Genomic DNA, 57,671 nt, shown 5'->3' with positions numbered 1-57,671 from the left:
GCCAAAGCTAAACGCATAAAATATTCTGGGTTCATATAAGCTAAAGTTAATATAAGGATAATGGTTAATAATATCGTATTTCTAATGTTATAACTGAGAATTAAGATTAATTAACGGTCGAATATGTTACTCAGCAGACAAGAAACAGAATTTTATTTAAAAGACCTGGAAACACCAATCGGTAAAGCGATTAATTTAACACTTGCCGTTATGGTGTTACTATCATCAGGAATTTTTGTGGCAGAAACTTATAATATTCCTGATTCTGTACGGTTTAAGTTGAATCTAGTCGATATTGCGATCGTAATCATCTTCGCGGTGGAATATTCACTCCGCCTGTGGAGTGCGGAAAACAAAATTAAGTATATTTTTAGCTTTTATTCGATTATTGACTTAATAGCAATTTTGCCATTCTTTCTAGGAATGATGGATATTAGCTTTATCCGCCTACTCAGATGGTTTCGGATTTTACGATTAATCAGATTTATAGATAGAAAATTTTTATTCGCCACTATCAGCACCGAAGATGGAATGATTTTTGCGCGAATATTATTTACATTATTTGCAATTGTTTTTATTTACTCTGGTTTAATTTATCAAGTCGAACATCCAGTTAATCCTCAAAATTACGGTACATTTTTGGATGCCTTTTATTTTTCCGTTGTCACAATGACAACTGTCGGATTTGGCGATGTTATTCCAATTTCTGAATTAGGGCGCTTGCTAACAGTATTAATGATTTTTACCGGAATTGCGCTGATTCCTTGGCAAGTGGGAGACTTAATTAAGAGAGTTGTGAAAACTGCTAATCAGGTAGAAACAGTTTGTTTAGGTTGTGGTTTGACTTTCCATGATCTAGATGCTGGGTTCTGTAAAAGATGCGGGACTAAGTTACCGGCGTTGCAGGATTGATTGAGATGCGATCGCTACCTGCATAATATTAACTTAGACTAAAATAGTCATTCTCCGACAGTCGCTCAAGGATTGAGAATATAATCAATGGCTAACCTCAACCTCCTTTCAGAATATAAAAGCTTTGGTGGCAAACTCGGCTTTTACAGTCATGACTCCTCCACCTGTAACGGTGAAATGCGCTTTGCTGTCTATCAACCACCACAAGCAACTCAAAAACCGGTGCCGATTCTCTATTTCCTCTCTGGATTGGCTTGCACTGAAGAGAATTTTATGGTAAAGGCGGGAGTGCAGCGCTTTGCGGCTGAGTACGGTTTGATATTGGTTGCACCAGATACTAGTCCACGTAATACTGGGATTGCAGGTGAGGATGATGGCTGGGACTTTGGCACGGGTGCGGGCTTTTATGTTGATGCTACAGAGGAACCGTGGCGTCAACACTACCAAATGTATAGTTATGTCGTCCAGGAATTACCGGCTTTAATTACCGCAAATTTCCCCACCCAACCTGAGAAACAAGGTATTTTCGGTCATTCGATGGGGGGACATGGGGCGCTTGTCTGTGCGATGAGAAACCCACAACTCTACAAATCAGTATCAGCCTTTGCACCGATCGCTGCACCTATGCGTTGTCCTTGGGGTGAAAAGGCTTTCAGTGCGTATCTTGGCAACAATCAAGAAAGTTGGCGTGCTTATGATGCTAGTGAATTAGTCAAAGAACTAGGATATCACAGTTCAATTCTGATTGACCAAGGAACTGCTGATAAATTTTTAGCTGAACAATTACTGCCAGAGGTGTTTGAGCAAGCTTGTGCAGATGTTAACCAGCCGTTAAACTTGCGTTACCAAGAAGGCTATGACCACAGTTATTATTTCATTGCCAGTTTTATTGAAGATCATATCCGCCACCATGCGTTAGCGTAGCTTACCGTAGGTATCGCTTTATTAACTACAGCAGTTTTCATCTATTTAAACCCCATATTTTTATAGAATTCTTATTTGATTTGGGAACAATACTACGAGAAAATACGGCAGGTGTATAAGTTAACCAGTAGATAATGATAACTCAGTATTTGAGCAACTGCCACACTTATATTAATTTTTATATTGCAGTTAAACAAATAACCCCATAAATCAAACAGTACCCTGTCATGCTGTAGGAAAATCAATAAGACAACAGCCTTGATGTGCGATCGCTCAAAGGATTTTGGGTGATGTCGCTAGACATGGTGATCTAAGTCTTGAGCAACAACACATTTGCAACTAGATTAATCAATTAAATCTTTATTCTGGAGAATGACTATGTTAGATATTGATGAAATGGGTACAAAAGAGATGTATGATCTCTTGCAGAAAGTAGGACATGGACACTTAGGTTGTGCGCTTGAAGGACATCCCTATGTTGTGCCTATGCACTATTATTTTGAAGAGCCAAACATCTACATTTTCACGACGCTGGGGATGAAGACCAAGTATATGGACGCGAATCCAGAAGTCTGTTTGCAAGTTGAAGAAGTGCACGATCTAAAGCATTGGCGCAGCGTTACTGTGACCGATCGAGCCGAACACATCACTCTTCAGCAAGACATCGATCGCGTGATGCAATTTGTCAAAACGCAAAATCCAACGCTTTCGCCCGCGATTAATCGAACCTGGATTGATGCTTGGGGTCGTGCGGAGGTCATGGCGCTCTACCGCATCCATCCCAGCGAGATGAGTGGACGAACCACTGATGGAGTCAGCAGTCAATAAGAATCAAGATACCTCAATAGTTGAGGTATCTTGATTCTACTAGGTCGAGGCTTTACCAACGACATTGCAGACTAACGGCAAAAACTCCACCAACAGGCTGAAGAACTGGACATTATAAGATTATAAGATTTTGAGAATCGGGAGTAGCTTACTACCCACCCCAAAATAACCCGCAATCGAGAGGTCAGTGATGCCAGCTGCAACGGACTTTAAGGACTATTACACCATCTTGGGAGTGAGCAAAACCGCAACCCCTGAAGAAATCAAACGGGCTTACCGCAAGCTTGCCCGTAAGTATCATCCTGACCTCAATCCTGGAGATAAAGGTGCAGAGGCAAAGTTTAAAGACCTGAACGAAGCGAATGAAGTACTATCTGATCCAGAGAAGCGGCAGAAGTACGATCGCTTTGGTCAGCACTGGAATCATCCTAGTTACAGTGAAGCGCCGCCACCTAACGGAACTAATGCTGGGACAGGCGACTTCGATCAGTACGGCGATTTTGATTCGTTTATCAACGATCTGTTGGGTCGATCGAGACGTCAAACCTCCACTGGTGGCTTTGATGATTTTAATGGTGGATTTCGTTCTCAAGCTCCCGCACCGGATACTGAAGCTGCGATCGCACTGACATTTTCTGAAGCGTTTCACGGTGTGCAGAAGCGACTGCAACTGGACGAGGAAATGATCAACGTCCGCATTCCCGCAGGCGCAAAATCAGGTAGTCGAATTCGGCTCAAAGGTAAAGGTCGTGCTAGTCCGTTCTCTCCACAGGGCGGTGATTTGTATCTTACCATCGAGGTGTTGCCCCATCCCTTCTTCCGATTTGAGGGCGATAACCTCGTTTGTGACATTCCAATTCGCCCCGATGAAGCGGTTTTAGGCGCACAAATTAGCGTACCAACCCCCGATGGGGGCGTGACGATGAAAGTTCCTAAAGGGGTGCGATCGGGGCAATCGCTCAGACTGCGTGGCAAAGGCTGGACATTGCCAAAAGGGGGACGAGGTGATTTATTCGCCAAACTTCAGATTGTCACGCCGAAAGACCTCAGTGCGATCGAGCAAGAATACTACGAAAAAATCCAGGCAAATACTAGCTTTAACCCGCGTGCCCAGTTAGAGGAGATTAAGTTATGACTTCCAGCCTTTCAAAAACTGTGGTTTCACTCGAAGGTGAGCAACTCTACACCTTTGAATATGCCGCTTTGATCACTGAGACTTCAATTACGCTTGTGAAGTTTTATGCTGAATTAGGCGTAATTGAACCGATCGGCGACCTGCTGCATCCCCGCGAGATTGCTCGAATTGCTCAGATTCAGCGTTTGCGTCAAGATTTGCGGCTGAACTTAGTCGGAGCCGCAATGGTGCTAGATATGGCTCAGGAAATTGCCCAATTACGGGCACAGTTACAAGTGTATCAGTCTCATCAATCCGAAAGCCGGGAATTTTAATCACTCCTGAGATAGACCAATTATTCCCTGGATAGCCAGAAGCAATGTTGCTTGCAGCTCCTTAAATTGGGGTTAACTATCTCATATATATCTTGCACCAATTACTCAGTTCAAGAACTATAGCTTCAGCTTTATCCAATGAGTTTAAGGCAAAGCCCCGCCTTCGGCGATCGCGTGCGGCGCAAACAGATTCCTACTGATATCTTTTATGAAAATCGAGTAAGTGCAAACTTTCTACTCAAAAATTCAAGCAAACAGACGGTCTATAGCTGAGGAGCGTAAATAAGTTAATGCACAAGCAAGCAGAAATTTTCTGGCCGCCTTCTGTTGCTGTATGCTTAAGACTTTGTATTGCTTCAATAAAGGCAGTGCTAGGAAAGAAGCATGGATCTCAGTTAGAAAGACGAACCAACGGCATATCAACGCGCAGCAAATTGATAGTACAACTATTTATGCTAAGTCCACCACCAGGAGCAATAATACGAGTTTTATTCCTTTCGATTTCTGCACGTTTTTCTAAATGGCGTTTTTCCGCCAAACATACAGGTAGAAAATCGGATTAATAAGTCCAATTTTGCTTGGTCTGCAAGCTATAGGTTCCATCTTTCACATTCACCCGCTCAGGAATCAGATTTAAATCTCTAAATATATTTGCTTGATGCTGCAAGGCATTGAGCGATTGGTCGTCAATGGGGATGATGGCGCGTTCGCCACTATGTTTGTGTAAAGTTTCGACGATCGATGGATCGATTTGATGGTGTTCTGTCAATCGTTGAACAGCTTCTAATTCCTGTCTTTTAGCCCAAGTTCCAGCTTCATTCACCTCTTCTAAAATCACCTTGAGCAAGTCGGGATAGTCGCGTACCAACTCTGGAATCGCGTAGTAATAGGTCGGAACTTCTACGGAGGCTTTGTCACCAAATATGCTCTCTAGTCCGGCAATCGAGCGCCCTGGGTAAGCGCTTCGCGCCTGAGTTGCTGTGTAGGGAACCCAAATCACCCAAGCATCCACCTCACCCCGGCGAAATAGGGGCAGCGCCTCCGGTTGTGTTAGATAAACTGGCTGAATGTCGCTAAAATCGAGTCCGACTTTTGCCAGCGATCGCACAAGTATATAATGTGCGCTTGAGCCTTTGTCAAAAGCGATCTTCTTACCCTTGAGATCGGCAAGCGTCTGAATCGGCGAATTTTCCGGTACCAGAATCGCTTGACCCTTGGGAGAGGTATATTTTTCTTTAGCTACTCGCACAAATACATGATCCGCCGCTTGAGAGAAGATGCTGGCTGTACCACCGCCGCCGCAAAAGTCAATCGTCCCGTTGCTAAGTGCTTCGATCAGAGAAGATGCTGATAAAAAACTTGTCCAGGTGACACTCAGCCCATAAGGTCGCAAACGCGTTTCCAGCAAGCCTTGAGTACGGAGAACTTCTAAATTTGTCATCCCCTCTGGATATCCCATTTTGAGTTGCTTGAGCCGCCGCGCTTGCTCGGCTAAGGGCGTGTTGCTAGATTGACCCGAACGGCTAGAAAACCAGCGATCCAAAACTATACAGAAAATTATGCCTCCTATAAATAGTCCCACAGTTTCCAATAACTGCATTATTGAGTTTTTGGGTAGGTTGAACTGATTCATTAGAGAGGATATCTGATTGCTAGATTCAGAAGCCGCAATAACATGACCGTTAGAAACTAGAGTCAAAACCAAAATCGAGACAAGTCCGATGCAAAATCTAACTGCAAACCTGTAGGTAGCCGATCTACGAGTGGCTGATCTGAGCGACCGTAAGATGTTTTGACCTGTGCCTCTAGGCAGAAGGTCAATCAAACGGCTAATCATAAATTACTCCTTTGATACATATAGGTGATGGACATTGCCGGATGAATTGCAGATAGAAGATAAAGTCAAAGCACCACTTGATATGTATAAACTACCAGATTTGCTCTGAATTACACCCAATATGGGATACTCACATTATCATATCGATATTGTGGGAATTCTCTACAACGGTTGAGCGATCGCTAGTTTTGGTAATCAGATAGGTGCTGAGTGAGGGATAGTAATGAATTGGTTAATTGCAACAATTAAGATCGGGCTAGCTACGGCTGTGGCAACAACCTTTGACGACAATATTTATCTGACTGCCTTCTTCAGTGAGATTAATCGTACTTTTCGTCCTCAACACGTTGTGGTTGGTGAGCTTCTAGGGTTCACGGCATTAGTGATCGTAAGTTTGGTTGGTTTCTTACTGGGGCTAGTGATTCCGTCAACTTGGACGGGGCTACTGGGGATTCTGCCGATACTGATTGGCATTAATAATTTGCTCAACCTTAATAAGGATGACTCAGCCGAAGATAAATCAGCCAATCTAAAAAGAAACTCTAAAATTCGAGGATTTGATTCTAGAAAGCGATCGCTCTGGGACGTAATCCGCGATCCGCAGACCTATCGCGTGTCTGCGGTTACAATTTCTAACGGCGGTAACAATCTTGGGATCTATATTCCCCTGTTTGCCACTAGCTCAATCCAAAATCTGTCTGTAATCATACCTGTTTGCTATTTAATTGTTTTGTGCTGGCTATTTATGTCCTATAGTCTGACACATCTACCTGGTATTGCTTTGATACTCAGCCGTTATGCTCGCAAGATTTTCCCCTTCGTGCTGATGTGGCTGGGTTACAGAATTCTGATGGATAGCGAATCCTATCGTCTTTTTCTACCGAAAACTTGACAGACAACTTTTCGGTTAGGGGGGAAAGGGTTTGAATTCACCGAATTTTAGATTTGAAATTTTGGATAATGGAATTGAAGATTAGACCTCTTGCAAAAGTCCCTAACACCCCACCCCCAACCCCCCTTCAAAAGGGGGGCTAAAAATGGCTCTATTTCCCCCTTTTTAAAAGGAGCCAGTCCGTTGGGCGGGTTTCCCGACTTGAAGGACCTGGCGTGGACTAAGGGGGATTTTGAAGGACTGTGCAGCTTAACCGAACCCTATTGTGTCATCACTGCTGCAAGGGACTGACAAATAAAAAAATATCCAATTATTTATTGTGGGGTGGGCGTCTCGCCCACCCAGCAACGAAAGGCGGGCAAGACTTCGGCGTGAGCGCTCAGTCCTTCGACCCTTTGACAGGTGTTACCCTGAGCCCTTCGACAAGCTCAGGGTAACACTTGTCGAAGGGCTCAGGGCAGGCAAGCTCAGGAACCATCGAACGCTGCCCAACCCACAAGATTGGATAATTTATTTCTTGGAAATCCCCAATCGTCTCGTTTTGAAGTACCCAAATATCGTTTTGCAGTACGCAAATATCGTTTTGAAGTACCCAAATATCATTTTGAAGTACCCAAATATCGTCTTGAAGTACCCAAATATTGTTTTGAAGTACCCAAATATCATTTTGAAGTACCCAAATATCATTTTGAAGTACCCAAATAGTGAAACCAAATTGACGCTGATTAAAATTATTTACACTGCAATCTGGATATTTTTCAACTTTCTGATTTTTTATATGCTTTATGCTGCGATCGCAATCTTGTAATTGGGACGATAGCGAATGCTATACAGCATAGGTTTTTCGTGCATGGTGGTAAGCGTAGCCATGCCGTCAGGCTGATCGCGCTGAAGGTTTTGAGTCCGTCAAATTTTAGCTAAAATGTTCTAGTGCCGTGATTTATTAGCGATCGCTCAAGTTACTCAACGCAACCCATTATGTTACAAACAATTCAAGGAATATACAGGAACGGCAAAATCGAATTAGCTGAAGTGCCACAAAATATTACTGAAAGCCAAGTTTTTGTAACTTTTTTAACTTCTAAATCAGTCAGTTTAGATAGTCAACTTATGTCTTTTGGTATGTTTTCAGGTTCTCAGCAATCCACTGAGTCTGATTTCAAAGATGCTGAGTTTCATGGCGATGCTGATGAGGCTCTGAGTTAGATATAAATCTATCAACATGAAATATATACTTGATACCCATGCTCTAATCTGGTTTTTAGAAGGTAATTCTCGTTTAAGCCCTATTGTAAAAGCTATTCTTTCCGATGCAACCAGTGAATTAATTTTGCCTGCGATCGCCTTGGCGGAGTCGGTATGGATCGTTAGTCGTGGTAAAACTTCGATTCCTTCTGTTGATGCCTTGTTAAAGGTTGTTAAGAATGATAAACGAGTTTTTATACATCCACTGGATTATGATGTCATTGAAAAAAGTGTAGAACTAACCTCTATCAATGAAATGCACGATCGCCAAATTGTATCAACAGCTTTAGTTGTAGAGAGTCAAGGAAATCAAGTAGCTTTATTAACTTGCGATCAAAATATTTTTGCTGCAAAGTTGATAACAATTATTTGGTAATTATTTTGCTTTGCGATCGCTAGTTCAATTTTCATCAAATCAAAAGCGATTACTGTTACTATTCTGTTAGGAAGCGGTTGTAGGCTTTGAAAAGGATAGCGCAAAATTTATTAGCATCATATTGGAAGCGAATTAGCAATCGCTTCTAGTGATAGATCCTTGATAAATTCTGATTGCTCAATAATTTTAATGTTACGATTGTACTTCTCTTGAAATAAAGATCGAACCTTTTTGAGAATTGTCTTAGAATGTCGATATCTCTCAGGATCATCATCTAGGATTTTAGGTGCTTCAACAGCTAATTCCCCAAAATCAAGTTTTCCATAACCACTTGATTTCCTTTCAATGTCATATCTTCCGTTAACATATTTTTTAATACATAAGTCTTTCGAGTCTTTAGTTGCTTGAGTAATTAGTTCACTGGCATCAATCTCAGCAATATTATTTAGATTAGCAATATGTCGATGGCATAAGAAGTGTGACTCAATATTAACTCCTTTTGTAAGAAATGGTTTGGCTTTCAAGTTCCTAATTTGTTTTTGCCATTCCTCAGCTTCTATCTCATTAAAGTAATCACGATCACGATGTACAACGATAGTTGCATGAGAGTTGCCAGCTCGTATCAAATCTATAAGAGGTCGAAGGCTTTGTGGAGAAGTACATCCGTGGTATGCAAGAACTAATGTATCGCTTTCTGGGATACCTGACGACCATAGAACCTTCTCAAGTGTGCGTTTATGAGTATCTTCGGTTAATACAATACAACGCTTAGAGTTGGAATGTGAAACCATCTCTTTGATATCTAATGCACCAATATCTAGCAGCACAGCTAGGTCATGATCTTGCTCAAATCTCTCGGCGGTTCCAGATCTTATCCATAAAAACATCGCCTGCCCACTTAATGCATCAACGACATGACGTGAATGTGTGGTTAGAATTACTTGTGTTGAGCGATCTTCAGAAACTGACTGGAGAAGGCGGCATAATAATCTTTGATTATTTGGATGAAGATGAGAATCTGGCTCATCCAAGATAATTACTGATGGATGAAAATAGTGTACATAAGCAAGAATTTGTACAGCTTGAAGAATGCCAGTACCAGCGAGTTCAACAGGTATATCTTTACCTGCACCAGAATCAATAGTCACCAAAATATATTCATCTGTTTTTTCATTAAAATCTACTTTTATAGAGATGTTTGAGAAAATTTCTTGGAGATCACCAATAAATGAATCCCAATTATCTTTTCGGGATTGTGCAGATAATCGAAGGAGAACATTGCGAAATGCGAGGTTTGCGTCCCCCCTTGCAATAGTTCTTAGAAGTACTCCATCAGACATATATGTTTCATGTCTGGCTATTCCAGCTAATCCAGGAGAATAGATAGTGAAAGGTTCAGAGAGAGATGCTATCGACTTTGCAGATTCTGTATTTAATATAGTGACGTTTATGTTGCCATTTCGACCTCTTTTTATAGTTACCTTTATTGTATTGCCATCACTTAGATTGACATCTATTTCTATTGCAGACTTAAATTATCGCGCATTGAGATGATGGGAAGAGGCGATCGCAAAACATAATAGCCATCATTACCAATGCTCTATAACCAATCCATCCACATAATCAAAATCTGAATCATCGGTCACAAGCACCCAACCATGTTCCAGACAATGCGCTGCAATCCAAACATCATTCATAGGAATTGGTCGTCCTTTGCGCTTCAAAACTGAACGAGTCTGAGCATAGATAACTGCCGTTCTCTTTTCCACAGGCACAACCGTACAAACTTCCATAAACTCGAAATATCGAGGAAGATTTTTCAACGGTCGAGTCGAGTTCTCAGCCCCAAACAGTAACTCTCCCGCTACTACCACCGACAAAAATATTTCTGGTAACGCCAACACCCTTGAAACAACATCAGGATCACCATTCAAAAAACGTATTGCAACAGAAGTATCTAATGCAATCTCACCACTCATTTAAATCAACCTGACGACAATCAGCTTGAATTGCTTCCTGTAAATCAGCCGCCTCATCATCACTCAAAATACCAGCAAATTTCGCTAGAGGATGATGCCTACGCGTTGTCTGAACCCGATGCAAAAAATCTAAGATTACTTTAATTAATTCATCTGGAACCTCTGCAAGTTCTTGGATAAGCTGCTCGCGGCTAGTCATGCATTTCCCCTCTTTAGCAAAGTTTATCGTCTAATATTATAACGAATCAGTGAATCAGTCTCAAAATCAATTACACAGGTTTAGCGATCGCATCTGCGGTTAGATTGCAGATGCTTACGATAAATGTGGTTAACCCTTGTCGCTTGACTAACCCCAAAAACCCAAATGATGAATCCCCAACTTTCCACATTTTGGAGCTTACCCACAGATCAGGTGCTTCAGCAGACGCACTCTACAACCGCAGGGTTAAGCCGTCAAGATGCCAAACAACGTCTGAGCGAGTATGGCGCAAACAGCCTCAAACAAAAACACAAATCTAGCGCATGGATGCTGTTGCTGAATCAATTCAAGAGTCCGATTATCTTGATTCTGATTTTTGCGGCGGTGCTGTCGATTTTTCTTCGAGATGCGGCAGATGCCACGATCATTTTAGCGATCGTTCTGATCAGTGGGCTATTAGGATTTTGGCAAGAGCGAGGAGCCTCAAACGCCGTCGAAAAATTATTAGCATTAGTGCAAGTTAAAGCAACTGTTTTGCGGGATGGTCAATCTCAAGAAATCCCCAATGAGGAAGTTGTTCCTGGTGACATTGTATTGCTTTGTGCAGGTAAAAATATTCCGGGCGACTGTCTAGTTTTAGAGTCGAAAGATTTATCGGTGGATGAAGCAGCACTAACAGGAGAAACCTATCCGGTTGATAAGCTAAGTGGCGTATTGGCTGCAGAAACTGGACTGGCCAAACGCACCAATTCTCTGTATATGGGAACCAATGTAATTAGTGGAACGGCTTTATCAGTAGTTGTTCATACCGGAAAAGAAACTGAATTCGGCAAAGTATCGGAACGCCTAAAACTCAGACCGAGCGAAACGGAATTTGAAAGGGGACTGAGCAAGTTTGGCTACTTTCTCATGGAAGTAACACTAATTTTGGTAGTTTTAATTTTTGTCGCCAATGTCTACCTGCATCGCCCAGTGCTGGAATCCTTTATGTTTTCTCTGGCGCTGGCTGTCGGTTTGACTCCCCAACTGCTCCCTGCGATCGTTAGTGTTAATCTGGCTCGTGGTGCTAAGAAAATGGCGAAAAAGCAGGTGATCGTCAAGCGCTTACCCGCGATCGAAAACTTTGGCAGTATGAATGTGTTTTGCACCGATAAGACGGGTACGCTGACCGAAGGAGAGGTGAAAATTCACTCTGCGGTTGATGTAGACGGAAAAGAAAGCGTTGGCGTAGACTCCCCGCAGGCGAATCGCGTTCTACTTTACGCTTATTTGAATGCTGCATCTGAGTCAGGTTATGTGAATGCGATCGATACAGCAATTCGTGAATACAAAACATTCGATATTTCAAGCTATCAAAAGCTAGATGAAGTGCCTTATGACTTTAACCGCAAACGTCTAAGCATTCTATTCAAGAAAGAGAGTACGCATCTAATTATTACTAAAGGCGCACTAAAAAATATTCTGGATGTTTGCTCAACCGTTGAAACTGCTGAGGGGAAAACGATCAACATTGTAGACCAGCGACAAAAACTCCACCAACAGGCTGAAGATCTGGGCAGTAAGGGATTTAGAACCTTGGGTGTGGCTTATCGTGATTTTAATCAAGATTCTTTCAGCAAAGATGATGAAACGAACATGACATTTCTCGGCTACCTTGCTCTGTTCGATCCGCCAAAAGCTGGCATTGCTGACACCCTCAAAGAGTTGCAACTGCTGGGAGTTACCCCGAAGATGATTACCGGAGATAGCAAGGCGGTTGCTATGAGTATTATTCAGCAGGTAGGATTGCCTGAACCAAAGGCAATGACCGGTTCGGAACTAGAGAAACTCAGTGATGAAGCCTTGATGCAGCAAGTCCAACAGACAAATGTCTTTGCCGAGGTAGAGCCAAATCAAAAAGAGCGGATCATCATCGCCCTGAAAAAAGCCGGGAATGTAGTTGGATATCTGGGAGACGGCATTAACGATGCTTCTGCGCTTCATGCTGCCGATGTCGGCATCTCAGTGGAGAGCGCAGTTGATGTTGCTAAGGAAGCTGCTGATATTGTGTTGATGGCAAAAGATTTAAATGTCCTTATCGAAGGCGTAAAAGAAGGACGGGTGACATTTGGCAACACTTTAAAATATATATTTATGGCAACTAGCGCCAATTTTGGCAATATGTTTAGCATGGCGGGAATTTCTCTGGTTCTGCCCTTTTTGCCGTTGCTGCCCAGTCAGATTTTGCTGACGAACCTACTAACTGATTTCCCGGAATTGACGATCGCTACAGATCGGGTAGACAAGGAGTTAACTAACAAACCTCGGCGGATGGATATCAAGTTTATCCGCAACTTTATGATCGTGTTTGGTTTGCTGAGTTCAGTATTTGATTATCTCACGTTTGGGGCGCTGCTGTTGCTGCTGCACGCTCAACCACAACAGTTTAGAACCGGTTGGTTTTTGGAATCTGTAATCTCTGCTTCGCTGGTTGTGCTGGTCATTCGTACCCGCCAATCCATTCTCAACAGTAAGCCAGGAAAATATTTGTTAATGGCTACGCTGGCAACTATTGGAGTGACAATCATCATTCCCTGGACACCGTTGGCAACCCTGCTCGGATTTCAACCGTTGCCGTTGAGTTTTGTGCTTGTATTAGGAGCGATCGTCGCATTTTATATCATCGCAGCCGAAAGCGTTAAACATATATTCTACAGCCACGTAAAATTTTGAGCCAGCAATGGAATACAGATCCCCTTAGAGGTTGTTTAAAAAGTGTTTCGCTGTGACTTTAGGCACTTATTGATCCCCCCTAGCCCCCCTTTTTAAGGGGGGGAACTTCTTAAAGTCCGTCTTTAATTTTGAATTTTGAATTTTGAATTGTTAATTACCTGATGTTAGCCGTACCATCGCTGAGTGCATAGCAGTCAACCGCCGTACAATCTGATCAATCTCCAAATCTAATATGCTGTAATCAATCACTGCCTGACGAATCGGTGTATGTCCTAGATTGACAGCTAACTCTTGTATCCGGGCTGTACGCAGTGCTTGTAGGTGCGGTTGGATTTTTTGCAGCGTTTGTTCCAAGTCAGGTAAGGGCGGTGGGGCAATTTCCTGCTGTACTGAATCAGCTAACTGTTCTAAGACTAGCGAAATTTGGCAAACAAAGGTTTCTAATTCTGGGAGTGGCACTGTTCCTCGAAAATGTTCCAGATGTACTGCCAAAACTGTCACGGCGTTAGTAAAACGTCCCATGTATATCAGCAGCGTCATCACTGGTTCTACTAATTCTTTGTGCATTTGCGGTTCGCGCAGTAATCCTTGGAATGAGGCTTGGGCATTGCCAATTGCCAGTCCAGTTTGTCGCCGTTGACTGATAATGGTAGAGTCAGGCTCCTTTTTTCCCTGGTAAACAGCCATAACATCGCTAAAGTATTTGTGACATTCTCGTAGCGCTGTGGCGAGTTGACTGGGTAAACGATCGCGTTCCCAATTTGGCCAGATAAAGTAATGACTCGCAAAAGCCAGTCCCGCCCCAATTAATGTATTCAACACCCGAAAGCCAGCAAATTCCCAACCAATGGGATGACCAATATCAATAATCAGTAAGACAAATATTGATAAGAAAACCACCGAATACCCATAGTTGAAACGGATCAGAGAAACGCCAAAAAATACTGTTAGCAGAATAATTGTGTCTAATACAAGCTTACTCGTGATGGTTGCAAGTAAAACAGCAGCTAACACAGCTCCCAAGATAGTCCCGCCAACTCGCTGGAAAAACCTCTGAAAAGTTGCACCCAAGTTCGGTTTGAGGACTATCATGATCGTCAGTGTCACCCAATACCCCATTGGTAAATTGGTAATGCTGTATAATATTACGCCAAAAGTTAGACTTACAGCAATGCGGAGAGCATGGAGAAAGATTGCTGAGTCTAAGGTGAGGTTTTCTTTGAGTAAATTTAAGAGCGATCGCTGTTCGTCTGCAACTAAAAGAAGTCTATCTACATCACGTTGACTGATCGTGCTATGATCGGCCAGAGATTTAGCTGTCTGAGCAGTGTATTGCAATTGCTTGATTATCTTTTCGATCATCAGCACTAGGTTACTGAGAGCAACCAGAGTTGTATAATCTGTCTCACTCCCGGCAATTGCTTTTCTTTGCAGACTTTCTTGTTCTTTGAGTGCCTCATAGATGCGGTTGAGATTTCCCAGATCGATGCTGCTAGGCTTACCAGATATGGCTTTCGCTATGGCTTGAAGAATAACTGATATTTGTGCGAGTGCATCGTCTACTAATTGCTGGACTGCGTGATATTGCTGTTGTTGGCAGTAAGTTTCTAGTAATTCTATTAAGCCAATAACTGAGCCAAGTAAGCGATCGCCATCCTGAATTAGCACCAATAACTGCTCATTCATCCAACTTCGAGCCGACTGTCCAATCCGTAATGTACCTAAAGTAGTGCGTGCTGTCTCTAATGCCTGTCTGATTAGGAAAATATTTTCAGGTGTTGCTACTTTAGCGACAAATGCCTGAATGTAGTTGGCGATACCTCCGGTGGGCTGCGCCAACCCACTGAAGCAAGCAGCCACAGCTATCCGTAGTGGATCATAAGGTTTAAAAGGCCACATTACTAAAGAAAGTAGCATCGCCCATCCACCTGCAATTAGACATAGCAGCGATCGCATGAGTGCGACTTCCAAGTTTCCTGGCTGTGCGATCGTAGAAATAAATGATATCCCTATCACCAGACCGACATTTGCACCAGCATTACCGTACAGCGACGCCAAACCGGAAGCAAGTCCCCAGAGAAATGTTAGCACCACAGTTAGGGCTGGAACTCTGGCGACTAAAGTACCCACAAATACTGAAACAGCTATTCCCAAAGTAGCCGCTACCATCGCCCTAGCTTTGATCCGGTAAGGGCCACCAATATTCGCTAAGTTGACAAAGTAAGCTATTAAACCGATAAATAACCCGCTTTCCCTTTGGTTGATCAGTTGCCCAATTAGCATGGGAACCCCCAACGCTAACACGGCTCGCAAGCCGTTAGATATTGCTGGTTTTCCTGGCTCTGACTGGATCAGAAATCTGAGGAAATTACTTCGATTCAACTGCATGGTTTTTGTTAATAAAACAAAATTTTTATCTGGATTTTCTTGATATTCTTATATATATAGCCGTCCTGGAAGCGATAAGATCAAAAATAAATTCATGTTGTGTTTATGGCAACCCAACTCAGTGAAGCCAAATCCCAAAAACTGGTAATCTCTTGGGAAGCTTTGCCCAAGGATTTTCAACTAGAGGATGAACCAGTGGAGAATACCGGTCAGCCACTTTTGGCTGGTGCTTTGCGTGAAAGCCTAGAAATCAGTGGATTCATCCAACCCCAGATGTTGATCGCTTCAAACTTTGGTCTTTGTGCGACAATCAACGGGCAATTTATTGCCAAAGCACCTGACTGGGTTTATGTGCAGTCGGTTAATCAAGTTTTGGGTAATCGCAAAAGTTATACACCCAATTTAGAAGGAAATATCCCAGCGATCGCCATCGAATTTTTATCCGAGACTGAGGGGGGAGAATATTCGGTAAAGCGAACTTATCCACCAGGAAAATGGTTTTTCTACGAGCAAATTTTGCAGATTCCCATCTACATAATTTTTGAACCAGATGGCGGTTTATTAGAATATTATCAACTGGAAAATAAACGCTATGAGTTAAAGCTACCTGACGAAAATGGCCGTCATTGGATTGATGTAATGGGCTTATTTTTGGGAACTTGGCAAGGAACAAAAGAAGCTCACACTGGTTATTGGTTACGCTGGTGGGATCAAGCTGGTAATTTATTACCGTGGGCTGGGGAACAGATTGAACAAGAACGCCAACGCGCTGAACAAGAACGCCAACGCGCCGAACAAGAACGCCAACGCGCCGAACAAGAACGCCAGCAAAAAGAACGACTGATTGCTTATTTACAATCTCAGGGTATTGACCCGAATAATTTGCCTCAGTAGGGGCACAGTCAACTTAAGGTTAAAAGGGCGGTTAGAAACCGCGTCTACACAGACAAAACCCACCTCCGTGGGTTAAGAACCCTTGATTTTGTATTAGTCCACGGAGGTGGACTTTGTTTGTGTAGCCGTGAATTCCATTCGCCCTGGCTCTAAGTTGACACGCATGAGCTTTTTCTGTGCCCCTATAACAGATGTGGTTCAAATACATGAAAACTGCTGTAAGTATGAATTTGCCTCTAATTTAGAACCCTTTTTGTTGGGGCAATACCCTGCGGTCAGCTAAAGCTACATGAATTGCCCCGACAAAAATCATCCGATTTTGCAAAATCAACTAGTTTCCCAATCAAGCAGTCACAATATAAGGCGAGTCGATCGCTGCTACACGATTAGCATCTACCAAGGCTTGGTATACCATCACCGCTACCTCAGCGCGTGTAGCATCGCGGGTAGGATTAAGTTGTTTGAGATTTGGGTGATTGACGATAATCTCTTTTTGAGTAGCCTTGATTACTTCATCCTTGGCATATTCGGGAATCTTTGCTTGGTCATCGAAAGTTTTGATGGCGGTTGCACTATCAGCAGATAACCCCAATCCATTCACTAGGGAGACAATCACTTGCACGCGCTGGATATTTTTGTTGGGACTGAAGCTATTGTCAGGAAAACCAGAGAGAAATGAACCTTGATATGCCTGCTGAATTACCTTAGATGCCCAAAAGTCTGCTGGTACATCTTTGAATTTGATCGCGGGGCGGTTTGGCGATGGGTTGAAAGCTTTTACCAGTAATGCGGCGTATTGTGCCCGTGTCATTGTCGCATCTGGTTTAAATGTGCGATCGGGAAAACCATTAACTATCTCTAATTTGACTAATTCCCGAATAAACCCACCTGCCCAATGATTACTAATATCGGTTAATTCGATAGTAGGCGTAGGTGTCGGAGTGGGAGTGGGTATCGGTGTAGGTGTAGGCGTAGTGGGAGTGGGTATCGGTGTAGGTGTAGGCGTAGTGGGAGTGGGTATCGGTGTAGGTGTAGGCGTAGTGGGAGTGGGTATCGGTGTAGGTGTAGGCGTAGGCGTGGGCGTGGGTGTTGGAACCGAACTATCTGCAAACTCTACATTTCCTGTGACTTTAGACGCATCTATTTTATTTCCCACGGAAACCAGCTTGTTGGAACTAGCATTTTGCAAATCAAATTTACCGTTATTGCGTAGAGTATTGCCGCCTGGGTTATTGGTACTGCCGATATCTGGTAGGGCAGTAGCAATCACTGTGATCCCATCGTCGGTATTATTTTCACTGACATTGTTACGCAATACGGGACGAGCATTACCAGAGATGATAATCCCAGAACGGTTTTCAGAAATTTTGTTATCTATAAGTGTGGGTGATGCAGTATCACTAATAGCAACACCAAAACCTGTTTTGAAGCAAGTGTTACCTTGAATTTGACCTTTAGAATTTTTAGCGATCGCAATTCCATTGGCTGCATTCTGACTAAACACATTACTTAGAATAACTGGGTTAGCCTCACCTGTAGCAAATACTCCCTCCCGTTTACAGTTGGTGAAGGTGCTATTAGCAACAGTAGGGGCAGTTGATTCAATCCAGACACCACTACCACGGCTAGCCAGATTTGTGACAGTGACTCCCCGGAGTTCGGCTTTATCCAGCAACACAAATGTGACATTCTGACCAGCAAAAGTACGGCTTAGGTAGTTACCACTTCCTTCAATCAAAATGCGATCGCCTTTGTTTGCTTCATCACCCGCCACTATAACCCCAGATGGAATAGTTAGCGGAAAGACTTCACCGCTAGCAGCATTATAATTTCCAGCTGCCAGTTGAATCTTAGTGTTATCTGTAGCTACCTTGAGGGCTTGAGTAATAGTTTTGAAAGGGGCTTGTTGGCTACCAAGGTTGGTATCGCTGCCTGTGACTGGATTTACGTAAAAAGTTTTAGCCATATTTATACTTTAAAAAACACATAGCTATCCTAGCGCTAACCATAAAAGTGGGTAGCGGTTGATGCCTTAAATAACTTAAAGTACTTTTGAATCTCAAGTTAAAAAATTACGTAAATGCTTTTGGCTTTCACTAGTACTCCACTAACCTAAAATTGCTGGGAGTCAGGAAGCAAAGGTAGAGTTTCTGACTAATGACTAATGACTAATGACTTATGAATCAAGATTTAACACAACAGTGGTTGACAGAAATCCAGGTACTCAAAGAGCAGATGGCGGGACTTCAACACGATCGCAATGCTGCTTGGGAAAGTGCCCAAAAATGGCGTCAGCTTTATAATACAGAAGCAGAACAACGCCGCACAGATGCCCAACTGTCCCAACAGGCGATCGCATCGCTGAAGGCAGACATACATAAACTCCAGGGTCTTAAGGTCGAAATGGCTACTGGGACAGCAGTAACAGCAAACCAACAAGAAATAGAACAACTAAAATCTGTGGAGGACTTACAAGCTAAACTGATCACCGTGATCAAAGAACGCGATCGCCTCTTGCAAGCTTTGAAAACTGAGCAGGATAACCACGCCCAAACCCGCAATAGCCTAACTACTGCTTTAGGTGATGCTATTGATAGCTTGACACGCGAACGAGCCGCAGGAGAAAAAGACCCAAGAGGACAAGGCGACAAGGAGATAGGGAGACAAGGGGCTAGCTAACATCACCCAATAAGCTTTCGAGGTTTGACCCTCACCGAAGAGGCAGAGGGGAAGGGAGCAGGGAGCGGGGGGAGCAAACCCTTCCCCTCTGCGCGGAGCGGAGCGGAGCATGGGTACGTTCGCGGAGCGTCTCGTAGAGAAGCCCCGCCCTGGAAGGGCGCTTTGACGCAAGCCGCGAGTCCAAGCTCCGTCTCAGTCCCTCCCCCTGCTCCCCTGCCTCTTTTGACCCCCAGCCCCTCTCCCAATTTTGGGCTACGGTGTACACACAAGTCTTGTCGCAGTCATATCTTTATTAATAAATCTCGCACTCCGTTTCTATCGCGCCTCGGAATGAATTCCGAGTCTCATAGCTGAAGTCCAAGTGGACTCAACGAACGATCAATTTAGTCCACTTAAGTGGACTTCAGCTATTAGCCCTGAACTTTAGTTCTGGGCGGGATGTCGGTGAGTGTGACAGTTTAACTATTAACAAATGCGTAGGCGTAGCCAGCCGTAGGCATCGCCATGATTGCAAAAATTTAGCTTTGTCACGCCAGCGTAACGCACCCTTCGGGTTCAGCAGTCGCCTGCGGAGGGAAACCCTCCCGCAGCGCTGCTTCACCGCAAATCTTTGGTGGAGAAGTTTTTCCGACTTGTGTGTACACCGTAGCAATTTTGGGAGAGGGGAGCAAATTCTCTAGTTCCCCGAATCCCAACTTGGGATTCGGGGTTAGGGGATGAGGGCAAAACGCTAGTGGACTGATTGCAATAAAGACATCCTTGCTGATTTGGCAAGGTTGGAAGTCGAGATTCAGGATGGGATGAAAGATTTGGAGGGGCTGTTGCGATAATAGATCAAGCTAATGATGTTTTTACCAGAAGGTAAGGTGATTATGGCAATCACATTAGATAAAGCTGCATCTGGAAATATGACTCTTGAGCAGTTCTTTAATTATGACGATGGTACAGATGCAATGTATGAGTTTGAAGATGGAGAATTGCTTCTGATCACGGCTGAGAGTGAGATAAATCGACGAATTGCCATGTTTATCCTTGTCTGGTTTGTGCAACTGGGTATTCCTGCTTATCGGCTGTCGATGAAAATGGAAATTGTGACCACTGGCTCACAGGTGCGTGTTCCTGATTTGGTGGTGTTTTCTGAGGAATTGGCGACTGCGATGGAGGGGGCTAAACGATCTACGGTGATGCCAGAGATGCCACCGCCGTTATTGGTGGTTGAAGTGGTGAGTCCCAATCAGAGCAGTCGTGATTATCGCTATAAGCGATCTGAGTATGCAGCGCGGGGTATTGCTGAGTATTGGATTGTTGATCCGATACAACAGCGAGTCACAGTTCTGGAATGGGTAGAGGGTTTTTATGAGGAGAAGGTGTATGTAGGGGATAGCGCGATCGCAACGCTTGTATTTGCTGATCTAAAGTTGACTGCTGTTCAACTTTTGCAGTGCCATTAATCTTTCTATCGACTTGCTATCCATGCCTTGGGAGAAATAATATCCCTGTGCGTACTTGCATTTCATCGCTTTAAGTTGTGCTACTTGTTCCCCCGTTTCTACGCCCTCTGCTATTACATCTTTATTTAGACTTTCGGCTAGACTGATGATCGCCTGAATAATCTCTAAGTTTTCTCCATTAGCGCCCATCTTGGTAATAAAAGAACGATCAATCTTCAAGATAGTACTTGGAAAACGGTGCAGGTAACTCATAGATGAATAGCCTGTGCCAAAATCATCTAAGTGTAATTGAATATTCATCTCTTGCAGTTGCAAAATCATAAAACTTGCTAATTGAGTATTTGCCATAAGTACGCTTTCGGTAATCTCCAGTTTTAAATTCCTGGCTTCGAGTCCAGTCTCTTGGAGAATTTGCTTAATTCCTTCAATCAGATCAGGTTGTAAAAACTGTTTAGTGGAAATATTTACACTGATTGTCAAAGGTGGGTCAGCCGGAAATTGTATTTGCCAAGCGTGCATCTGACGACAAGCCTCGCGGAGTACCCAATAACCAATAGGGATAATCAGCCCAGTTTCTTCTGCCAGTTGAATAAAATTGTTTGGAAAAACTAATCCCTGTTGCGGGTGCTGCCAACGAACCAGAGCCTCCCAGCCAATAATCTTGTAAGTTTCTAACAAAACAATTGGCTGATAGTGAATCTGAAACTCCTGGCGTTCAACTGCTCGTCGTAGATCCATCTCTAACTCTAATAGCTTCGTTATTTGGGTGTACATGGCTGACTCAAATATCTTATGGCATCCTTTACCCGATCTCTTAGCCTGATACATGGCAATGTCAGCATCGCGTAGGAGTTCCTCCGGTCGGGTGTAACTAGGATTGCTTAGGACAATACCAATGCTGGCGGTGGTAAATACCTCATTCCCACTGAGTTTGAACGCAGATTTCAGAGCTTGGTGTATCCGCTCAACTACGGTTGTTATGTCATTAATGTTCTTGAGATCATCAAGCAAAATTGTAAACTCATCTCCCCCTAGACGGGCAACTGTATCTCCACCGCGCAGGCAACTTTCCAATATGCGAGCAAACGCAGTTAGTAGTTGATCACCAATCAGATGACCGAGACTATCGTTGACTACTTTAAAGCGATCTAGGTCTATAAAGAGAACAGCGAATGTATAGTCCACACGTCGTTTTGCCGACATCAGCGCACGTTCTACGCGTTCCATGAATCTGGCGCGGTTTGGCAGACCGGTTAGTAGATCGTGAAAGGCATTATAAACTAATTGCTCCTGGGCAACTTTTAGAGGAGTAATGTTGCGAGCGATACTCAAAACAAAATATATTAAACCATCGCTAGCCAATTCCGGCACAAGACGGGTATGGTAATGTTTTGTTTCCCAAGCGATCGTTAAACTGCATTCAAAGTCCACCTCTTGCTTAGTTTGGAAAACTTGCTGGAGGTGATGATCACATATCTGGCAAAATTCTGACGGCAGATTTGACTCTACGTTTGTTTTGCCGATAAATGTTTTGGCTGATATTCCTGTAATGTTTTCAATAGCTGGATTAACGTAAACGTAGCGCAATTGAGTGTTAAATCTGGAAATAATATCAGGTGCATTTTCAACTAGTGCTTTGAATTCTTGCTCGCGGCGTCCTAGTGTCTCCAATATCTGCTTACGTTCGGTAATATCCTGAAAGACCAAAACTGCACCTGTAATGTTACCATCGTCATCTTTAATCGGTGCAATACTATCATCAATTGGTATTTCTGCACCGTTTTTAGTAACAAGTATCGTTTCTTCTGGTAAATGGACAGTAACGCCAGACTCAAGGACTTGTTTTATAAGATTTTCAATTTTTATCCGCGTCTTTTCATGAGCAATATTAAATACTTCTGTTGCTTCTTTACCAAAGGCATCTGAATATTTCCAACCCGTTATTACCTCCGCTACAGGGTTCATAAAAGTCACCGTTCCTAATGCGTCGCTAGTAATCACCCCATCACCAATACTTTTGAGTACGGTATTCAGCCATTGTTCACTCTGTTTTAATTTTGTTTCCATCCGATGTTTGGATAGAGTAATTTCAATATTAAACTTTAATTCTTTTTCTTTGAAAGGTTTGATAATGTAGCCAAACGCCTCAGTTACTTTTGCTCGCTCTAATGTTGTTTCATCGGAATCAACAGTAAGATAAATTACTGGAATATTAAAATTATTATAAATTACCTCGGCGGCCTCTATACCGTCCATCTTTCCCTTGAGAATAATATCCATTAAAACTAAATCTAGAGAATCATCTGCTGCTTTCTCAATTGCTTCTTCTCCAGAGTCGACAAGCCCAAAAACAGTGTATCCAAGTTTTTGTAGCCGATTTCGTATATCCATTGCTACGATGAATTCATCTTCAACAATTAATATATTTACCTTGCTCATGATTTCCTTTGATTGAGGGAATTATAAATTTTTAGTCGAAAATGTAATTTTAAACTCTACTCCGTTATGACTGCTAAAATCAATGTTCCCTTTTAGCTGATTTGTGAGACCCTTTACTAATCGCAGACCTAATGATTCTGTAGTCTGAAAGTCAAAGTCTTTGGCAAAACCAACGCCATTATCACTAATAGTAAGTGTAAATAAATTTGCTTTTAGTGAGCAGAATTCAATACAAATTTCTCCTGAGTCTCTTTGGTGAAAGGCGTGTTTTAGAGAATTTGAAATAAGTTCATTGATAATCAAGCCACAAAGAACAGCTGCATCACTGACTAGGAAAACATCCTCAACCTTGATTTTCAAGGTAATAGTAGTAGAATTAAGTTTGTATGAATGCAACAAATTAGTTATTAAGTCTTGGATATAGTCAGCAAAATTAATCTTTGCCAGGTCTTTAGATTGATACAGTTTGTCGTGGATTAGAGCCATTGATTGAATCCGGTTCTGGCTATCTTTGAATACTTCAATTGCTCGATTCTCCTTGAGATACTCTGCTTCCAAACTTAGCAGACTAGAAATAATCTGCAAATTATTTTTTATTCGGTGATGAATTTCTTTTAATAGCACTTCTTTTTCTTGAAGCAATGCTTTAATCTGCTCCTCTGATTGTTTACGTGCTAAAGCGACGATAATAGAAGCTATCATGCTGCCAAAAATAATCAGCAAATTTGTTTGATGAGTGCTGGTGTTCGCCTCTATTAACAGCTGTTTCAAGAACTCATTCTCTTCGTTATCCCTAACTGTCGTGAGCATTCGGATGTCCTCCATAATCTGCTGATCCTGAACTGTCTGAATTATACCCGTCTCTTGCGCGTCTCGTAGAGAAGAAAAAGGGTAACTAGCAGCCCCAATCGAAAGGGCTATATCTTCGTTCCAGCAAACAGCACCCAGGCATGAAAAAATTGGCTTGCTGAATAAAAAGTATGAAAATGATTTTATTTGATGTCAAAACCCATGTAGAGACGCGATATATGGCATCTCTACATCTGGATTCATACTCTAAGCAATGCCAAAAGTTTTTTACCGTACTACTCCTCATAGTCCTGGGAACTGATACCAATTTTCTTAACTTCGAGAGCGAATTAGTCCTCAAAGGATGTTTTAAAAGGGTCAGGACTTACGCAAAGAATAGCTGAAAAGAATGATTTTCTTGTTAGGGGCAAATCAGGAATTCCCCCTGAATGCCTGTAGTTTTGCGTAAGTCCTAAGGGTCTTTTGCTCTGGTGGTGAGTACGGCGAAGCATCTCAGTACACGGCTGAAACCTTGTTTTTTCGTCGCAGTTGACCTAAGTCAGAACGGCAAAATTATACCTTGTGGGGCTTTTAAAACAACCTTTCATAAAGGATATCTACATTAGTTAATTATTGGGAGCGTATATTTTCGGAGTCATCGCAAGACAAATAATAAATTTTTTTAAATTACTCAGTATATTTATTTAGTTATTATCTTCCAGAGATTTTCGCTTGCATAAGTTATGCTAATGTGGTATTTAAGGTCAACTCACACAACTAACTCAAGGCAAAGTAAAGTACCCATGCTCAGGCGTTTAATTGTGATTGTTACTGCCGCTATACTCTTTAACAGTTCCTTGACGCTGGCAGAGAGTAAAAAGCCCATACCACCGGATAAATTTCCTCCTAGTCCCCTAGAAATTACCACACCCGATCCACTGCTGCCACGTTTGCCCAAGGATAAACAGCCGTTAACTCTCGAAGAACAGCAAAAGTTAGAACCAGCGCTGGATGCCTTAAACCAAGAAGCAGGGGTGAAACTGCAAGCAGGGGATCAAGTGGCGGCGTTGGAAATTTGGAACCGGGAACTGCGCTTGCGACGCTTTTTAGGTTCATTAGCAGAGGTGCAAGCATTATCACGAGTCGGGGCGATCGCCTGGAATCAAAACGACAGCCCAGAAGTACAATATATTACGCAGCGATTGCAAGCAATTCAAAAGCAGGCAGAATCTCAGAAAACAACTGCCGAAATTGATCTAGAATTGTGGCGATCGCTAGGACAAGCTTACCAAAATGTGCGATCGCCTAAACTAGCTCTAGAAGCTTACAACCAAGTTTTGTTAGTGGTGCGACAGCAAAAAAATCCCACAGCAGTAGTAGAAATCCTCAAGACAATTGGGGAAATACATTTGAGTTGGTTTGATTATCGCAAAGCCGCCCCAATCTACGAGGAATTGTTAGGTTTAGCGACTTCCCAAGGCGAACGTGTAAACGAGGTAACATATCTGCAACGACTGGCTGACATTTACGAGCAGACAAACCAACCGCAGCAGTCATTGAATGTACTTAATAAACTAGCAGAAATTTACGTCAATGAAAATAATCTTACTGAAATACCAGAATTAAAGCTAGCGATCGCTTCAGATTATGAATCTCTAGCCAAGAAAGATCCTAACTTACTGTTAGAAGCTTTTAAAAATTATCAAGAAGCTTATACCACTGCTTGGCAATTACAGGAATATGTTCGTGCTGGTGAGGCTTTGCAGAAGTTAATTGCGCTCTACCGTTCTCAAGGACAAACAGACGCGGCTTTGCAGGCTAGCCAAATTCTTGTGCAGACACAGACGCAAGCCGCCAACTTTTACGGGATGATGCAAGCTTATGATCAAATTGGGCAATTGTATCTAGAACGCAAAGAGTTTTCGCAAGCACTAACAGCTTTTAAAAAAGGGTTAGAACTAGCGCAACAACTCAAATATGAGGAAGTATACTTTACTGGGCAAATTGAAAAACTGTCGAAAGCAAATTTGTAACTAATATTAGCTTGTTGAATGGAAATTGAAGACCTCGCTACCAACCACATATGGATTAACAAAATAATATTAGTGGGATAGATTCTAGGAAATTCTGTAAACCTGATGGGCATAAGCAATCACAGTTGGATCATGACTTACTAATAAAATGGTTGGACGATCGGGAAGTATTGTTAAGTTTTGCATAATGGTAGTAATAGTAGTTTGATCCAGATGATTAGTTGGTTCATCAAAGATCAGAAATTTGGGACGACGGAGCAAAGCTCTGGCGATCGCAATTTTTTGACGTTGCCCGCCCGATAGCCAATTCGCTTCTTCACCAATCAAAGTATGATAGCTTTTAGGTAAGTGACAGATCCAATCGTGAGCCGCAGATATTTTTGTCGCTTCAATTACCTCTGCCATTGATAAATGAGGGCAACCATAGGTTAAGTTTTCCCAGATTGTTCCGGGAATAAAAACTGAGTTTTGAGTCACAACTCCTAAGTTTTTTCGCCAATAACTAATATCTAGTTGGCTTAAAGGATAGTGATCAATTAAAATCTCTCCTTGTGTGGGGATATAAAATCCTAAGATCAGACGAATCAGGGTACTTTTACCGACACCATTATCCCCGACAATAGCGACGATGGATTGGGGAAGAATTTTTAAGTTTAAATTTTGTAAAACAGGGCGATCATCATATTGAAAATTAACATTCTTAAAACTAAGATTTCCTTGAAATGCAATCTGTAATTTTCCAGAATAAGGCTCTGTATCGTGAGTTTGAATAATTTGCATCAAAGCCTTTAAGGATTGAGACATCGTTAGAAAATTAGGCAAAGCAGTGTTTAACTCATTGAAAGCAGAATTAAATTGACTAGCCGCAACAAAAAAAGCAATCAATGACCCGAGGGTTAATTGATGCAAATAAATCAGTAAACTGCCGACAACAAGCAGTAATAACTTAGCCAAAGTCACAATAATTTGCTGGAGTACATTATAAAGCGTTTGCAATCGAGTAAAATTTAAGCTGGTAGATTTAAGAATTGATAGTTGATTTTGTTGGTTCTCAATCTCAAGTAGCTCTGCCGTTTGAATCCGAGTTAATTCAATAGTTTTGAGGGCTGTTAGAGTAAGATCACTAAAATCTATAATTGCTTGGCGCTTGAGAGCAAAATTACTTTTGATGCGATTTTTGAGTCTCTTCCCCATTAAGATAGAGGATGGAACTGAAACAATCATAACCAGAAATAAAATCCAGTTATAAATTATTAAAATGAAGCTTAAGCAAGCAATAGTAACTAGGGCAGGCAGCCAACGGGCAATTAAAAGCTTACTAACGGTTTCTACATGACCTATATCATGAACAAGGCTGGCATGAAAGTTTCCTAGATTAATTTGATTGTGATAATGCCAAGAAAAGGTATATAGTTTTTTTAAAATTATTTCTCGCAATTTTTGGGAAACAGTCAAAGTAATTTCTGTAATTGTATACTCAGACCAAAATGCCAATAATTGTTGAATTAAATATAAACCTAGCAATAAGCAAGTATTAATTAAAAGTTGAGAGATATTGAAATTGGGAATGACAATATCAAACATTGAACGAATTAGACCTGCAAAAGGAATCAGGAGCAAGGATTGACTAATAACGGCTAAAATTACCAACCCTAAACGAATTCGATCGAGTTGATATAGATTGAGATAATAGTGCCACACAGTAATATTCTTATATAAATAAATTTTTCTAAGATTTGCCCTTTTGATCTATTTGATGCAAGACTTTTTCAATGAACCAATTTACTTGTCTGTAATCACAGCCCAAAGCGATCGCTGCTTCAAATTCTGTTAAAGCTTTAGAAAACTGTTGTTTATGATAAAAAACTAACCCTGTCCAAAAGCGTAAAAAACCATCTTGGGGATTTTTGTTACGATAATGAACAATTCCTCCTTCTCCTTGGGCTAAAAGCATTGAAGAACGAGCAATTAATTGATCTCCTTGTACAGCTTCCTCAAAACTTTGAGGCTGTAAACTAATCGCAAATTGAGATCCTGCATTGCCTAAAGATTTCACAAATCCTTCGGCAGAAGTTTTAGAAGACAAATCATCTGGCCAAGGATGGAGCCGTTTTGGCGATCGCATCATTTGTTCATAAATTTGGTGCATTTTCCGGGTTAAATTTTTTCCATCAAAGTGCTGACGAATATACTGTTGAGCGTTATACCCTAATTTGAGTCGTTCTTGCGGATTGTGATAAAGATACTCGATGGCTTGTTGATACTCTCGCTCATTTTCAACCACTAGCCCAGTTTCTTGATGTTGTACCAAAGATTTAACACCTCCATAGGGAAAAACGACGGGAGGAATTCCAGCATACATTGCTTCTTGCAAAGATTTTTCACTCGTCGCATAGGTTTCTGGGCAAAGGGGATACCCAAAAACATCTAAAATTGATAGGATAGACCGAATATTTTCGACATATCCTCGGAAGTTAAATTTTTCTGTTACCCCTAAGGTTGCAGCTTGTTGTTTCAACTCTGCTTCAATTCCACCGCCACAAACAATAAAACGAATATCAGAAATCTGAATAGCAGCACTCATGGACATATAATCAGGGTGCATTTTAGCAAAATTGACAGTGCCAATATAGCCAACATTAAAAGTACTATGAAGTTGAGTTTGAAAATTACTCAATCGATCAAAATCTGCAACTCCAGAAACCAATCCTATTTTTTGTCGAGATTGTAGTTCTATTTTAGAGAATTCAAAAACCATTAAATCAAGGGTTAAAGAATTTGTGGCCACAAAAAAATCTGAAACAGCAATAATATCTTGAGTAATAATCTGAGGTGCTTGATCACCTAAAATTTTTGACCAAATTAATAACCGAATAGGTGGCCAATCCCCTCTCAAAAACTCATAATTTTCTGGGCAATTCCAAAAGTGAAGTTGAACAATATCAGCCCTAGATAACTCTGCTTCAACTTCCTCTATAGAAGGATTTAGTAAAAAGGGAACTCCAACTTGCTTTGCTAGTAAACGAGCTAGCCCAGAGGCTGCTTCTTGCAAGGCTAAAATTCGATGTTCTTGAGCAAGACCAAGGCACTTAGAATACTTCACCATTGCTAAAAGCGATCGCGTTGGGCCGTCTCCAGATAATCGATTAATAATATGTAAGATATGTAATGTCACAGTTAGCAACTCAATAATCAGGATTAAAAGGTTGACTTAGTAACGCCAAATTGGATTATAAATTATAGGTGTTATTTTCGCTTTATCTATCGTTTATAAGCCTGACGACGCTTCAAAGATTGTTGCAATAAAATAAAAATTTCTTGGCGATAAACTTCTTTTTGAGAAGAAAGATTATTATTATGTAAACGTTTGTACAAGACTAATATCGGTAAAACTTTTAGTAAAATTTCCTGGTCTTGAACTCGTGCAAACCATTCACTATCGCATCCAATCTTAAATTCTGAATTGAAACCTCCCACCTGTTCAAAAAGTGTTCGTCTAGCTAAAAGAGTACCAGGTGTATAACCAATGATGGGCTTAAAAGCTTCTTCATCTTTAAGTGATTCCGTAGTTTTATAATCAGATTCAAAAAATTTTTCTAAATATCCTACAGTTCCCTGGATCTGTGGTTCCAATAAGAGAGAATTTACCCGTTGACTTAAGGAATTGACTTCCCAGTAATCATCATGATCTAGAAAGGTAATTAATTCTCCCTGCGCTACCGAAATTCCAGTATTCCGTGCTTGGGCTAATCCTTTCCCATCTTGTTGTTGATAAATCATACCTAAGTAAGACTGAGCAATTTCGGCTGTTCGATCCGTTGAAGCTCCATCAATCACAATAGTTTCATAATTGGAGTAGTTTTGCTGTTGAATACTATCTAAGGCTGCTTTCAAATAACGTTCACCGTTCTTGACAACCACAATAATACTAACGAGGTTAGAAGTATTCATAAGTACAAATAATAAAGATTACTTAATTAAAAACTCAACCAAAGGGAGAATTCAAAAGTTGACGCTGTGTCAATAGTTTATGTAATGCTTTGGTTAATCCCAGAGGTTGCTGTTTACATTGCATGGTTAGACTATTTAAATGACGACGGTAGTAAAGAGAGATTTGAGGTACTACTACAGAGGTCACACCCTTATCTTTAGCTCGTACAAACCACTCTACATCCTCCCCATACCAAAATGTTTCATCTAACAAACCGACCTGCTCAAAAATACTCCGCCGAAAGGTTGTAGCTCCTAAATGAAAACTTTCATAGGGTTTACCTTTGAATTCAAAATCGATATCATTTTCCTGATTGCCCCTGATATCAGAGGACTGATTTAAATGCATTTCCTGTATCAAACCTTTAACAATAGAAATTTCAGGTTGAGCTAATAACACAGCGAGATGAGTTTTTAATTTATTAGGTGACCACAAATCATCTACATCTAGAAAGGCAATAAATTCACCTTGAGTGATTAAAATTCCTTGATTCCGAGCCGAGGCAGAACCTTGCCGAGGTTGATAATAATAATTTACAGAAAATTGTTGGGCGATCGCTGCCGTATCATCCGTAGAGCCATCATCAATCAGCCAGATTTCTGTATTTTTAGGTAATTCTTCCTGCTGCTGAATACAATGAACAGCTTGAGACAAAAATTTTGCACCATTATAAATGGGAATAATAATGCTTAGAGTTGGTTTCATTCTAGCTACTTAATCTTTTAGATTGTGAGTCAAAGGAGTGTGCTTTTGCTAGAGGAGAACAAAATATATTCTAGGAAGCAAGTAATAGAATATCGGCTCTGTGGTCATTTGTTAAAAAAAACAGAACCAATGTACTTTTAAGTAATTAGAGAAAGGAGATTGCTGGAATTTTGCCAAACATAGTCTAGCAAAGCGTTTACGACATATCATTTATTCTTTCATGAGAGTGATAAAAGAGCGTTACTTCCATGAATTTCTGACTAGAGCAAACTCAAAACAGCTTCAGGAATTTGTTTTAAATTAGTACCTAAGATTAATCTGTAATTGGGTACCTGATTAACTAAAGCAGCAATTTTTTGAGTAATAACTTTAGTATATCGGGGGAGGTGGAAAGTCGTTGTGGGAGCTAAAGCGGCAAAACTTTCTGAGGGGGAGCGTTTCTGGAGTGAAGAATTTTCCTGATGGCTAATCTCAAGTGTTAAAACAGCCCGAATAGGTAAATGAGATATTAACTGTTCCGGTCTGTGATTGTGTAAAAATATTAAGGCTTTTTCGCAGTTTAATCGTTCCAAATTACTAACATTATTGGCTAGATTGGGAAAGCGCCATAGGTTACTAGCTTCCAGTTTGGCAGTATTGTAAAGACTATAAACACTAGAAATCGGTTCAGTTTGTATCATTACGTAGTCATCTCCTAGATATAGCAGCCCGGCTTCTAGGCAAGCTAAGGTCGTTGTTGATTTTCCGGAACCACTTTTACCTGTCAGTAATACACAGCCCGTCTGCGTCCCTACTGCTCCTGCATGAACTAATTGGAGTGGAAAAGAACGAGTCCACCAATGTAGCGCGATCCGCAATGGAAAACTATGTTCCCAATAAGGAATTTGCGCTGCTGTTTTAACCCAATACAGAGCTAGCTGACGATCTCGATCAAAAAGGTGCAAAACATCAGGTCCAACTTGAAACAGGGTACAAAAGCGATCGCAATTATAGCCATTTACTAATCCACGATCGCCGTAATCATAAACCGACCAAGGGGGAGAAGGCATGGCTATGCCTGTAGAAGAACTGTCCCAAAGACAAATTGTCAAATCTGCTGAGGAACAAGGAGAAATTTGCAAGTGAGATAAAGCCTCGGTCATTTGAGGAATTAAAGCTTGTCCAGCAAAACGCTGACAGATGATATATCCGCCGATTTTGTACCAGTACTCAATATTCCCTTGCTGAACTTGAGCTTGGCAAAATGCTTTGTGGGCCGCACTAAAATACGCGTTCGCATCCATAAAGAAAGAAAAACAAAGACTACCTGGATGAGGGTAAACGTACAGGCCAGCCTGCATCATCTACATCATGAATGGGATCAAGTAAGAGTAAATCTTGCATATCAGTATATTTTTTGAGAGAGGGAAGCTGAAATACTGGCAGTGACTCAGAAGATGGATCGTTCTGGCTAGCTTCCGTATTATTGCCATTGTCTAAAGCTTCAGTGTTAACAACAATAAGAGATTCTCGTTGTAACTCCTCTAAAAAAGTTGTGACAACTTGCTGTAAATCTGGAGGACAATTTATAAAATTTTGTAAAAGAAGTTGAATAATTTCCAGCAGTGACTTTTCTTCTTCAACTCCCTTCAAAATAATCAGTCCTACTCCGTTTAGGTGATAATAGCTACCATTGTTGAAATCAATTAAAATGACCTCATCATCAAAAAACTCATATACAATCTGGGAATCTCTAAACTTAAAGCAAGTCTTGTAATTCATAAATTCTATACTCTATTATTCGCTCCAAAGAGTGTACAATGTTAAACCAGGTTTAGGTCTCAGTAACAATACGGATTTCTTGGGAGATAGATGCAGTAAGCATAAGTAGTTTTAAGTTTGGCTCTATAGGGTTTTCGGGGAGGGATTTGGAGAGAAGCGCTTGAAATATATGCTGCTCTTTACTTTCAGCCCCGGATATCTTCAGCACTTGGATCACTTTTGGTTCAACAACCCTTTTAGGCTTTTTCCTTAGCTCATCTCCCTGAAACAGTTATTGAGCCTTAAGTTTTTTAAATTCTTTGGTACTTTTGTAAAGTTTTAGGTGTCTTTAAATGACTCAGAAGAATTATGATGCGTCTCTTTTGCTTCGTTACCCACAAGGCCCTTGGCCAAATTCATTCCAAGAACTGCTTTTGAAGGCGGCTTTATGGCAGGGACAAGAAAGCCTACTTGTTTGGCGAGAGTGGAGAAATACAGTTGATTTTGACAGTATTGATAGTGGTTCTTATCGTCTTCTATCCCAGCTTTATTACAACCTAAGAAGTCATCCGATTGAAGATCCAATTTTACTTAAACTAAAAGGCGTTTATTGCAAAATTTGGTATAAAAATCAGTTACTTCTACATCAGCTAGAAAAAGTAATTCGAGCCTTTGAGGGAGCAGGGATTTCAACGTTGTTGTTAAAGGGAGTGGCATTAATCTCACGCTACTATCAAAATATTGGCTGTCGCTCCATGAATGATTTAGATTTACTAGTGTCCTCTGAACAAGTGGAGATTGCAGTTCAAGTCTTGGAAAACCTTCAATGGTACGAAAAGCCAGGTGAATCTTATTCTCGCTCAAAGCATTTACTTTCAATACGGCACGCTCAAACTTTTATCAACGAAAGTGGCTTAGAACTTGATCTTCATTGGCATATTCTTCACGAATGTATTCCAGAGTTAGATGCAGCTTTTTGGCAAGCTTCTGAATCGCTACAAATTCGTGGTGGGACAGTCAAGATTCTCAATCCTAGCGATCAGCTATTTCATGTTTGTATTCATGGTGCGCGATGGAATTCTTTACCCCCACTCCGTTGGGCTGTAGATGCTTGGATTATTTTACAGCAATCACCTGATTTAGACTGGCAAAGACTCGTCAATTTCGCCGAGCAATTTCATCTTAATCAACCTTTGTACGATACTCTTGGCTATTTAAAGTTTGTTTTGAATGCCCCAATTCCTGTAGAAGTTTTAGAAAAATTAGCAAAAATATCTAATTCCTTAAACGAAAAGATTCTATATGAACACCAACTTCAACCTTTTCCGCGAATCAAGGCAACTTCAGTAATGTTAGACTACTACTTAAGTTTACAGTATCGATATGAGGAATATTCCTTAAAGTGCCAGTATGAGCAGTCTGGTTATTCTGAAGGATTCTTGGAATTTTTAAAGCATCAATGGAAATTAGATCATGTCTGGCAACTGCCAGGGATATTGCTACAAAAAGGATGGCGAATGCTCCACAAGTCGATCAGCTTAGTCTTAAAATCTGAGGCGTGATCAGTGTAAAAATTTTTGAAATTCCTGGCAAAGTAAATTAGCCGCTTTATGGCTAGGATTCCATTGTAAAATATGTTTTAATACTGAATTTGCTTCTTGCAAGTGGTAAAGTGGCGTGAGTGCATGGAAAATTCCTGGTTCTAAATGAGGTGGTGTTTTCCCCTGAGCGATCGCTTGTTGCAAGACCTTCAAAGCCCGGACTTGTTTATAGGTGCTCATTAGTTGCATTAAAAAAGTTTGACGATCAAAGTTATCATCACTCTGAAATATTTCCGGAGGATGTTGTAAAGGAAATTGCATTGAACTAGAAATAATCTCTGCGCGCAGATCATCTACTTTTTTAGTATGAGTTGCTTGAGGATCAAAGCCTAAATTTTTGACTAAGTTTACAGAAGGAGCAATTTCTAAACCTTGATCAAGTAATCGAGCCAAAGCCCATTGAATATCCCAAGTATCAATGCGCCCATTTAGAATATTCTCATAAAGCCAAAAGCGATAATTTACCTGTTCTGAGTCCGCTAAGACTTCACTTAGAGTTTGAAGAATGGTCGTTGAGTCAAAGGATTTTAAACTGGGATCACAGAGTTTCCAAGCCCGTTGCCAACTTGCCCAACCCCAAATGCTTCCATAATGAGAAAAATGGTAGCTTTGCTGGTCACTTTTCCACTGCCCGAGATCATTGCGTCCACTAATGAGCAAAATACGAGGATCGAATCGATAGCGAGCGAGCAATTCTGTACAAAATGGGAAGAAAGTCGGGTTAGGTAGACAATCATCCTCTAAAATAATAGCTTCTTCAACTTGATCAAATACCCAAGATAATCCACTAAATACTCTTTTCCCACATCCCCAATTTTCACTAGCATAATTTTTCATAACCTCACAAGGCCAATCTACCGTTTCGACGATCGCTCTTGCAGCTTGACACTGTTCAATATCCTTAGGAACATGGGGACGCGGCCCATCTGCAATCACCCATAATTGTTGAGGTTGAGCTTGGCGGATGGACTCCCAGACTTGAGCAGTATAATCAGGACGATTAAAAACAATCAAAACAACAGGAACTTTCATAAAAGGGTACGTGCAGCATCTGCTATTGGAGAAGTTAATTAATCTACTAATAATACATCTTCATATATAGCTGCGTAGGCGTAGCCCGCCGTAGGCATCGCACAACGGAAATCAACGCTAGCTAAATAGACTTCTTCTTCATAAAGGTAAAGTACCGAATTTCCTTCCTCATTGCGGCGGAAGCATTCTACACTCATTCTGTCTGGTGAAATTAGCACATACTCTTGTAGTGATTCTAAGTGTTGGTAGCTGGCAAATTTCTTCCCTCTGTCATAGCCTTCTGTTGACTCAGAAAACACCTCGATAATTAAGCTAGGATAGCACTTAAAATATTCAAATTCTTTATCTCGTATATCACAAGTAACCATCACATCAGGATAGAAATAGCGATTTATGACATCAATTTGTGCTTTCATGTCTAACATATAGACACGGCAATCACTACCCCGGAGATGGTTTCGCAAGAGCATAGATACATTCATGCTAACTGTGACATGAGCATCACTTGCCCCTGCCATTGCGTAGACTTGCCCATCAATATACTCGTGTTTTATTTCACTTACTTTTTCGCTTTCTAAGTATTATTTTGGAGAGATATAGTACTTATTTTGGCTAATTACCATTTTAGTACGTTAGTAGTTTTATCAAACATTTTAACCCATAGAACAATCTAATGTGCGACAGCGCCACCAGTTGGCTTCACCTTTTTCAAGAATAAAATGGCAATGCCACTGAGTAACAAAGCAATGCCAATAAAGTAGAAACAATCGTTAAAAGCCATTACAAATGCTTCCCGGCGGACAATGTTAGATATGGATGCGATCGCTTGATTTTGTGCTGTACTCAAATCGGCTCCCCTACTGATAAAATACTGGGTCATTTGGTCAAGTCGCTGTTGAGTTTCTGGGTTATATAAAGATACTCCATCACCCAATCTATTCGAGTGAAATTGCTCTCTGTTAGTTAATAAAGTTGCTAAAGATGCAATTCCTATAGAACCGCCCAAATTCCGCATCATATTAAATAAACCACTCGCTGAACCTGCTTCTTGCTGACTCAATCCAGCAGTGGCGATAGAACTAAGCGGCACCATAATTAGAGGTTGTCCCATTGCACGCACAAATTGCGACCAGCGTAACTGATCTAATCCTGTTTGATTAGTCATTCCAGAGTTCATAAACGCACTGATAGAAAACAAAGTCACACCAACAGCCACCATTAACCGCACATCAATACGTTGCATCAATTTGGGTATAAGGGGAATAATAAATAGTTGGGGAATACCAGCCCAAATTAATACTTCACCAATTTGCAGCGCATTGTATTGTTGAATTTGGGCGAGATACAGAGGTAAAATATAAATTGAACCATACAATCCTATTCCCAGCGACACATTGACAATACTCGCTAAACCAAAGTTCCGCCTAAGCACAAGCCGTAAATTAATAAATGGTTGTTTACGAGTTAATTCTATAAAGAAAAACACGACTAAAAAAATTACTGCGATCGCACTTAAGCGCACAATCAGCGTTGAACTAAACCAATCTTTGCGACTACCTTCTTCTAAAACAACTTGCAGGGAACCTAATCCAATAGCCATTGCAATAATTCCCCACCAGTCACCTTGTTTTAGTAAATTAATTTGGGGTCGTTCTTGCTTAATTCCGTACCAAACGCCAGCCAGCATTAATACCCCTGGAATTACATTTATATAAAAGTTGTATTCCCAACCAAAATTTTCTGTTAACCAACCTCCTAATGTTGGGCCAATTGAGGGTGCAAAAACTGCACTAAACCCAAATGCCGCCAGCCCAATTGATTGCTTAGATTGAGGTAAAGTTGTTAATACAACTGTCATAGCGGTGGGAATTAATACTCCTCCACTAAAACCTTGTAAGACCCGAAATAAAATCATGGAATTGAGATCCCACGACCAACCACAGCATATAGAAAAGAAAATAAATAGGGCAGTATTCACTAACAGATAACGTCGCAGAGAAAACACCCGTGATAACCATCCTGTTAGAGGAATTACCACAATTTCTGCCACCAGATACGCTGTAGAAATCCAAGAACCTTCTTCTAGAGTTGCTCCTAAACTTGCTTGAATGTCTTGCAGCGAAGCATTAGTTATTTGAATATCTAATACCGCCATAAATGCACCAAGCATACTGGCTAATACACCAATCCAAGTTCTTAGCGGTACACGTTCTGGTGGTGCTTGCTGACCAATTACACCTGTGTTAGCCATAGTCTTTTTCCTGTTTCAAAGTTAAGTAGTAAAAAATGTTATTATTAAATATTTTATTTCTCTCTGCGCGGCGAAATTAAAATATGAGTAGTCGATAAAAGCTCATTATAGAGGTTCTCACTTGGGTGCAATACAGCTTTGACTTCACTTCCATTCCTCTCTCCTTTTAGGAGAGAGGCTTTAAATCTTACTCCCCAACGCTAGTAGGGGAGCCAGTGCGTTGGGCGGCTCCGCCGACTTGTTCGCTCTTAGCGTTCCCGCAGGGTAGCATCTGGCGTAAGGGGTTGGGGGTTAGGTCTGTATTTGACTCAACTGCAAACTGGTATAACATAAATCTAAATCTAAATCTAAATCTAATTGCGGTTAACTATCTTAAACTTCCTGAGTCGTGATAATAATGCCCTTTTGCTCATAAATTGGACGCATTATTTTCCTTAAAGCAGGCAACTGTCTGCTAAAAATAATCGACCCGATAATACAAGCTATACCATCAATAATTAAAGTGTTAGAAGCACCAATATGACTTGCTAATAAACCTCCTAATAAATTACCCACGGGAATCATCCCCAAAAATGACATCGTGTATAAGCTCATTAATCGTCCGCGTTTGTCGTCCTCAACAATTGTTTGTAAAAATGTGTTGCTAGCAGCAATCTGAAGAATTGTTCCCAAGCCAACAAATAACATTGTAAATAAGGAAAGCGGTAAAAATCGAGACAAAGAAAAGGCAATTAGACCAATTCCTAAAATTGCTGGAGCTAAGGCAATCAATTTCCCAATTCCCAAGATTGTTTGGCGCGTAGCTAGATAGATACCACCAGTTAAGGCTCCAACTCCAGATGCCGCCATCAAAAATCCCAAAGTTTCTGCACCACCTTTGAGAACTTGTTCTGCCATAACTGGTACGAGAATAGTGTTTTGCAGTCCCATAAAACTAACTAAAGCTGATAGCAATAAGACAGATCGAATCGGTGGGAAGCTAAAGGCATATACAAATCCCTCTTTGACTTTTTGCAAGGGATTACCGTCAGGTATCACATTTTTCCAAGGTTTAACTTGCATCGCCAATAAAGCGGCGATTACAGCAATGTAGCTCAAACCATCAATTAAAAAACAATAGCCAGTTCCAACGCGAGCAATTAATAAACCCCCGATCGCAGGGCCAATTAATCGCGCACCGTTGATCATAGTAGAGTTGATCGCGATCGCATTGGCTAAATCTTCTCTGTGTTCAACCAATTCTGGCACAAAAGCTTGGCGGGCTGGTGCATCTAAGGCGTTAATAAATCCTTGAAACAAACTCAAGACGATGATGTGCCATACCTCAATCACACCAGTGAGCGCCAGCACTGCTAATGTTAACGATTGAATCATCGCTAAGACTTGCGTACTAATTAAGGTACGATACCGAGAAAAGCGATCTACAAACACTCCGCCAAAGGGAGCTAAAAAAAAGCTAGGAATTTGACTCGAAAATCCCACAACTCCTAGCATTAATGGGGACTTTGTTAAGTCATAAACTAGCCAAATCGTCGCAAGTTGGGTCATCCATGTCCCAATTAGGGAAATACCTTGTCCAGCAAAAAACAACTGGTAATTTTTTGACTTTAATGCAGGTAGTAGCGGTTTTTTCATGTCAAGTTTGTTTTATACCAATCTGCTTTCATAAATATCATCTCACTTCATCTCTATGTGCCTCTCCATAGATGTAGAAACATATCACAGCTAGAAAGAGGTTTTTCATCTGTTTGCAGCAAATTTGGTATTTACAGCTATTTTCAGGTAAATAGACCACGCGCTAGGGGCACAGCATTGCTGTGCCCCTACGACAGATGTGGTTCAAATACATGAAAACTCCTGTAATGATGTCCGGGCAATTAACCATAAAACCTGGAACCCCACCCCGCCAAAGCTGTGCTTTTAGCTCCCCTCCCCGCAGGCTCTTAGGGATTGGGGGTGGGGTTCTTTATCGGTAATTTAGCGGACATGGTATTACTTGACTTCCACAGCAACTTCCGCAGACATCCCAGGTGTAATCCGCGATTCGTACCCTTGAATGCTCTTTTGGTCGAAAACTATTTTTACTGGGATGCGTTGGACAACTTTAGTAAAGTTACCTGTAGCGTTATCCGGTGGCAATAAAGCAAACTGAGCGCCGGAAGCTGGGGAAACACTGTCAACACGACCAACAAAGGTATGATGAGGGAAAGTATCCAGCTTGATTTCTACTGGTTCTCCTGGGCGCATCTTTTCTAATTGGGTTTCTTTGAAGTTCGCAACTACCCAATAGTTGTTATCCACGATCGCCATTAATGGTGTTCCCGATTGGACTCGGTTGCCAACTTCCACGTTTTTCTTACCTATTCGTCCAGCACTGGGGGCGGTAACATTGGCGTAAGATAGTTGCAATTGTGCGTCTTTGAGCGATGCTTCTGATTGCGCGATCGCCGCTTTTGCCGCATCGTATTGACTACGTTTTACTGTTGTATCTTGTCCGCCGGCGGTAGCTTGTTGCAATCCTCCCTTGGATGCTGCCAATTTAGCTTGGGCGTTGGTGACATTTTCTTGCGCTTGTGCTAGTTGAGACTGGGCTTTGGCGACACCAACTTTCGCGGAGGATAACTTGGCTTGGGCTTGTTCCACTCCCTGAATAGCCGCGTTTTTTTGTGCCGTAGCCACATCATAAGCTGCCTTGGCTGTATCTAATTGCTGACGAGGAATTGCACCTGTTTTATACAATTCGTTATAACGATTGTAATCTGCTTGGGCATTTTCCAAATTCGCATTTGTTTGCGCTACCTGCGCTTGGGCGGCAGGAATCCCCGCTTGGGCTAGTCTGACTTCAGCTTGCGCCGCCGGTATCCCAGCTTGGGCTTCTTGTACTGCTGCTTGGGCTGTAGAAATTGCTGCAACAGCACTGCTAACATCTCCCTGCGCTTGACTTGTCTTACCAGTGGTGGTTTGTGAAGTTAAGGCAATATTTGCTTGGGCGGCTTGCGCCTGTCCACGCGCATTTTCTAGCGCAGCTGCGGCTTGTTGCACTTTACTTTGATAGTCTCGTGGATCTAACTTGACTAACAATTGTCCCGGTTGCACCAGTTGGTTATCATTCACCAGCACTTCACTTACAGTTCCGGGAATGCGGCTACTAATTTGGTGAATGTTTCCGGCTACGGTGGCGTTGTCTGTTTCCTGGTGGGTGGAGGCATATTGCCAGTAGTGATAACCAAAAATACCTGCGGCGATCGCACCCACACCTAAGCCTGCCAAAATTAAACCAGTCGGTTTTTTCCGCTTAGCTGGAACTTCTTTCTCGATCTCAGGAGTGACAACAGGTGCTTCTGCTGTTGCCGATGTCTCTGCTGTCACAACTTCTAAAGTCTCTAAATCAGGAATCACTTCTTTTTCTAAAATTGGGGTTTTGTATCCGTTGCGTCCGTTCAAAGTATTAGTGCCCATGATTGTTAACTCGCTTGTTCGTTGAATAATTTGATTGATACTCGTTTATTTAGAATGCGTAATATTCCCGGAAAAAAACTTTATTTCCTTAGTATGCGTAATATTATCTCAAAATAAATCTTCACAGTGCCTCACCCGGTCGGGTGATTATGGGATAATCTTTTAGGAGAGATTAGCGATCGCGCGATTCAAGATTTGGGAAAACAGTTCCCGGTCAGCAAAGGAAATACCGTCCATCGCTTCATCACGCACGGCTGCGGCGATTGGCGGTAAGACAGCTTCTAGTTCCTTACCTGCATCTGTGAGCCAGATCCGCCAGATGCGGCGATCGTGGGTGTCGCGTTCTCGGCGCACCAAGCCGCGTTCTTCCATCCGATCTAATACGCCTGTTAAAGTCCCTCCCACTTGTTTGAGTTTGTCCCCAATACAAGAAGTAGGTAAACCATCTTCTTGCCAAAGACAACACAACACCAACCAGTGAAATGGTGTCAGTCCAAAGGGTTCTAGCCTCTCAGTAAACTTGCGACTCAGCAGTTGCGAGACTAATTTGATTCTGTAGCCCAAATTGTATGGTGCGAGATTTTGCTGCCACGACTCTAAACCTGGGGAGTGATTAGATATAGAAACCATTTGCCATAATAGTTAGGGTACGTACTATTATCTTACCTGGACTCATTAGATTTAGCAAGAGTGGCTTTCCATCTCTCTTAGGGAAGAACTTGAATCAACTGATACTCTTTTCCTGTACCAATAATCCGGTGAGGGCGAGATAATTTCGGGGATTGATCATTATAGATCAAAACATAGCCCAAAGCTGGTACTTGAGAAATAGAAGCTACTGGTTGGGGGCGAGTATAAAAATAGAAATTAAGCAGTACTTTGGTTTTGGCGTCTATTTCCACAAAGTAGATAGGATGAGTTTGAATAATTGAGGCGATCGCGCTTTGTTGTAAAAAAGTTCTCAAAACCGGGTTATAGTCACTTAACAGACCGATGCTACCCATCGTTGCCAAAGCTAGCCAACAGGGAATTAACCAACCTGCAATCCAGTAATCAGATGTGAGAAACTTTTTGCCAAAGTGGTAACGACTAATCCACACTACAGGCAAAATTAACCAACCCAGGCCCATAGCCAAGCCAATAGTTGCATACTTGCGGATGTCAGAACCACCCCAAGTAAGAACGCCAATACTCGCTATTACCAGTAAAACACCTAAGCCACCAAAGCCATAACTGAGATTTCGAGGAAGATTCTTCTTTGCAAAAAGGTTTAATATATTTTTTTTCGCCTTTTGAAAAGGTAATTGTGGGGGAATTTCTATTTGGTAAATATTGCCTAACCAGTTTAAACCCACAGATGCCAACCAAGCTATGAACGGACAAAGGGAAAGACTATAGTGAGGGAAACGAGTGGTAAAAAGACTAAGTTCACAAAATAAGACAAGTGGAAAGCCAACTAATATTAACTGGTAGCGAACAATGGGACGACGGAGAGTCAAAAATAAACCTAAAATCCCGAAAAAAGCCCAAGGAAATGCTATTAAAGGGATATTCCATATATAGAACAGGGAACCATTATTATAACGATCCTCAGAACTTAGCTGCACAACAAACTTGAACAACTCTTCAAAACTTTGATTTCCATAGCGCAGCCAGCTTAACCATAGCCAAACAGCAGTAGGTATTAAACCTATGAAAAAGCCTAAATATAAAATTGGGTTAGTAAGATGACGATGACGGCGATGTTCCCCAATTAAATAAGGGAATAAAGCTATAATTGGCAAAAAAATCATAAAGCTTCTGACTAAGAAGCCTAAACCTAAACTTAAACCAGCTAGAAAACTCCAAAAATAGCGAGATTTCGGATGTAATTCTGTTTGTATTAAAGACCAAATCGCTAAAAGTACCAAGAAAACCATCGGTACATCAGGTGTACTTAAGCGACAGTATTGCAGCCAGAGAAATTCTACACTTAAAATTGCAGCAGCTAGCCTTGCTAATTTTTTGCCTAGCATAATTTTGCCGATTTCATACACAAGCCATAAGCTAAAAATGCCAGCAATCATGCTAGGAAGACGCGCACTAGTATCACTGATACCAAACAGCTTGTAAGAACTGGCAATTAACCAATAAGGGCCAGGAGTTTTATGATGTGGCTTTTCCCAAGGAGCTATCCAATCACCAGAATCAAACATCAGACGCGCACGCGATGCGTAAAGCCCTTCATCATGTGCCATTAGACTATTGTGCCCAGAATTAAATAGTAATAAGGGCAGTATCCAAACTAACAAACTAAAATAAGTAAATCGCAAAGTTTTTTTAAGGGCGATCGGGAACCAAAATCTAAGTATAATCAAGTAGCTCAAGCTAATAATTATATATTATCAACTTATGACTGATCAGAAAAGCCTTGCACAAGTTCTAGCTGAAATCTAGCATGGGCAAGCAACGGGTATGGAATTTAATCATTCGTAGGTTGGGTAGAACAACGTGAAACCCAACATGAAGTCTGAATATTTCCGAACCCCTTTTACAGTGACATTTACTTAGTACTTGAAGATTCTACAATCAGAAAAATTCAAGAAAGCTTTTGATTTTCCTAATTAACACGATTTATTCAGACATGGACGCGCACAATGCTAATTCCCCAATTACAAAAAGTTTTAACAACACCTATTATTCCAAATAGCAGACAAAATCAATCTAGATTGACTGTCATCTTTTGGTACAGTCTAAGTTTAACTTTTGCTGTTGGTTATATTCTTATGGGGCTGCGACAAGCTTTCAGTAGTAAATATATAGTCAGCGACGATGCACGCGAATATATTTCTTGGATGTATCGTTACTTTAACCCAGATTTATTTCCTGGGGATTTAATCGCTGATTATTTTCAGTCGGTGACACCAATTGGATATGGTATTCTTTATAAAATAATTGCGGCTTTAGATATCGATCTAACTTTCTTTAGCAAAATTTTTCCAATAGTACTGGGACTAATTACAACTAGTTATTGCTTTCTAGTCTGTATGGAGATATTACCAGTGCCAATGGTGGGGTTTATCGCATCTTTACTTTTAAATCAAAGTCTTTGTATGCATGATGATCTATTTTCGGCTACTCCTAGAGATTTTATTTATCCCCTATTTTTAGCTTTTATATATTATTTAATCCGGTCTTCTGGGTTAGGTATATTAATTGTACTTGCACTCCAATGTTTAATATACCCTTTAATAGGTTTTGTCGATTTATTAATTTTAGCTCTAAGATTATTTCACTGGCAAAATGGGCAGATAACTATTTCTCAGAAGCGAAAAGATTTTATTTTATTTGCAGCAGCGATGATGATTGCTGGTATTGGAATTTTACCTTATGCCATTCAATCATCACAATTTGGTCCGGCAATTACTGCTGCTGTTGCGAGAACTATGCCGGACTACTGGGATGGAGGAAGAGTCAGCTATTTTAGTGATAATATTATTAATTATTGGCTTTTTGGTAGAGATAGTGGTTTTCTTGCTTTAATTTCACCTCCTCAACTATTATTTGGTTTATTATTACCAATTATCCTGAAATTCCAGTCTCACTTTCTCCTAACCAAGCAACTAAAGGATGAAGTCAAACTATTACTACAGGTAGTATTAGCTAGTTTAATAATGTTTTTTATTGCCCATGCCTTAGCTTTTCAACTGCACTGGCCTAGCCGCTACACCCATCATACTTTTAAGATGGTACTTGCGATCGCAGCAGCAATCTCTATTACCTTGATTTTAGATGCTACACTTCAATGGTCGAGAAAAAATGGGAGACAAATTTTCATCTTGGGGACGATTATGATTTTTGGTGCAGGACTCGTTTTGTATCCTAGCAGCTTCAGCTTAAAAGTTTTTCCTAAAACCCCTTATCTAGAGGGCAAAGTCCCAAGATTATATAATTTTTTGCAAAAGCAACCACCAAATATTGTCATAGCCTCTACTTCCGGGGAAGCAGATAACATACCTATCTTTGCTCAAAGAACAATTTTGGTGGGTAAAGAATATGCTTTACCGTTTCATACAAAATATTATGCTCAAATTCACCAGAGGATGGTTGACCTGATTAATGCCCAATATACTGAAGATATTATCCAGATTAAAGACTTTATCCAAAAATACCACGTAACCTTCTGGCTATTAGAACGTTCTGCATTCATGCCAGAATATATAACTAAAAACACTTGGCTACAACAATATCAGCCAGCAGCACAAGAAGCGAATGCCAAGTTACAGAAAGCTTTACCTGTGTTAGCGACATTAATTAACTCTTGTGCAGTTTTGGAGACTGATAATTTAGTCCTTCTCAAAACAGAATGTATCAAAACCCTAAGCAAGACTTGAACACAATGCCCAATTATAATCAAAGCTATCTAATTTAAATAGCAATGCTGCTAAATTACTTGACTTAACAAAAAAAAGCTTCTTCAGTAGTAATTATAGTTAGTAATGAAGAACCAAATATATTACATAATGATTGTGAAAAAATACCTGAAATTGCCGCAATTTTCCAAAAAAGTTCTCCAAAACAGAGATTTATGCAGTTAAGACCGAATCAACGCCTGAAATTAGACGACAAAGACGATAAGCTATTCTATGCCTATCCCCGCTTCGTCACCCATGTAGATGAAGGATTTATTCAACAGCTAACGGATTTATATCGCGATCGCCTGAAACCCATACTTCGGCTACGCTCAGTACAAGACACCCGCATTTTTGATATGATGAGCAGTTGGGTGTCTCATCTGCCAGAAGAGATGCAGTTTGACCATGTGGAGGGACATGGACTCAACGCTGAGGAACTAGCACGTAATCCCCGCTTCAATCATTACTTTGTGCAAAATCTTAACGAAAATCCGCAGCTACCTTTACCAGATGAAGATTTTGATGCTGTTCTCAATTGCGTATCTGTGCAGTATGTGCAATATCCAGAAGCAGTATTTTCCGAAATTTACCGCATCCTGAAACCCGGTGGTGTGGCAATTATCAGTTTTTCTAACCGGATGTTTTTTGAAAAGGCAATTCAAGCTTGGCGAGAGGCTTCAGAAGCAGAACGAGTGGAATTAGTCAAAGCCTACTTTGCTTCAGTTCCAGGATTTACAACCGCAGAAGTTATAGTTCATAAGTCAACATTACCGAATTTCTTACAGTGGTTGGGTGCAGCTGGAGGAGATCCGTTTTATGCCGTTATAGCTTACCGGAATTAAGCCAAACAATTACGCTGGCTTAATCGCTCGTTATCGGCTGCTTGAAGATAGCTTTGCGGTAGCGCAAGAGGCGGTAATCTACAGGAGGCTTTATGACAACCACTAATCACTTGCTTTTCACATTGAAACTGTTCTCGGCACTAGGCTGCGGGCTGGTGGCTGGTGTCTTCTTTGCCTTTTCGACTTTTGTGATGAATGCCCTTACACGACTCCAACCGAAGGAGGGTATTGCCGCTATGCAATCCATTAATATCACGGCGATCAATCCGCTATTTATGGTAGCGCTTTTCGGAACTGCTGCGGCTTGCATGTTTCTAGCGGTTTCCTCGGTGTTAAAGTGGCATCAACGTGGTGCTGCCTACTTGCTTGTTGGGAGTCTGATCTATCTCATTGGCACCGTTCTATTGACGATCGTGTTCAATGTGCCACTGAATGATGCACTGGCGATCGCCAAACCGGACAGCACTGAAGGCGCTAACCTATGGGCTAAATACCTGACCAACTGGACAATCTGGAACCACGTTCGCACAATAGCAGCACTGGCAGCAGCAGCACTGCTGACGATCGCGCTTTGCGATCAACAGGTGAGATAGAAATGAAACTATATGAGTCTTCAAGCAACACTAACTTGCAATCGGATCTACTTCACGCCCATAGCACAGGATCTAATTGATAGTAACGTTGCAGTTGCTCATAAAGTGCCGGATGCTTGGATAGCAATTGGTGCGGTTTCTCAAAGAATGTCTCAGTCGCTACGGCAAAAAATTCTGCGGTATTCGTTGCACCATAGCTATCTATCACCGTTTTTACACCTTGTAAAACATCATTACAAAGTTGTTGATATGCTTCTGTCATTACCTTCGCCCAAATAGGATAGTCTGAGTTGCGTTGCAATATAGGAACTCCTTCAGCTTTACCATCTTCTTGATCTAACTGATGGGCGAATTCATGAAGTACAACGTTATGTCCATCTCTCCAATTAGTGCTGTCTAGTTTCACCTGTTCCCAAGATACTACTAATTGGTCAGTTGTCCACGATTCACCCAGTCTTGCCACACGCCTTTCTTCAACAACATAATTTCCGATGGAAGTCCTTTCCTCAACAAAATAAGCATTGGGATACACCAGAATTGAACGAAGTCTGGGGAAGTATTGCCCACGTTCATTTAGTAGGAGTAAACAGGCGATCGCCGCAAGGGTCAATTTCATTTCCTCCGTCACCTGTAATCCTCTACAGCCAATAAATTGCTTTTCTGCTAAGAACACTTGAACATGTCCCTGAAGTCGTCTGAGTTCATCGGGAGAAAGACAAGGATAAATGGGTAGATTATTCTCAATAATGGCATTCCAAAGTGGGGGAAAAGGACGATTTTTGAGACGGTTTCTTCGCCTTCTGACTAGAATGGGATTGATTAAAATCCCAGTGATAATTAGCCCAACGATGAATAAGAAAATTATTGTTTTAATCATTGACTTTTGAGCAATTTACATATTTAATTCACTGATAAGCAGTTTGCAGTTTAATGCAATATAGACCTAACCCCCAACCCCTTCCCTTGTAGGGAAGGGAAGTAAGATTCAAAGCCTCTCTCCTAAAAGGAGAGAGGTTTGGAGAGAGGTCAAAGTCTAATTTACTGGCACACATCACCGTTATTGAATCAGAATTATGCAAGATTGAACTTTGGTGGAAAGGGTTTTTTGAAGCCCCTGCTCAACTTTGTCAATCAGTTTGTCAAAAGCCTGTTGATCCGCTATCAGTTGTTCTTGAAGAACTTTCTCTAACTCAGGCTTTATTTGCTCACACATATCCTCGATTTTTTTGTCACTCAAAAAACTAGAACGAATCCAACTAGGTACATCCACATTTGTCTTGATTACTTCTTGAACACTCTGGCGATTTAGCTCCATTCCTGCTGCCATAAGCGAAGCCCCATATACTAGTGCAATAGGCCAAGTTAAATGTCCAGTTAGTATTAAAGTAATGATGCTAGCCACAGTGCCTCCACCAATTATGACATTGACGATAAACGCTACTGTCTCAGCAATGATCGCATCTCCAATTCGTAGCTCTGGGTTAACAAAATTTGGGTCAATGCTATCCTCAAATCTTAAGCTGCTTCTAGGTATCTGAAATTTTCGACATATTGGATCGGTTTGTGCGGCTAAATCAGGTTGTATTTTATTGTTAAACCAAGAAGCGCATTGATAATTAATTATCTGCACAGCGAAATCGCTTTTGAGCCACTGTTCTGCGCGACTGATCAAAGATGTTTCCAAATCTGCTAAAGTCCGTATTTTGTTTTTTTGCCAATCTTTTAAACCTGGTTTAACTGCGTTGACAATCAAACCATCTGTCAAAGGCTTAGTTAGTGATTTGATTAACTCCGGGATATGCTTCTCAATCAAACCTTTAAGCTGATTCGAGGTAAATAGTTTGTTGACTTCTTGTTTAAAAGCGGCAGCACGCAGATCCCATCGTCCTACTCGTGCTAAACCCATTGCAATGCACCGTTCTGGTTCCGGATCAGGGCGAAGCAGCGTTTCTGGTTCGGGAAACATTTCCTGACAAAGAAAGTGCGTAAATTTCATCCGAGATGCACCGCCAGTCATCAGCACAAGTTTCGGCACGATTCCAAGTTTTTCCACCTTTTCTTTCGCCTCTTTTAAAGAGTCGTGAAACGATCGCACCCAACTATTAAGCCCCAGTTCAGGCAAGGGTTGATTTAAAATTTCCTCCATGATCACTTTATTAACTTGGGGAATAAAATAAATCTGTTCGTTGATCGACTCGAAGCCACGCGCAAAGGATTCAGGATCGCTGTATAGTTGTTCATTAGAAAAGTAATCTTCTTTAGCTTTGCGGCAAGCAAGTTCACAACGAGCTTGGTGATGCGGATATTCCTGAAATACTTTTTCGAGTAATGTTTTTTGCTCGTGGTTGGTGAGAGTACGGGCAAAAATTGCCTTGTCAATTAGAGATGCTCCCAAAGTATTACTCCCGAAATCTATCGGGATTTCTTCTAAACTTTTAACCAGAGTAAAATCTGTGGTTGAAGAACCAATATCGACAATTAGCACTGATACCAGAAGTTTGTCATACTCCAGCTTCCCAGCTTCTTTGGCTTGCATGAAAGCAGCCCGCGATTCCGGTACAACATTTAGTCGGGGAATGCCAGCTTCTTGAAGGATCTTTTGGTATTCGGAGCGATCGCTAACTGACCATCCTGAAGGGCAACCAATGTAAAAATAGCTACTTTCCCCACCTGCAAGTTGTTTGCTTTCTTTCAAAAGGCGGTAGTAGGTGGCGACAAAAGTACTAATTGTTTCTCGATATTTGGGATCGTTGTTTGGTTTTTGCTTGAAAGTGATTGTCAGTTGAGTAACGCCAGCTTGAATTAATGCTTGTTCTCCGACAAGATAACCGAGTTTGGGATGCCAACCAAGAGCTGTAATTTGGTTCTTCTTGTTATTAATCTCCAACATTTGGGGAGGTTCGATGCTTTCCACTATCGCTTTAGCTACAGCCGTTTCCCCGTGTCCCAAATCAAAACCGATTGTTTCTAAAATTTCCATACCCTTATTGTCTATTATTCTCTAGAAGAGGAATATACTGGCTCAATTACCCGACCGCGCCTAATTAAGCGATCGCCTTTCAACAAAGCCGGAGTTAGAGTGACGTGATCTTTGGTATCGGGGTCGATACTTGGCTCAAAGTCAAAATACCCGCGATCGCTGTGAGGATCATTTGCTCGGTAAATTTGAGCGTTAATTCCCTGAGACATTAAAATCTGTGGCAGAAGTTTGGCAAGTTCATAAGCCATTTGAGGTTTATCAAGTTTTGATGCGCCCATTAGCCTTTGCAGAAAATTCAATAGCTCTGGTAGTTCTTCTATTGCTAAATCATCTTCATATTTATTCGATTCTTCTACTCTAGCTACTGCTAGATCGATAGTGTTGAGAGCATCGCCAAGGTGATCTAAAAATACTTTGCTATCAACTCGGAGAATAGGTTGAGGTAATTCCAATAGCTTTTCAGACATGGAATTTTGCTGGTTGTTTAAGTCGAGTTGAAGCACAACTTCTAGTCCTAGAAGTATAGAGGCTAATAAGATAGCCATCCATGCACCTGGGGTAGTTTTAGTTAAAGAGAATAACGAACCTAAGATACCTATATAAATTAGTCCCTGTAGCAGTTTCAAGATTAATCTGTTGGCAAAAAAATTTGTACCTGGGTTAGTAATTTGCCTTTGGTCTGTGGGAGCAACTTGAAGATAATTAGTTGCAGCGAGAGTGGCGATAGACTGTCGCAGCGTATCCAGGAAAAAGGAAGCCAGACGAACTTGACCCAGATTCAGCTTTTCAATGTAAATTCTTTCAAGATCATCAAGTCGGTTCTGAACCAGCTTAACTATCTGCTCAATGTTGGTTGTGTTATCAATATCTGTCTGGAGTTGCTTGCGTTCTTCGCTAAAAAGTGAAGTGATTGTTTTCATTGTGTTGACTAAGACTTTAAGGTTACTAATAAGGGTGAAATGAACAGTTGTCTGCTGATTTCACTCTCTAATCAGATGATGACTGAATAATTCATAATTCATAATTAGGTTGATTGCAAATTACTACCCTAACAAAGGAGGAACAGAATGTTTATCTCTGTCATTGCAGATTACGGTACAGGAGATCCGGCATTTACAGAAGTCACACAACGTCTGCTAATGGCTTTACCCGATGCCCAAATTCATTTGCTTTCGGTTCCAGCATTCAGTACCTTGGCAACGGGATTCTGGATTGCCCAACTGGGACTTAATCCAGGGCTTGGCGATCGCTTAATTTATCATAACTGTGCCCCTCGTCAAGATGATCCCGAAGCCCGTCGGGACAATGAAGGTGAAGGATTAACTTATGCCCTTTTATCCAATGGTGTAAAAGTAGTGGGTGTGAATGCGGGCTACACCCTCTCCTTTATCAAAGACCATACAAAGGAGTTGCGAGTAGTCAACGTTTCTCGTGGTGGTTCGCAGTTTCGCTCACGGGATGTGTTTCCTCCGGCGGCGGCGGCGATTATGGGTGAAGATTTTAGCCTTCTGGGAGATCACCTTTCTCGTGAGCAAATCCCAGATGTTCCACCAGATCGAATTGCCTGGATTGATGGCTACGGCAACATCAAAACAACGATTGCGGCGCATACAGTTAACTTTGAGCCTCAAACCAAGATCGTGATCCGAATTGGAGATGTCGTCAGTGATGCGGTGTATTCTGATGGCAGCTTCAAAGTATCTGAAGGAACTTTAGCCTTTGCTCCTGGTAGTTCCGGTTGGTCAAGAGGCGATTCCGGGGAACCATTGCGCTTTTTAGAACTGTTTCTGCGAGGAGGGAGTGCTTGGGAGCGCTTTGGCCGTCCCCGTGTGAATCAGCAAGTAACTCAAATTGCCTAAGGGACTTCCAGTACACCGCAGGCGATCGCAATTTATTCTAGGTAAAAAGTATTCATAATCAGGATTTCACGCCAAATGGCGGAATTTTTGATGAATCGTTGCCATACCCGGATAACATTTTACTAACGCCGCTTTCCTCAAAGAAGGCTACATCTGAAAATCAGCCTGACTAGGAACTCGAAGAAACCTATGCCCATGCGTCAGAGACTCCTGACGATCGGTGAGCCAGCCCCCTGGTTCACAGCCCTTTCTACAACCAATGCTAATTTTCACTTCGACACAATCGCGGGTCGTTACATTGTGTTGTGCTTCTTCGGTTCAGCAATAGTGAAGACCAGCCAGCGCATTCTTAAAGACATCTGGAGCCAACGGGCAGTCTTCGATGACCAAAACTGCTGTTTCTTTGGCGTGAGCGTCGATCTAGAGGATGAGAAGCAGCGCCGAGTTCAAGAGCATATTCCGGGCATCCGGTTCTTCTGGGATTTTAATGCAGCCATTAGCCAGCAGTACGGTGCCATTACCCCCGCAGGGAATTACAGACAATTTACGCTGGTGCTGGATTATAGTCTGCGGGTGCTGGCGGTGCTGCCGTTTAACGAGTCACCCGAAAGCCATGTGCCTCAGTTGATGGCATTCCTCGCTCAGTTGCCACCCATTCCGTCAGAAGTTCCGACGGCAGTTCAGGCACCTGTCTTGGTTGTGCCCAGAGTATTTGAACCAAAACTGTGTCGGGCGCTGATTCAGTTCTATGACTTGCATGGCGGATATGACTCCGGCTTTATGCGAGAAGTCGATGGTCGTACAGTCCTCGTGTACGATTACGGTCATAAACGGCGGCGCGATCAGGAAATTACCGACGAGGAACTGCGGAATGCGGCGATGCATCGAATTCACGATCGCCTCATTCCCGAAATTTTCAAAGCCTTTCAGTTTCAAGCGACCCGAATGGAGCGCCACATTGTTGGTTGCTATGACGCCCAAACCGGTGGACACTTTAGATGCCACCGAGACAATACCACCAAAGGGACTGCTCATCGCTGCTTTGCGGTGTCATTGAACCTGAATACGGGTGAATACGAAGGTGGATGTTTGCGATTTCCAGAATTTGGTCAGCAAACCTATCAACCGCCTACGGGTGGAGCTGTCGTCTTTTCCTGTTCCCTGTTACACGAAGCAACACCCATAACTCAAGGACGGCGGTATGCCTATTTACCTTTCCTCTACGATGAAGCAGCAGCTAAAGTCCGGCAGGCAAATCAGCATCTTCTTGGGTCTGCTTTAGAAGAACCAACTAAGGAATAACGCAAAAATTCCAGTATTACTGGTAAATAACAGTTTTGGTAATGGCGGCAAAGTCAACGGCACAAATGGCTCTACTGCTGCGATTACTGCGATCGCTTTTTGTTCGGATAGGGGAGGTACGCATAGTTGATATTCCCGCACAAGGCTCCTTGACGACCTATAAGAATATAATCTCCTTCATTTGTATATTTTTAAAAATAGCCCCGTAGTCCGTTACCACCATAAACAGGATATTGACCGACTTATATAAGATAATTTTTCATATATATTTATCTTGGCATCATTAAGACAATAAATTAATAAATTCTGCTGCTTTGATAATCACAATATTCTGATAGCTTGCTAAGTGCAAAAGATGTTTATCTCCTGTCACAATATGAGTTGCATTACCAGCGATCGCAGATTCCACAACCATATCATCATCAGGATCAGCACTAACTATCTTAAGATTTCCAGAAATTTCTACTAGACGGGAAAAACCCTGCACCTCTGCAACTGATTCTTGTACCTTCTCCTGAGAAAATTTGAATTTCATCAATAGCTTTTCTGCAAACTCATTCAAAATTGCTTGACAAGTCACAGACTCCACCCGCCCAATTTTTGCCAAAGCGAGACAGCGAAAGGGCTACCATTGCTAGAAAACAAAGCAGACAACAAAATATTAGTATCAAAAACCACGACGTAACGCATTACAACTCGTGAATCACATCATCAATAAATGCCTCACGCTCAGGCTCAGTCATCGTATCCCAATTGAAACCACGCTCTTGAGCAACTAACCTCACCTTATCTGCTCCATAGCTTGACAACGACTCCCATTGCCCCCACTGTTGCAGCAATAAAAATTGAAAAATCTCTGCCTGTTGTTCTGCTGGCAACTGTCTGACAATTTCAATAACCTGCTCATTACTAAGTATCAACATTGGCATAAATCACCTCATTATTACTATAAAAAAATTTTTCAACTATCAATATAAGAAAAAACATCCACATAAATCGATCTGATCGGTTTATCTTCACTGTGCAACATTACCCGAATTCGTTCAGTTGTCTCCCGGCTAAAAACCTCTTCTCCACAGCGAGAGCAAACAGTAGCCGGAATATTTTCAACTAAATGAAATTTTCCCTGAATATTAAAAACTTCACTGACATATTCTGTATAAGACTCTTCTGAACCACAAACATGACATTTAAACATTAGTGAGTTCTCCTTCTATAATCAGTCCATTGCATAGGATCTGGTTCATACAGTGTGATGATTTTAACTACATCAGATTCGATCCTTGAAACCTGAATATGTAAAGCTCGGTTTTTTTGGGTAAATCCCAAAATTAGACAACTAGGTGAATATTTATCGTCTGGATAATCTTCGATTACCTCCACGGTTACACTCGCTTCTCTGATCTCTGCTTCACTAATATTGCGCTCGATCGCTCTCTTAAAAGCATGGCGCGTAAATTCAAAATTTCCAGCCTGTAATTCATTTTGGATCTCCTGCAAAGATTTCATAAGATCATCAACTGCTCTAGATCCCTCAACTCCTCATCAAGAGCCGCAATTTCTCCTCAACAGTCCGCAATTTCTCCGGCTTATAAAACACCTTATTAAAATTAATCTCCACCCCTACCACATTTTCCAAATACTCTAAGGCTTCGTAATATATTTTGCCATAAATGCTGCGATCGCCGCGGATTCGCCACCTCATCCCGATGGAAAGGAATAATCTCATAATCCTTCTGATAACCCGGCATTAATTCCACCGTAATTTCAATCCTTTTTGGCTGGGTTTTCCTCCCCTTCTTAAACGCAACCTTCACCACAATTTTGCCGCAGCCTAACGCTTCCTGCTTACCCAAAGCCTCTTTAATTAACGTTTCCCTGCCCCTTATCCTCAATTAGCTCGGTCAAATCTTCGGGTGCAATCTCCACCTTTAATTCATCAAACATCCTCAACAAGCGGCTTTCAATCATCACCAGCGGAAAAAACGGCATCATATAGGATGGCCATTCTGACTCCTTGATGCCGCAACCCCTTAGCAAATCGGCAGTTGCCCAGATATTTGATTCGTATTGGAGGATATTATTGACAGTCATGTAGCAGGTTTTAGCTCAAGGGTAAAAATCAGTATAAGCTCTAATACCCTTGGCATAAAATAATTTCCTTGTCAATAGTAGAGACGTTGCATTGCAACGTCTCTACACACCTCACCAATAACCTTAACTAAACGGTAAGGAATATAGAGTTTCTGAGAGTTCTTGCCTAAGTAATGGCAAAGTTTAAGGGAATTTAGCGTGATTTCATTCCACGACTGTTACTGAAGCCCCTTCATTTGATGGAGGTATACCGGGTAACTCCAGACAATATCCAGCACCATACACTGTCTTGATATAGCGGGGGTGACGGGGATCTGGTTCTAATTTGGTTCTCAAGTGGCGAATATGGACTCGAATCGTTTCAATGTCGTCATCGGGATCGTAGCCCCAAACTTCTCTGAGGATTTCGCTGGGGGAAACCGTTTGACCGTGGCGTTGCAGCAAGCAGTGAAGTAGCTCAAATTCCAAATGAGTCAATTTCACCGTGTCATTGAACCATATAGCCTCAAATCTTTCGGGAACCAGAGTCAGTGAGCCATAGTTCAAAATCTCACTATGCTTTGCGGCTTGGGGTATGCGGTCAGTACGCCGCAAAAGTGCCCGCACCCGCGCTAACATTTCTTCAAGTTCAAAAGGCTTGGTGAGGTAGTCATCTGCGCCAGCATTGAAGCCTTCCACCTTGTTCTGAGTTTGGCTCAAAGCCGTCAACATTAACACCGGAATCTCAGAGGTGCGATCGTCACGACGTAGGCGTTGACAAACAGTAAACCCATCTACTCTGGGCAACATCAAATCGAGCATGATCAAGTCTGGTTGTAGCTGGAGAGCCAGCGCTTGACCTTTAATGCCGTCTTCAGCTTGACTTACATCGTAGCCAGCCATTTCCAAGTTGACGGCAACTAGTTCGGAAATCGCTGGATCATCGTCTATGACAAGAATCCTCGGCATTCTTAAAAAATTTTTACTACTTGATTAAGGATAAATAAGAACCTTTGTATAGATACAAAGATTTTTGAGTCGATTATGAAAAGGTTTTTAAATCTTACATAAATATTAAGATTAAATGACTGTGAAATCAAGACTCAACTACACGAAATCTTATAGTCTATGATGTGTTATACTCCCCCCTACAATCCGTCTTGGTTTTTACAAAACGGTCTGATGATGACTGTATACACCGCTTTGTGGGGAAAACGTTACTGGGAAAGTACTATTCAATTACCAGAACCTTCTTATCATCAGAAAATATTTGTTGGTGGCCAAGGTGTGCCAATTTTTGGCTTGGTTGCTATCCCGGAAAATGCTCATAGCACGATTATTGGTACTTATGGCATTACTGGAGAGTTAGAGACAGAATGGTTTTTGAGAGTGCTAGGACGTAAAGCCTACGCTCAAGGATACGCTGTGGTGTTATTTGATTGGCGTGCCCACGGCAAAACTGCCCAATTGTCGCCGACTCTAACTTCTGATGGACTGTATGAGGGAGAAGATTTTGTTCGCATCGCTGCTGCTGCTAAGGCAATGGGATGTCCAGGGAAATTTTGGTTTACAGGGTATTCTTTAGGAGGGCAATTGGCGCTATGGGCGGTAAAGGTCGCTCTTGAGGTGATTAGGGAGCATGGAGATTTAGGATTAGAAGATAGCGATATTGGCGGTAGTATGGTAGTTTGTCCGAGTTTGGATTCGGAGCGATCGCTATCTTATCTAGTTACAAAGCCCTTGGGCAGATATTTGGAAGCAGGGATTGCACAGAATTTAAAAAAACTGGCATGGCGAATACATGATGCTCATCCTGGAAGCATTGACCCAGTAGCAATTGAACGGGCGAACAGTATCTGGGGTTTTGATCATGAATTGGTAATTAACCGACTAGGTTTCTCTTCTGTAGAAGCATATTACCAAGCTAGTAGTGCTTTACAAATATTGCCGCAAATCTCAAAACCGACTTTGATTTTATATGCTGCTGATGACCCACTTTTTGACCCAGCGATCATACCAGAATTACAAGAAGCTTGCGATCGCAATCCCGTAATAGATTTGTTGCTCACTCAGTATGGCGGTCATGTTGGCTATTTGAGTAGCAAAGAATGTCAACGCCAAGTACAAGACTCTGACCTGTGGTGGGCATGGAATCGGATTTTACAATGGTTGGAGAAACAGCGTAATTCGTAATACTTCTCTACGAGAGGCTGCGCCAACGGCTGAACTCAGTACAAGTTCGTAATTCGTAATTGAAAAATTAAATAGGAATCCTATATTAGGATTTACTTTCATGGCAAAGGTTAAGATAGGATTGGTTTAGCAAGATATTATTGTTAGCTGGCTAGGAAGAATATATTTATCCTGTGTTTCCTGAGCTTACTTATCGTCGGGGTGCTAGTGGTTTAGCAGTACCAATACTGGATGGAACTGGCTTGCGGGTGCAGACTTTGGCGGTCGCATCTCAACAATGGGGATTATCCGCAAAGCAAATCGCTGCTGAGTATGATTTGAGTGAGGCTCAGGTGAATGCAGCCCTGGCTTTTTATGCTGTCCATCAGCAAGAAATCGATGAGGCGATCGCATCTGAAGTAGCTCTCGAATCAGCTTACAATGTCTAAGCCTCTGTTACATTTGGACACAAAGCTTAGTCCACGGAGGTGGACTAATACAAATTCAAGGATTTTTAACCCACGGAAGTGGGTTTTGTCTGTATAGCCGCGACTTCTAGTCGCCTGGCGAGTAATAAATTAGACTTTTCAAACATCCAGGACTTACGCAACTGGCACAAATAGCGGGCAGGGCGCAGCCTTGACACGCGAC

Annotated in this window: 55 protein-coding genes and 1 pseudogene (1 of these 56 running past the window's edge); 21 read left to right on the top strand and 35 right to left on the bottom strand. The window is 41.6% G+C overall.

Features of this window, described 5'->3' with window-relative positions; all coding sequences use genetic code 11:
* Positions 1 to 35, bottom strand: the 5' end (the start) of a protein-coding gene (locus tag HWQ38_RS35500) for a nucleoside deaminase (RefSeq protein WP_292803653.1). It extends 391 nt beyond the left edge of the window; the window shows 35 of its 426 coding nt (coding positions 1-35); its start codon is at positions 33 to 35; the stop codon falls past the left edge of the window.
* An 88-nt stretch (positions 36 to 123) separates the two neighbouring features.
* On the opposite strand from HWQ38_RS35500, the gene HWQ38_RS35495 reads away from it, so the two are divergent.
* From HWQ38_RS35495 to HWQ38_RS35475, 5 genes are all read left to right on the top strand, one after another.
* Complete coding sequence (locus HWQ38_RS35495; RefSeq protein ID WP_292803650.1) at positions 124 to 912, top strand: ion transporter; 789 nt, start codon at positions 124 to 126, stop codon at positions 910 to 912.
* An 87-nt stretch (positions 913 to 999) separates the two neighbouring features.
* Complete coding sequence (gene fghA, locus HWQ38_RS35490) at positions 1,000 to 1,836, top strand: S-formylglutathione hydrolase (protein WP_292803647.1); 837 nt, start codon at positions 1,000 to 1,002, stop codon at positions 1,834 to 1,836.
* Between the two features lie 378 nt (positions 1,837 to 2,214).
* Positions 2,215 to 2,664, top strand: coding sequence for a pyridoxamine 5'-phosphate oxidase family protein (locus HWQ38_RS35485; RefSeq protein WP_292803644.1), 450 nt, complete (start codon positions 2,215 to 2,217; stop codon positions 2,662 to 2,664).
* Between the two features lie 190 nt (positions 2,665 to 2,854).
* Complete coding sequence (locus HWQ38_RS35480) at positions 2,855 to 3,799, top strand: J domain-containing protein (protein ID WP_292803641.1); 945 nt, start codon at positions 2,855 to 2,857, stop codon at positions 3,797 to 3,799.
* Entirely contained in the window at positions 3,796 to 4,113 is a 318-nt protein-coding gene (locus HWQ38_RS35475) for a chaperone modulator CbpM (RefSeq protein ID WP_292803638.1), read from the top strand. The genes HWQ38_RS35480 and HWQ38_RS35475 overlap by 4 nt, the downstream gene beginning before the upstream one ends.
* A gap of 246 nt (positions 4,114 to 4,359) precedes the next feature.
* Here the strand turns inward: HWQ38_RS35475 and HWQ38_RS40690 are convergent, their stop codons facing one another.
* Both HWQ38_RS40690 and HWQ38_RS35470 read right to left on the bottom strand, forming a co-directional pair.
* Positions 4,360 to 4,548 (bottom strand): zinc metallopeptidase, encoded by a 189-nt coding sequence (locus HWQ38_RS40690; RefSeq protein WP_366933383.1) that lies wholly within the window; start codon positions 4,546 to 4,548, stop codon positions 4,360 to 4,362.
* Between the two features lie 124 nt (positions 4,549 to 4,672).
* Positions 4,673 to 5,950, bottom strand: coding sequence for an aliphatic sulfonate ABC transporter substrate-binding protein (locus HWQ38_RS35470; RefSeq protein WP_292803635.1), 1,278 nt, complete (start codon positions 5,948 to 5,950; stop codon positions 4,673 to 4,675).
* A gap of 223 nt (positions 5,951 to 6,173) precedes the next feature.
* On the opposite strand from HWQ38_RS35470, the gene HWQ38_RS35465 reads away from it, so the two are divergent.
* The 3 genes from HWQ38_RS35465 to HWQ38_RS35455 all read left to right on the top strand — a co-directional run bounded on the left by HWQ38_RS35465 (position 6,174) and on the right by HWQ38_RS35455 (position 8,463).
* The gene (locus tag HWQ38_RS35465; RefSeq protein ID WP_292803631.1) at positions 6,174 to 6,842 is read left to right on the top strand and encodes a cadmium resistance transporter; all 669 of its coding nucleotides are present in this window, start codon (positions 6,174 to 6,176) and stop codon (positions 6,840 to 6,842) included.
* A 978-nt stretch (positions 6,843 to 7,820) separates the two neighbouring features.
* Positions 7,821 to 8,048, top strand: coding sequence for a hypothetical protein (locus tag HWQ38_RS35460; RefSeq protein ID WP_292803629.1), 228 nt, complete (start codon positions 7,821 to 7,823; stop codon positions 8,046 to 8,048).
* A 16-nt stretch (positions 8,049 to 8,064) separates the two neighbouring features.
* The gene (locus tag HWQ38_RS35455; RefSeq protein ID WP_292803627.1) at positions 8,065 to 8,463 is read left to right on the top strand and encodes a PIN domain-containing protein; all 399 of its coding nucleotides are present in this window, start codon (positions 8,065 to 8,067) and stop codon (positions 8,461 to 8,463) included.
* Between the two features lie 116 nt (positions 8,464 to 8,579).
* Here HWQ38_RS35455 and HWQ38_RS35450 read toward each other — a convergent pair whose 3' ends face one another.
* The 3 genes from HWQ38_RS35450 to HWQ38_RS35440 all read right to left on the bottom strand — a co-directional run bounded on the left by HWQ38_RS35450 (position 8,580) and on the right by HWQ38_RS35440 (position 10,641).
* A complete protein-coding gene (locus tag HWQ38_RS35450) occupies positions 8,580 to 9,803 on the bottom strand; it encodes an AAA family ATPase (protein ID WP_292803624.1) in 1,224 nt (407 codons plus the stop codon).
* A gap of 249 nt (positions 9,804 to 10,052) precedes the next feature.
* Entirely contained in the window at positions 10,053 to 10,442 is a 390-nt protein-coding gene (locus HWQ38_RS35445) for a type II toxin-antitoxin system VapC family toxin (RefSeq protein ID WP_292803621.1), read from the bottom strand.
* Entirely contained in the window at positions 10,432 to 10,641 is a 210-nt protein-coding gene (locus HWQ38_RS35440) for a hypothetical protein (protein ID WP_292803618.1), read from the bottom strand. Before HWQ38_RS35440 ends, HWQ38_RS35445 begins: the two co-directional genes overlap by 11 nt.
* 165 nt (positions 10,642 to 10,806) lie before the next feature.
* Between HWQ38_RS35440 and mgtA the strand changes: the two genes are divergently transcribed.
* Complete coding sequence (mgtA, locus tag HWQ38_RS35435; protein ID WP_292803615.1) at positions 10,807 to 13,353, top strand: magnesium-translocating P-type ATPase; 2,547 nt, start codon at positions 10,807 to 10,809, stop codon at positions 13,351 to 13,353.
* Positions 13,354 to 13,503: 150 nt separating this feature from the next.
* Here mgtA and HWQ38_RS35430 read toward each other — a convergent pair whose 3' ends face one another.
* Positions 13,504 to 15,741 carry an FUSC family protein gene (locus tag HWQ38_RS35430; RefSeq protein WP_292803612.1) on the bottom strand — a complete coding sequence of 746 codons (2,238 nt, stop codon included), beginning with the start codon at positions 15,739 to 15,741 and terminating at the stop codon, positions 13,504 to 13,506.
* Positions 15,742 to 15,846: 105 nt separating this feature from the next.
* Between HWQ38_RS35430 and HWQ38_RS35425 the strand changes: the two genes are divergently transcribed.
* Complete coding sequence (locus HWQ38_RS35425; protein WP_292803609.1) at positions 15,847 to 16,635, top strand: Uma2 family endonuclease; 789 nt, start codon at positions 15,847 to 15,849, stop codon at positions 16,633 to 16,635.
* Positions 16,636 to 16,978: 343 nt separating this feature from the next.
* On the opposite strand, the gene HWQ38_RS35420 is transcribed toward HWQ38_RS35425, so the two are convergent.
* Entirely contained in the window at positions 16,979 to 18,601 is a 1,623-nt protein-coding gene (locus HWQ38_RS35420; RefSeq protein WP_292803606.1) for a DUF1565 domain-containing protein, read from the bottom strand.
* Between the two features lie 212 nt (positions 18,602 to 18,813).
* On the opposite strand from HWQ38_RS35420, the gene HWQ38_RS35415 reads away from it, so the two are divergent.
* Both HWQ38_RS35415 and HWQ38_RS35410 read left to right on the top strand, forming a co-directional pair.
* Positions 18,814 to 19,314, top strand: a complete 501-nt coding sequence (locus HWQ38_RS35415; RefSeq protein WP_292803603.1) for a hypothetical protein — start codon at positions 18,814 to 18,816, stop codon at positions 19,312 to 19,314.
* A gap of 908 nt (positions 19,315 to 20,222) precedes the next feature.
* Entirely contained in the window at positions 20,223 to 20,765 is a 543-nt protein-coding gene (locus HWQ38_RS35410; protein ID WP_292803800.1) for a Uma2 family endonuclease, read from the top strand.
* Here HWQ38_RS35410 and HWQ38_RS35405 read toward each other — a convergent pair.
* Entirely contained in the window at positions 20,727 to 23,204 is a 2,478-nt protein-coding gene (locus HWQ38_RS35405) for an EAL domain-containing protein (RefSeq protein ID WP_292803600.1), read from the bottom strand. The genes HWQ38_RS35410 and HWQ38_RS35405 overlap by 39 nt on opposite strands.
* Positions 23,205 to 23,225: 21 nt before the next feature.
* A complete protein-coding gene (locus HWQ38_RS35400) occupies positions 23,226 to 24,014 on the bottom strand; it encodes a sensor histidine kinase (protein ID WP_292803597.1) in 789 nt (262 codons plus the stop codon).
* 782 nt (positions 24,015 to 24,796) lie between these two features.
* Here HWQ38_RS35400 and HWQ38_RS35395 point away from each other — a divergent pair.
* The gene (locus HWQ38_RS35395) at positions 24,797 to 26,026 is read left to right on the top strand and encodes a hypothetical protein (protein ID WP_292803594.1); all 1,230 of its coding nucleotides are present in this window, start codon (positions 24,797 to 24,799) and stop codon (positions 26,024 to 26,026) included.
* A gap of 84 nt (positions 26,027 to 26,110) precedes the next feature.
* Here the strand turns inward: HWQ38_RS35395 and HWQ38_RS35390 are convergent, their stop codons facing one another.
* From HWQ38_RS35390 to HWQ38_RS35365, 6 genes are all read right to left on the bottom strand, one after another.
* The gene (locus HWQ38_RS35390) at positions 26,111 to 27,727 is read right to left on the bottom strand and encodes an ABC transporter ATP-binding protein (RefSeq protein ID WP_292803592.1); all 1,617 of its coding nucleotides are present in this window, start codon (positions 27,725 to 27,727) and stop codon (positions 26,111 to 26,113) included.
* A 28-nt stretch (positions 27,728 to 27,755) separates the two neighbouring features.
* Entirely contained in the window at positions 27,756 to 29,201 is a 1,446-nt protein-coding gene (locus HWQ38_RS35385; RefSeq protein WP_292803589.1) for a glycosyltransferase family 4 protein, read from the bottom strand.
* Positions 29,202 to 29,287: 86 nt separating this feature from the next.
* A complete protein-coding gene (locus HWQ38_RS35380; protein ID WP_292803586.1) occupies positions 29,288 to 29,977 on the bottom strand; it encodes a glycosyltransferase in 690 nt (229 codons plus the stop codon).
* Positions 29,978 to 30,011: 34 nt separating this feature from the next.
* Positions 30,012 to 30,722 carry a glycosyltransferase family A protein gene (locus HWQ38_RS35375; protein ID WP_292803583.1) on the bottom strand — a complete coding sequence of 237 codons (711 nt, stop codon included), beginning with the start codon at positions 30,720 to 30,722 and terminating at the stop codon, positions 30,012 to 30,014.
* Between the two features lie 260 nt (positions 30,723 to 30,982).
* Positions 30,983 to 32,005 carry a serine kinase gene (locus HWQ38_RS35370; RefSeq protein ID WP_292803581.1) on the bottom strand — a complete coding sequence of 341 codons (1,023 nt, stop codon included), beginning with the start codon at positions 32,003 to 32,005 and terminating at the stop codon, positions 30,983 to 30,985.
* 19 nt (positions 32,006 to 32,024) lie between these two features.
* Positions 32,025 to 32,483, bottom strand: a complete 459-nt coding sequence (locus tag HWQ38_RS35365; protein ID WP_292803579.1) for a PqqD family peptide modification chaperone — start codon at positions 32,481 to 32,483, stop codon at positions 32,025 to 32,027.
* 332 nt (positions 32,484 to 32,815) lie between these two features.
* Here HWQ38_RS35365 and HWQ38_RS35360 point away from each other — a divergent pair, with 332 nt between their 5' ends.
* The gene (locus tag HWQ38_RS35360) at positions 32,816 to 34,024 is read left to right on the top strand and encodes a nucleotidyltransferase family protein (RefSeq protein WP_292803576.1); all 1,209 of its coding nucleotides are present in this window, start codon (positions 32,816 to 32,818) and stop codon (positions 34,022 to 34,024) included.
* On the opposite strand, the gene HWQ38_RS35355 is transcribed toward HWQ38_RS35360, so the two are convergent.
* The 8 genes and pseudogenes from HWQ38_RS35355 to HWQ38_RS35320 form a co-directional block, all read right to left on the bottom strand.
* Positions 34,025 to 35,095: a glycosyltransferase family 2 protein gene (locus HWQ38_RS35355; RefSeq protein ID WP_292803573.1), complete on the bottom strand. Its 1,071-nt coding sequence runs from the start codon at positions 35,093 to 35,095 to the stop codon at positions 34,025 to 34,027.
* Between the two features lie 38 nt (positions 35,096 to 35,133).
* A pseudogene (locus tag HWQ38_RS35350) lies at positions 35,134 to 35,718 on the bottom strand (Uma2 family endonuclease).
* A 47-nt stretch (positions 35,719 to 35,765) separates the two neighbouring features.
* On the bottom strand, positions 35,766 to 37,346 hold the full coding sequence (locus HWQ38_RS35345) for a DHA2 family efflux MFS transporter permease subunit (protein ID WP_292803570.1): 1,581 nt from the start codon (positions 37,344 to 37,346) through the stop codon (positions 35,766 to 35,768).
* A gap of 187 nt (positions 37,347 to 37,533) precedes the next feature.
* Positions 37,534 to 37,677: a hypothetical protein gene (locus HWQ38_RS35340; protein ID WP_292803567.1), complete on the bottom strand. Its 144-nt coding sequence runs from the start codon at positions 37,675 to 37,677 to the stop codon at positions 37,534 to 37,536.
* Positions 37,678 to 37,718: 41 nt separating this feature from the next.
* A complete protein-coding gene (locus tag HWQ38_RS35335) occupies positions 37,719 to 38,981 on the bottom strand; it encodes an MFS transporter (RefSeq protein ID WP_292803565.1) in 1,263 nt (420 codons plus the stop codon).
* A gap of 357 nt (positions 38,982 to 39,338) precedes the next feature.
* Complete coding sequence (locus HWQ38_RS35330; protein WP_292803562.1) at positions 39,339 to 40,805, bottom strand: HlyD family efflux transporter periplasmic adaptor subunit; 1,467 nt, start codon at positions 40,803 to 40,805, stop codon at positions 39,339 to 39,341.
* Between the two features lie 162 nt (positions 40,806 to 40,967).
* Complete coding sequence (locus HWQ38_RS35325; RefSeq protein ID WP_292803559.1) at positions 40,968 to 41,435, bottom strand: MarR family transcriptional regulator; 468 nt, start codon at positions 41,433 to 41,435, stop codon at positions 40,968 to 40,970.
* 77 nt (positions 41,436 to 41,512) lie between these two features.
* Positions 41,513 to 43,042: a glycosyltransferase family 39 protein gene (locus HWQ38_RS35320; protein ID WP_292803556.1), complete on the bottom strand. Its 1,530-nt coding sequence runs from the start codon at positions 43,040 to 43,042 to the stop codon at positions 41,513 to 41,515.
* 399 nt (positions 43,043 to 43,441) lie between these two features.
* Here HWQ38_RS35320 and HWQ38_RS35315 point away from each other — a divergent pair, with 399 nt between their 5' ends.
* From HWQ38_RS35315 to HWQ38_RS35305, 3 genes are all read left to right on the top strand, one after another.
* Complete coding sequence (locus HWQ38_RS35315) at positions 43,442 to 45,178, top strand: hypothetical protein (RefSeq protein WP_292803553.1); 1,737 nt, start codon at positions 43,442 to 43,444, stop codon at positions 45,176 to 45,178.
* Between the two features lie 194 nt (positions 45,179 to 45,372).
* Positions 45,373 to 46,041, top strand: coding sequence for a class I SAM-dependent methyltransferase (locus HWQ38_RS35310; protein WP_292803549.1), 669 nt, complete (start codon positions 45,373 to 45,375; stop codon positions 46,039 to 46,041).
* Positions 46,042 to 46,277: 236 nt separating this feature from the next.
* Complete coding sequence (locus HWQ38_RS35305) at positions 46,278 to 46,634, top strand: anthrone oxygenase family protein (protein ID WP_366933382.1); 357 nt, start codon at positions 46,278 to 46,280, stop codon at positions 46,632 to 46,634.
* 52 nt (positions 46,635 to 46,686) lie between these two features.
* Here the strand turns inward: HWQ38_RS35305 and HWQ38_RS35300 are convergent, their stop codons facing one another.
* From HWQ38_RS35300 to HWQ38_RS35290, 3 genes are all read right to left on the bottom strand, one after another.
* Entirely contained in the window at positions 46,687 to 47,511 is an 825-nt protein-coding gene (locus HWQ38_RS35300) for a M90 family metallopeptidase (protein ID WP_292803543.1), read from the bottom strand.
* A 180-nt stretch (positions 47,512 to 47,691) separates the two neighbouring features.
* Complete coding sequence (locus tag HWQ38_RS35295; RefSeq protein ID WP_292803540.1) at positions 47,692 to 49,614, bottom strand: Hsp70 family protein; 1,923 nt, start codon at positions 49,612 to 49,614, stop codon at positions 47,692 to 47,694.
* A gap of 14 nt (positions 49,615 to 49,628) precedes the next feature.
* Positions 49,629 to 50,534, bottom strand: coding sequence for a hypothetical protein (locus HWQ38_RS35290; protein WP_292803537.1), 906 nt, complete (start codon positions 50,532 to 50,534; stop codon positions 49,629 to 49,631).
* A gap of 147 nt (positions 50,535 to 50,681) precedes the next feature.
* Between HWQ38_RS35290 and HWQ38_RS35285 the strand changes: the two genes are divergently transcribed.
* Positions 50,682 to 51,473, top strand: coding sequence for an S-adenosyl-l-methionine hydroxide adenosyltransferase family protein (locus HWQ38_RS35285; protein ID WP_292803534.1), 792 nt, complete (start codon positions 50,682 to 50,684; stop codon positions 51,471 to 51,473).
* Positions 51,474 to 51,662: 189 nt separating this feature from the next.
* Positions 51,663 to 52,775: a 2OG-Fe(II) oxygenase gene (locus tag HWQ38_RS35280; protein ID WP_292803531.1), complete on the top strand. Its 1,113-nt coding sequence runs from the start codon at positions 51,663 to 51,665 to the stop codon at positions 52,773 to 52,775.
* Here the strand turns inward: HWQ38_RS35280 and HWQ38_RS35275 are convergent.
* The 8 genes from HWQ38_RS35275 to HWQ38_RS35240 all read right to left on the bottom strand — a co-directional run bounded on the left by HWQ38_RS35275 (position 52,752) and on the right by HWQ38_RS35240 (position 55,817).
* Entirely contained in the window at positions 52,752 to 52,916 is a 165-nt protein-coding gene (locus HWQ38_RS35275) for a hypothetical protein (protein WP_292803528.1), read from the bottom strand. The genes HWQ38_RS35280 and HWQ38_RS35275 overlap by 24 nt on opposite strands.
* 142 nt (positions 52,917 to 53,058) lie before the next feature.
* Positions 53,059 to 53,355, bottom strand: coding sequence for a putative toxin-antitoxin system toxin component, PIN family (locus tag HWQ38_RS35270; protein WP_292803525.1), 297 nt, complete (start codon positions 53,353 to 53,355; stop codon positions 53,059 to 53,061).
* 109 nt (positions 53,356 to 53,464) lie between these two features.
* The gene (locus HWQ38_RS35265; protein ID WP_292803522.1) at positions 53,465 to 53,704 is read right to left on the bottom strand and encodes a hypothetical protein; all 240 of its coding nucleotides are present in this window, start codon (positions 53,702 to 53,704) and stop codon (positions 53,465 to 53,467) included.
* Between the two features lie 32 nt (positions 53,705 to 53,736).
* A complete protein-coding gene (locus HWQ38_RS35260) occupies positions 53,737 to 53,973 on the bottom strand; it encodes a YgiT-type zinc finger protein (RefSeq protein WP_292803520.1) in 237 nt (78 codons plus the stop codon).
* On the bottom strand, positions 53,973 to 54,284 hold the full coding sequence (locus HWQ38_RS35255) for a DUF4258 domain-containing protein (RefSeq protein WP_292803517.1): 312 nt from the start codon (positions 54,282 to 54,284) through the stop codon (positions 53,973 to 53,975). The genes HWQ38_RS35260 and HWQ38_RS35255 overlap by 1 nt, the downstream gene beginning before the upstream one ends.
* A gap of 25 nt (positions 54,285 to 54,309) precedes the next feature.
* On the bottom strand, positions 54,310 to 54,480 hold the full coding sequence (locus HWQ38_RS35250) for a hypothetical protein (RefSeq protein WP_292803514.1): 171 nt from the start codon (positions 54,478 to 54,480) through the stop codon (positions 54,310 to 54,312).
* Positions 54,481 to 54,638: 158 nt separating this feature from the next.
* Positions 54,639 to 54,869, bottom strand: a complete 231-nt coding sequence (locus HWQ38_RS35245; RefSeq protein ID WP_292803511.1) for a hypothetical protein — start codon at positions 54,867 to 54,869, stop codon at positions 54,639 to 54,641.
* Positions 54,870 to 55,073: 204 nt separating this feature from the next.
* Entirely contained in the window at positions 55,074 to 55,817 is a 744-nt protein-coding gene (locus tag HWQ38_RS35240) for a response regulator transcription factor (RefSeq protein WP_292803508.1), read from the bottom strand.
* A gap of 159 nt (positions 55,818 to 55,976) precedes the next feature.
* Here HWQ38_RS35240 and HWQ38_RS35235 point away from each other — a divergent pair, with 159 nt between their 5' ends.
* Both HWQ38_RS35235 and HWQ38_RS35230 read left to right on the top strand, forming a co-directional pair.
* On the top strand, positions 55,977 to 57,041 hold the full coding sequence (locus tag HWQ38_RS35235; protein ID WP_292803506.1) for an alpha/beta fold hydrolase: 1,065 nt from the start codon (positions 55,977 to 55,979) through the stop codon (positions 57,039 to 57,041).
* A 173-nt stretch (positions 57,042 to 57,214) separates the two neighbouring features.
* The gene (locus HWQ38_RS35230) at positions 57,215 to 57,469 is read left to right on the top strand and encodes a DUF433 domain-containing protein (protein ID WP_292803503.1); all 255 of its coding nucleotides are present in this window, start codon (positions 57,215 to 57,217) and stop codon (positions 57,467 to 57,469) included.
* Positions 57,470 to 57,671: the final 202 nt, after the last annotated feature.

Origin of the sequence: Nostoc sp. NMS7, from assembly GCF_017115085.1 — a bacterium.
GTDB lineage: Bacteria > Cyanobacteriota > Cyanobacteriia > Cyanobacteriales > Nostocaceae > Nostoc.
The sequence above is the reverse complement of the archived record's forward strand: the minus strand, read 5'-3'. Positions and strand labels throughout refer to the sequence as shown.

Bases quoted from the DNA above. Each gene is read 5' to 3' on its own strand.
- HWQ38_RS35495 (WP_292803650.1), top strand. From the start codon at position 124: ATGTTACTCAGCAGACAAGAAACAGAATTTTATTTAAAAGACCTGGAA.
- fghA (WP_292803647.1), top strand. From the start codon at position 1,000: ATGGCTAACCTCAACCTCCTTTCAGAATATAAAAGCTTTGGTGGCAAA.
- HWQ38_RS35485 (WP_292803644.1), top strand. From the start codon at position 2,215: ATGTTAGATATTGATGAAATGGGTACAAAAGAGATGTATGATCTCTTG.
- HWQ38_RS35480 (WP_292803641.1), top strand. From the start codon at position 2,855: ATGCCAGCTGCAACGGACTTTAAGGACTATTACACCATCTTGGGAGTG.
- HWQ38_RS35475 (WP_292803638.1), top strand. From the start codon at position 3,796: ATGACTTCCAGCCTTTCAAAAACTGTGGTTTCACTCGAAGGTGAGCAA.
- HWQ38_RS35470 (WP_292803635.1), bottom strand. From the start codon at position 5,950: ATGATTAGCCGTTTGATTGACCTTCTGCCTAGAGGCACAGGTCAAAAC.
- HWQ38_RS35465 (WP_292803631.1), top strand. From the start codon at position 6,174: ATGAATTGGTTAATTGCAACAATTAAGATCGGGCTAGCTACGGCTGTG.
- HWQ38_RS35460 (WP_292803629.1), top strand. From the start codon at position 7,821: ATGTTACAAACAATTCAAGGAATATACAGGAACGGCAAAATCGAATTA.
- HWQ38_RS35455 (WP_292803627.1), top strand. From the start codon at position 8,065: ATGAAATATATACTTGATACCCATGCTCTAATCTGGTTTTTAGAAGGT.
- HWQ38_RS35450 (WP_292803624.1), bottom strand. From the start codon at position 9,803: ATGTCTGATGGAGTACTTCTAAGAACTATTGCAAGGGGGGACGCAAAC.
- HWQ38_RS35445 (WP_292803621.1), bottom strand. From the start codon at position 10,442: ATGAGTGGTGAGATTGCATTAGATACTTCTGTTGCAATACGTTTTTTG.
- HWQ38_RS35440 (WP_292803618.1), bottom strand. From the start codon at position 10,641: ATGACTAGCCGCGAGCAGCTTATCCAAGAACTTGCAGAGGTTCCAGAT.
- mgtA (WP_292803615.1), top strand. From the start codon at position 10,807: ATGATGAATCCCCAACTTTCCACATTTTGGAGCTTACCCACAGATCAG.
- HWQ38_RS35430 (WP_292803612.1), bottom strand. From the start codon at position 15,741: ATGCAGTTGAATCGAAGTAATTTCCTCAGATTTCTGATCCAGTCAGAG.
- HWQ38_RS35425 (WP_292803609.1), top strand. From the start codon at position 15,847: ATGGCAACCCAACTCAGTGAAGCCAAATCCCAAAAACTGGTAATCTCT.
- HWQ38_RS35420 (WP_292803606.1), bottom strand. From the start codon at position 18,601: ATGGCTAAAACTTTTTACGTAAATCCAGTCACAGGCAGCGATACCAAC.
- HWQ38_RS35415 (WP_292803603.1), top strand. From the start codon at position 18,814: ATGAATCAAGATTTAACACAACAGTGGTTGACAGAAATCCAGGTACTC.
- HWQ38_RS35410 (WP_292803800.1), top strand. From the start codon at position 20,223: ATGACTCTTGAGCAGTTCTTTAATTATGACGATGGTACAGATGCAATG.
- HWQ38_RS35405 (WP_292803600.1), bottom strand. From the start codon at position 23,204: ATGAGCAAGGTAAATATATTAATTGTTGAAGATGAATTCATCGTAGCA.
- HWQ38_RS35400 (WP_292803597.1), bottom strand. From the start codon at position 24,014: ATGCTCACGACAGTTAGGGATAACGAAGAGAATGAGTTCTTGAAACAG.
- HWQ38_RS35395 (WP_292803594.1), top strand. From the start codon at position 24,797: ATGCTCAGGCGTTTAATTGTGATTGTTACTGCCGCTATACTCTTTAAC.
- HWQ38_RS35380 (WP_292803586.1), bottom strand. From the start codon at position 29,977: ATGAATACTTCTAACCTCGTTAGTATTATTGTGGTTGTCAAGAACGGT.
- HWQ38_RS35375 (WP_292803583.1), bottom strand. From the start codon at position 30,722: ATGAAACCAACTCTAAGCATTATTATTCCCATTTATAATGGTGCAAAA.
- HWQ38_RS35370 (WP_292803581.1), bottom strand. From the start codon at position 32,005: ATGGATGCGAACGCGTATTTTAGTGCGGCCCACAAAGCATTTTGCCAA.
- HWQ38_RS35365 (WP_292803579.1), bottom strand. From the start codon at position 32,483: ATGAATTACAAGACTTGCTTTAAGTTTAGAGATTCCCAGATTGTATAT.
- HWQ38_RS35360 (WP_292803576.1), top strand. From the start codon at position 32,816: ATGACTCAGAAGAATTATGATGCGTCTCTTTTGCTTCGTTACCCACAA.
- HWQ38_RS35355 (WP_292803573.1), bottom strand. From the start codon at position 35,095: ATGAAAGTTCCTGTTGTTTTGATTGTTTTTAATCGTCCTGATTATACT.
- HWQ38_RS35345 (WP_292803570.1), bottom strand. From the start codon at position 37,346: ATGGCTAACACAGGTGTAATTGGTCAGCAAGCACCACCAGAACGTGTA.
- HWQ38_RS35340 (WP_292803567.1), bottom strand. From the start codon at position 37,677: ATGTTATACCAGTTTGCAGTTGAGTCAAATACAGACCTAACCCCCAAC.
- HWQ38_RS35335 (WP_292803565.1), bottom strand. From the start codon at position 38,981: ATGAAAAAACCGCTACTACCTGCATTAAAGTCAAAAAATTACCAGTTG.
- HWQ38_RS35330 (WP_292803562.1), bottom strand. From the start codon at position 40,805: ATGGGCACTAATACTTTGAACGGACGCAACGGATACAAAACCCCAATT.
- HWQ38_RS35325 (WP_292803559.1), bottom strand. From the start codon at position 41,435: ATGGTTTCTATATCTAATCACTCCCCAGGTTTAGAGTCGTGGCAGCAA.
- HWQ38_RS35320 (WP_292803556.1), bottom strand. From the start codon at position 43,042: ATGGCACATGATGAAGGGCTTTACGCATCGCGTGCGCGTCTGATGTTT.
- HWQ38_RS35315 (WP_292803553.1), top strand. From the start codon at position 43,442: ATGCTAATTCCCCAATTACAAAAAGTTTTAACAACACCTATTATTCCA.
- HWQ38_RS35310 (WP_292803549.1), top strand. From the start codon at position 45,373: ATGCAGTTAAGACCGAATCAACGCCTGAAATTAGACGACAAAGACGAT.
- HWQ38_RS35305 (WP_366933382.1), top strand. From the start codon at position 46,278: ATGCAATCCATTAATATCACGGCGATCAATCCGCTATTTATGGTAGCG.
- HWQ38_RS35300 (WP_292803543.1), bottom strand. From the start codon at position 47,511: ATGATTAAAACAATAATTTTCTTATTCATCGTTGGGCTAATTATCACT.
- HWQ38_RS35295 (WP_292803540.1), bottom strand. From the start codon at position 49,614: ATGGAAATTTTAGAAACAATCGGTTTTGATTTGGGACACGGGGAAACG.
- HWQ38_RS35290 (WP_292803537.1), bottom strand. From the start codon at position 50,534: ATGAAAACAATCACTTCACTTTTTAGCGAAGAACGCAAGCAACTCCAG.
- HWQ38_RS35285 (WP_292803534.1), top strand. From the start codon at position 50,682: ATGTTTATCTCTGTCATTGCAGATTACGGTACAGGAGATCCGGCATTT.
- HWQ38_RS35280 (WP_292803531.1), top strand. From the start codon at position 51,663: ATGCCCATGCGTCAGAGACTCCTGACGATCGGTGAGCCAGCCCCCTGG.
- HWQ38_RS35265 (WP_292803522.1), bottom strand. From the start codon at position 53,704: ATGCCAATGTTGATACTTAGTAATGAGCAGGTTATTGAAATTGTCAGA.
- HWQ38_RS35260 (WP_292803520.1), bottom strand. From the start codon at position 53,973: ATGTTTAAATGTCATGTTTGTGGTTCAGAAGAGTCTTATACAGAATAT.
- HWQ38_RS35255 (WP_292803517.1), bottom strand. From the start codon at position 54,284: ATGAAATCTTTGCAGGAGATCCAAAATGAATTACAGGCTGGAAATTTT.
- HWQ38_RS35250 (WP_292803514.1), bottom strand. From the start codon at position 54,480: ATGAGGTGGCGAATCCGCGGCGATCGCAGCATTTATGGCAAAATATAT.
- HWQ38_RS35245 (WP_292803511.1), bottom strand. From the start codon at position 54,869: ATGACTGTCAATAATATCCTCCAATACGAATCAAATATCTGGGCAACT.
- HWQ38_RS35240 (WP_292803508.1), bottom strand. From the start codon at position 55,817: ATGCCGAGGATTCTTGTCATAGACGATGATCCAGCGATTTCCGAACTA.
- HWQ38_RS35235 (WP_292803506.1), top strand. From the start codon at position 55,977: ATGATGTGTTATACTCCCCCCTACAATCCGTCTTGGTTTTTACAAAAC.